The organism is Kitasatospora sp. NPDC034035, from assembly GCF_055575755.1.
In genome coordinates, this window is record NZ_JBVISA010000016.1 from 172,464 (window position 1) to 218,840 (window position 46,377).

Annotated in this window: 16 protein-coding genes (1 of these 16 cut by a window edge); 10 read left to right on the plus strand and 6 right to left on the minus strand. The window is 74.9% G+C overall.

Features of this window, described 5'->3' with window-relative positions:
* The 4 genes from ACZ52J_RS23420 to ACZ52J_RS23435 all read left to right on the plus strand — a co-directional run.
* Positions 1-9,052 carry the 3' portion of a non-ribosomal peptide synthetase gene (locus tag ACZ52J_RS23420; protein WP_465621391.1) on the plus strand. Its footprint begins 4,295 nt before the window's first position, so only the last 9,052 of its 13,347 coding nucleotides appear in the window; the start codon falls outside the window, past its left edge; the stop codon is at positions 9,050-9,052.
* 6 nt (positions 9,053-9,058) lie between these two features.
* Complete coding sequence (locus ACZ52J_RS23425) at positions 9,059-10,354, plus strand: MFS transporter (RefSeq protein ID WP_465621392.1); 1,296 nt, start codon at positions 9,059-9,061, stop codon at positions 10,352-10,354.
* Between the two features lie 57 nt (positions 10,355-10,411).
* Positions 10,412-11,224 carry a dimethylargininase gene (gene ddaH, locus ACZ52J_RS23430; RefSeq protein ID WP_360499011.1) on the plus strand — a complete coding sequence of 271 codons (813 nt, stop codon included), beginning with the start codon at positions 10,412-10,414 and terminating at the stop codon, positions 11,222-11,224.
* 123 nt (positions 11,225-11,347) lie between these two features.
* On the plus strand, positions 11,348-11,587 hold the full coding sequence (locus ACZ52J_RS23435) for a hypothetical protein (RefSeq protein ID WP_360499013.1): 240 nt from the start codon (positions 11,348-11,350) through the stop codon (positions 11,585-11,587).
* 98 nt (positions 11,588-11,685) lie between these two features.
* Here ACZ52J_RS23435 and ACZ52J_RS23440 read toward each other — a convergent pair whose 3' ends face one another.
* Complete coding sequence (locus tag ACZ52J_RS23440) at positions 11,686-14,853, minus strand: AfsR/SARP family transcriptional regulator (protein ID WP_465621394.1); 3,168 nt, start codon at positions 14,851-14,853, stop codon at positions 11,686-11,688.
* Positions 14,854-15,113: 260 nt separating this feature from the next.
* Here ACZ52J_RS23440 and ACZ52J_RS23445 point away from each other — a divergent pair, with 260 nt between their 5' ends.
* The 3 genes from ACZ52J_RS23445 (at position 15,114) to ACZ52J_RS23455 (ending at position 18,211) form a co-directional block, all read left to right on the plus strand.
* A complete protein-coding gene (locus tag ACZ52J_RS23445) occupies positions 15,114-16,193 on the plus strand; it encodes a hypothetical protein (protein ID WP_465621396.1) in 1,080 nt (359 codons plus the stop codon).
* A gap of 179 nt (positions 16,194-16,372) precedes the next feature.
* Positions 16,373-16,900, plus strand: coding sequence for a hypothetical protein (locus ACZ52J_RS23450; RefSeq protein WP_465621397.1), 528 nt, complete (start codon positions 16,373-16,375; stop codon positions 16,898-16,900).
* A 276-nt stretch (positions 16,901-17,176) separates the two neighbouring features.
* On the plus strand, positions 17,177-18,211 hold the full coding sequence (locus ACZ52J_RS23455) for a chitinase (protein ID WP_465621398.1): 1,035 nt from the start codon (positions 17,177-17,179) through the stop codon (positions 18,209-18,211).
* Positions 18,212-18,226: 15 nt separating this feature from the next.
* Here ACZ52J_RS23455 and ACZ52J_RS23460 read toward each other — a convergent pair whose 3' ends face one another.
* The 5 genes from ACZ52J_RS23460 to ACZ52J_RS23480 all read right to left on the minus strand — a co-directional run bounded on the left by ACZ52J_RS23460 (position 18,227) and on the right by ACZ52J_RS23480 (position 24,259).
* Positions 18,227-19,807 (minus strand): MFS transporter, encoded by a 1,581-nt coding sequence (locus ACZ52J_RS23460; RefSeq protein ID WP_360499023.1) that lies wholly within the window; start codon positions 19,805-19,807, stop codon positions 18,227-18,229.
* 314 nt (positions 19,808-20,121) lie between these two features.
* Positions 20,122-21,303 (minus strand): cytochrome P450 family protein, encoded by a 1,182-nt coding sequence (locus tag ACZ52J_RS23465; RefSeq protein ID WP_465621418.1) that lies wholly within the window; start codon positions 21,301-21,303, stop codon positions 20,122-20,124.
* Between the two features lie 259 nt (positions 21,304-21,562).
* A complete protein-coding gene (locus ACZ52J_RS23470; protein ID WP_465621399.1) occupies positions 21,563-22,126 on the minus strand; it encodes a hypothetical protein in 564 nt (187 codons plus the stop codon).
* A complete protein-coding gene (locus tag ACZ52J_RS23475; protein ID WP_465621401.1) occupies positions 22,123-23,874 on the minus strand; it encodes an alpha/beta hydrolase in 1,752 nt (583 codons plus the stop codon). Before ACZ52J_RS23475 ends, ACZ52J_RS23470 begins: the two co-directional genes overlap by 4 nt.
* A gap of 4 nt (positions 23,875-23,878) precedes the next feature.
* On the minus strand, positions 23,879-24,259 hold the full coding sequence (locus ACZ52J_RS23480; RefSeq protein ID WP_465621402.1) for a WXG100 family type VII secretion target: 381 nt from the start codon (positions 24,257-24,259) through the stop codon (positions 23,879-23,881).
* Positions 24,260-25,202: 943 nt separating this feature from the next.
* Here ACZ52J_RS23480 and ACZ52J_RS23485 point away from each other — a divergent pair.
* From ACZ52J_RS23485 to ACZ52J_RS23495, 3 genes are all read left to right on the plus strand, one after another.
* A complete protein-coding gene (locus ACZ52J_RS23485; RefSeq protein ID WP_465621420.1) occupies positions 25,203-40,820 on the plus strand; it encodes a type I polyketide synthase in 15,618 nt (5,205 codons plus the stop codon).
* A 259-nt stretch (positions 40,821-41,079) separates the two neighbouring features.
* On the plus strand, positions 41,080-42,198 hold the full coding sequence (locus ACZ52J_RS23490; protein ID WP_465621403.1) for an agmatinase family protein: 1,119 nt from the start codon (positions 41,080-41,082) through the stop codon (positions 42,196-42,198).
* 350 nt (positions 42,199-42,548) lie between these two features.
* The coding region (locus ACZ52J_RS23495; protein ID WP_465621405.1) for a type I polyketide synthase at positions 42,549-46,377 on the plus strand (3,829 nt) is incomplete at its 3' end.

A 46,377-nucleotide genomic window follows, 5' to 3' on the forward strand; every position in this document is an offset into this window, starting at 1 on the left:
GGTCGAGCGGCAGGGCGCCGACGGCGCCGCCGCGGGGCTGGCCGGCGTCCTGGAGTACGCCATCGAGCTCTTCGACCGCGAGACCGCCGAACAGCTGGCAGCAGCACTGGAGTTGATTCTCCGTCAGGTCGCGGCGGATCCGGCGCGGTCGGTCGCCGAGCTGGACGTCCTGCCGGCGGGTGAGCAGGCCGATGCCGCGGCGGGCCACCCGCCACTGCCCGAGCGGGTGCCCCTGGTGCCGACCGCCTTCGAGGCGCAGACCGCGGACACCCCGGCGGCGGTGGCCCTGGTCTGCGGTGAACTCACCCTGACCTACGCACAGTTGAACGCCCGGGCGAACGGCCTCGCACACCGGCTGATCGCGGCGGGCATCGGCCCCGAGTGCGTCGTCGCCCTCGCGCTGCCGCGCTCGGCGGAGACGGTGGTCGCCATCCTCGCCGTCCTCAAGGCCGGCGGCGCCTACCTGCCGCTGGACCCCGAGTACCCGGCCGAGCGCACCGCCGACACGCTGGCGGACGCCCGCCCGGCGCTGGTGCTGACCGACGAGCGCTGGCCGCTGCCCGAGGTGCTCGACGGACACCGGGTGCTCGTCCTCGCCGAGGCCGCGGCCGGGGCCACGACCGGGGCCGAGGACGCGCCGGACGCCGAGGAGAACCCGGCCCCGCGGGCCTCGGCGGCCGACGCCGCGTACGTGATCCACACCTCCGGCTCCACCGGCCGCCCCAAGGGCGTCGTGGTGCCGCACGGCAGCATCGCCGCCCTGCTCGCGGCCCACCGTACGGGCGTGATGGCGGGCGTCGCCCGGCAGCGGGTCGCGCTCACCGCCTCGCTCTGCTTCGACGCCTCCTGGGACGGCCTGCTGTGGCTGGTCGCCGGCCACGAACTGCACCTGATCGGCGGCGACGTGCGCCGCGACGCCCGGGCCCTGGTCCGCCACGTGCGCGAGCAGGGGATCGGCGTGCTGGAGGTGACACCCAGCTACGCCGAGCAGCTGATCGAGGAGGGGCTGCTGGCGGAGCCCGCGCCCGCCCTGGTGCTGCTGGGCGGCGAGGCCGTCGGCCAAGCGCTCTGGACGCGACTGCGCGAGGCGCCGAACACCGCCGCGCACAACCTGTACGGCCCGACGGAGTGCACGGTCGACGCCCTGACCCACCCGCTGGACGCCACCGAGCGGCCCGTGCTCGGCCGCACCGTCGCGGGCACCCGCGGCCACGTCCTGGACGAGTACCTCAACCCCGTCCCGGCCGGGGTGCCGGGAGAGCTGTACCTGGCCGGCGCGGGTCTGGCCCGCGGCTACCTGGCGCGGCCGGGCCTGACGGCGGAGCGCTTCGTCGCCTGCCCCTTCGAGCCCGGCGCCCGGATGTACCGCACCGGGGACCTGGTCCGCCGCACCCGCGACGGAGAACTCGAATACCTGGGCCGCACCGACCACCAGGTGAAGATCCGCGGCTTCCGGATCGAACTCGGCGAGATCGAACGCGCCCTGACCGCGCACCCGCAGGTGCTCCAGGCCGCCGTCCTGCCCGACGAGGACGGGCTGCGCCTGGTCGCCTACGTGGTCACCGACGGCCCGCTCGACCCGGCCGACCTGCGGACCACCGCCGCCCGGACCCTGCCCGGCTACATGCTGCCGGCCGCGATCGTGCCGCTGGACGCGCTGCCCCTGAACGCCAACGGCAAGCTCGACCGCCGCGCCCTCCCGGCGCCGGACTTCGGCGCGCTCTCGGCCGGTCGGGCGGCGCGCACGCCGCAGGAGGAGATCCTCTGCGGTGTGTTCGCGGAGGTGCTCGGCCTGGAGGCCGTCGGCATCGACGACGACTTCTTCGACCTGGGCGGCCACTCGCTGCTGGCCACCAAGTTGCTCAGCCGGGTCCGCGCGGCGCTGGGGGCGGAGTTGGGCATCCGGGACGTCTTCGAGGCGCCGAGCGTGGCCGGGCTGGCCGTCCGCCTGGACGCCGGCTCGGAGCGCCTGGCACTGAGCGCGGGCCGTGAACGGCCGGAGCGGGTGCCGCTCTCCTTCGCCCAGCAGCGGCTCTGGCTGATCGACCGGATGGAGGGCCCCAGCGCCCTCTACAACGCGCCCCTGGCGCTGCGCCTGGCAGGGGAGTTGGACACCGCCGCGCTGCGGCTCGCCCTCGGCGACCTGGTCGCCCGGCACGAGAGCCTGCGCACCCTGATCGCGGAATCCGACGGCACCCCGTACCAGCGGGTCCTCCCGGCCGAAGAGGCCGAGGTCCCGCTCGAAGCCCGGGACTGCCCGGCCGCCGAGGTGCCCGCCACCGTGGCCGCACTGTGCCGCCGCGCCTTCGACCTCCGCACCGAACTTCCCGTCCGCGCCGCCCTGCTGCGTGTCTCGGCCGAGGAGCACGTGCTGGTCCTGGCACTGCACCACATCGCCAGCGACGGCTGGTCCCTCGGCCCGCTGGTCCGCGACCTCACCTCCGCGTACACGGCCCGCGCCGGCGGCACCGCCCCCGGCTGGGCGCCGCTGCCCGTCCAGTACGCCGACTACGCGCTCTGGCAGCGCGAGCTGCTCGGCGAGGAGACCGACCCCGACAGCCTGGCCGCCCGCCAACTCGCCTACTGGAGCGAGACCCTGGCGGACCTCCCGGACGAGGCGACGCTGCCGCTGGACCGCCCCCGCCCGCCCGTCGCCTCCCACCGCGGCGACCGGGTCGCGCTCACCCTCGGCGCGGACTGCCACCGCGACCTGGTCGCGCTGTCCCGGGCCCACCGGGTCACCCTGTTCATGACCGTCCAGGCCGCGCTCGCCGCCCTGCTGACCCGCCTCGGTGCGGGCACGGACGTCCCGATCGGCTCGGTGGTCGCCGGGCGCTCCGACGAGGCCCTGGACGAGCTGGTCGGCTTCTTCGTCAACACCCTGGTGCTGCGCACCGACACCTCCGGCAACCCGAGCTTCACCGAACTGCTCGGCCGGGCCCGGGAGACCGCCCTCGGCGCCTACGCCCACCAGGACATGCCCTTCGAGCGCCTCGTCGAGGAACTCAAGCCGACCCGCTCGCTGGCCCGCCACCCGCTGTTCCAGATCATGCTGGTGCTCCAGAGCAACGAGCAGGCCGAACCGGCCACGGCGGGCCTGCACGTCGAACCCCTCGCGGCCGCCACCGGCTCCGCCAAGTTCGACCTCAGCCTGATCGCCGAGGAGTCCTTCGGCCCCGACGGCGAGCCCGCCGGAATCGACTGCGCCCTCGACTACGCCACCGACCTGTTCGACCGGGAGACGGTCGAGGCGATCGCCGTCCGGTTCGGGCGGCTGCTGGCGGCGGTGGCCGCCCGGCCCGAGCTGCCCATCGGCCGGATGGAGCTGCTCTCGACCGAGGAGCACACCGCGCTACCGACCGCCGGGGCCGCGCTGCCGGCCGAGGTCCCGCTGCTGCCGGCCGCCTTCGCGGCCCAGGCGGCCCGCACCCCGGAGGCCGTGGCGCTGGTCTGCGGCGACACCGCCCTGACCTTCGCCGAGCTGAACGCCCGGGCCAACCGGCTCGCCCGCCGCCTGCTGGCCGCGGGCGCCGGCCGGGAGTCGGTGGTCGCCCTCGCGCTGCCGCGCTCGGCGGAGACGGTGGTCGCCATGCTGGCCGTCCACAAGGCCGGCGGCGCCTACCTGCCGCTGGACGCCGAGTACCCGGCCGAGCGCACCGCCCACATGCTCGCGGACGCCCGCCCCGCCCTCGCCCTCACCGACGACCGCTGGCCGCTGCCGGAGGTCCTGGCCGGGCTGCGCACCCTGGACGTCGCCGCGTCCTCCGAGGGCAGCGCCGCCGACCCGTCCGACGAGAGCGCCGCCGACCCCGAGTGCGGCATCGACCCGGGCGACGCCGCCTACGTCATCTACACCTCCGGCTCCACCGGGCGCCCCAAGGGCGTCGTCGTGCCGCACGGCGCCGTCGCGGCCCTGCTCGCCGCCCACCGGGCCGCGCTGATCCGGGGCACCGAGCAGGCCCACGGCCGGCAGCGGATCGCACTCACCGCCTCGCTCTGCTTCGACGCCTCCCTGGAGCCCGTGCTCTGGATGTACGCCGGACACGAGCTGCACCTGATCGGCGACGAGCTGCGCCGCGACCCGGCCGCACTCGTCCGCCACACCGCCGCGGCGGGCATCGACGCCCTGCACATCACCCCGTCCTACACCGAGCAGCTGATCGAGGAGGGGCTGCTGGACGCACCCGCGCCGCGACTCCTGCTGCTCGGCGGCGAGGCCATCGGCCAGGCGCTGTGGCAGCGGCTGCGGGACGCCGAGGGCACCGCGGGCCACAACTTCTACGGCCCGACCGAGGCCACCGTGTACGCGCTCACCCAGCCGCTCGACGCCGTGGAGCGGCCCGGCCTGGGCGGCCCGATCGCCGGCGTGAGGACGTACCTCCTGGACGAGTACCTCAACCCCGTCCCGGCCGGGGTGCCGGGGGAGTTGTACCTGGCCGGCGCGGGTCTGGCCCGCGGCTACCTGGCGCGGCCGGGCCTGACGGCCGAGCGCTTCGTCGCCGACCCGTTCGGAGAGCCGGGCGCCCGGATGTACCGCACCGGCGACCTGGCCCGCCGCACCCGCGACGGCGGCGTGGAGTACCTGGGCCGCACCGACCACCAGGTCAAGATCCGCGGCTTCCGGATCGAACTCGGCGAGATCGAGCAGGTGTTGGCGCGCCACCCCGCCGTCCGTCAAACCGTGGTCACGGTACGGGAGAGCGACACCGGTGACCGCCGGCTGGTCGGCTACTGCACGGTGGACCAGGTGGGCCAGGATGCGCCCGAACTGGCCGTCGAGCTGCGGCGGTTCGCCGCCGAGTCGCTGCCCGGCTACATGGTGCCGGCCGCCGTCGTCCTGCTCGACGCCCTGCCCCTGACCGGCAGCGGCAAGGTGGACCACCGTGCCCTCCCGGCGCCGGACTTCGGTGCGCTGTCGGCCGGTCGGGCGGCGCGCACGCCGCAGGAGGAGATCCTGTGCGGGCTGTTCGCGGAGGTGCTCGGCCTGGAGAGCGTCGGCATCGACGACGACTTCTTCGACCTGGGCGGCCACTCGCTGCTGGCCACCAAGCTGCTCAGCCGGGTCCGCGCGGCGCTGGGGGCGGAGTTGGGCATCCGGGATGTCTTCGAGGCGCCGAGCGTGGCCGGGCTGGCCGTCCGCCTGGGCACCGGTTCGGAGCGCCTGGCGCTGAGCGCGGGCCGTGAACGGCCGGAGCGGGTGCCGCTCTCCTTCGCCCAGCAGCGGCTCTGGCTGATCGACCGGATGGAGGGCCCCAGCGCCCTCTACAACCTGCCCCTCGTCCTGCGCGTGGCAGGGGAGTTGGACACCGCCGCGCTGGAACTCGCCCTCGGCGACGTGGCCGCCCGGCACGAGAGCCTGCGCACGCTGGTCGCCGAGGAGGACGGCACCCCGTACCAGCGGATCGTGCCCGCCGGGCAGGCCCGCGTCGAGGTCGAGCTGCTGCCGCCCGGCACCCTGCCGGAGCTGTGCACGGCGCGCCCCTTCGACCTGGCCACCGACCTCCCCGTCCGCGCCCACGTCATCCCGGCCCCGGCCGGCGAGCACCTGCTCGTCCTCGTCCTGCACCACATCGCGGGCGACGGCTGGTCGATGGGCCCGCTGCTGCGCGACCTCGCCACGGCCTACGCGGCCCGCACCGCGGGCGCGGTGCCGACATGGTCGCCGCTGCCCGTCCAGTACGCCGACTACGCGCTCTGGCAGCGCGAGCTGCTCGGCGAGGAGACGGACCCCGAGAGCCTGCTCGCCCGCCAACTCGACTACTGGCGCGAGGCCCTGGCCGGCCTGCCCGAGGAGCTGTCACTGCCCGTCGACCGGCCGCGCCGGGCGGCCGCCAGCCACCGGGGCGAACGCGTCGTCGTGCCCTTCGGCGCCGAACTCCACCGCGCTCTAGGTGAGTTGGCGCGCGAGCACCGAGTGACGATGTTCATGACCGCCCAGGCCGCGCTCGCCGCCCTGCTGACCCGCCTCGGTGCGGGCACGGACGTCCCGATCGGTTCCGTGGTGGCCGGGCGCTCCGACGAGGCCCTGGACGAGCTGGTCGGCTTCTTCGTCAACACCCTGGTGCTGCGCACCGACACGTCCGGCAACCCGAGCTTCACCGAGCTGCTGGCCCGGGTCCGTGAGACCCAACTCGACGCCCACGCCCACCAGGACGTGCCCTTCGAGCGGCTGGTGGAGGAGCTGAACCCGGCCCGGTCGCTGGCCCGCCACCCGCTCTTCCAGGTGATCCTGCTGCTCGAGGGCGCCGGGGACTCGGCGCCGCTCGCCGGGGCGGGGCTGGACGCCTCCGTGGTGTCCTCCGGCGGTTCGGTCGCCAAGTTCGACCTGTGCGTGGGCCTCGCGGAGTCCTTCGACGCGGACGGCGCCCCCGCCGGCCTGGAGTGCGCGATCGACTTCGCCACCGACCTGTTCGACCGGGAGACGGTCGAGGCGATCGCCGTCCGGTTCGGGCGGCTGCTGGCGGCGGTGGCCGCCCGGCCCGAGCTGCCCGTCGGCCGGATCGAGCTGCTCTCGGCCGAGGAGCACACCGCGCTCCCGATCGCCGGGGCCGCGCTGCCGGCCGAGCTCCCGCTGCTGCCGGCCGCCTTCGCGGCCCAGGCGGCCGAGACCCCGGAGGCCGTGGCGCTGGTCCGCGGCGACACCGCGCTGACCTACGCCGAGCTGAACGCCCGGGCCAACCGGCTCGCCCACCGCCTGATCGGGGCGGGTGTCGGCCCGGAGCGCGTCGTCGCGCTGGCTCTGCCGAGGTCGGTGGAGAGCGTGGTGGCGATCCTGGCCGTGCTCAAGTCCGGCGGCGCCTACCTGCCGCTGGACGCCGACCACCCGGCCGACCGCATCGCCGACACCCTCGCCGACGCGGCCCCCGCCCTGGTCCTCACCGACGGCCGGTGGCCCAAGCCCGAGGCGCTGGCCGGACTGCGCACCCTGGACGTCGCCGAGCCCTCCGAGGACCGCACCGCCGACCCGGCGCCGCGCGCCGAGGCCGGCCACGCCGCCTACCTGATCTACACCTCCGGCTCCACCGGCCGCCCCAAGGGCGTCGTGGTGCCGCACGGCAGCATCGCCGCGCTGCTCGCCGCCCACCGTACGGGCGTGATGGCCGACGTCGCCCGGCAGCGCGTCGCGCTCACCGCCTCGCTCACCTTCGACGGATCACTGGAGCCCCTGCTCTGGCTGTTCGCCGGGCACGAGCTGCACCTGATCGACGACGAGTTGCGCCGCGACCCGGCGGCCCTGGTCCGGCACGTCCGCGCCACCGGCATCGGCGCGATGGACCTCACCCCCTCCTACGCCGAACAACTCCTGGCGGAGGGCCTGTTGGAGGAGGCCGCGCCGTCGGTGCTGGTGCTCGGCGGTGAAGCCGTCGGACAGCACCTCTGGACCGCCCTGCGGGCGGCACCGGACACCGCCGCCCACAACCTCTACGGCCCGACCGAGGCCACCGTCTTCGCCCTCGCCCAGCCCGTCGACGCCGTGGAGCGGCCCGGCCTGGGCGGCCCGATCCCGGGCACCCGAGGCTACGTCCTGGACGAGCACCTCAACCCCGTCCCGCCGGGCGTGCCCGGGGAGTTGTACCTGGCCGGTGCGGGTCTGGCCCGTGGCTACCTGGCGCGGCCGGCCCTGACGGCCGAGCGCTTCGTCGCCGACCCGTACGGAGAGCCGGGCGCCCGGATGTACCGCACCGGCGACCTGGCCCGCCGCACCCGCGACGGTGGCGTGGAGTACCTGGGCCGCACCGACCACCAGGTCAAGATCCGCGGCTTCCGCATCGAACTCGGCGAGATCGAGCACGTGCTGACGCTCCACCCGGGGGTGAGCGCCGCCGCCGTCCTGCCCGACGAGGACGGGCTGCGCCTGGTCGCCTACGTGGTCCCCGCCAGCCCGCTGGACTCCACGGGCCCGCTGGACTCCGCGGGCCCGCTGGATCCCGCGGACCTGCGCGCCTTCGCCGCCGACCACCTGCCCGGCTACATGCTGCCCGCCGCCGTCGTCCCGCTGGCCGCCCTGCCGCTCACCACCAGCGGCAAGCTGGACCGCACGGCGCTGCCCGCACCGGACTTCGGGCTGCTCACCGGCGGCCGCGCCGCCCGGACCCCGCAGGAGGAACTCCTCTGCGCGCTGTTCGCCGAGACCCTCGGCCTGGAGGGCGTCGGCATCGACGACGACTTCTTCGACCTCGGCGGCCACTCCCTGCTCGCCATGAAGCTGCTCGCCCGCGTCCGCGCCGCCCTCGGTGTGGACCCCGGCATGCGGGCGCTGTTCGAGGCGCCCACCGTGGCCGGACTCGCCCGCCGGCTCGACGACGGCCCGGCGGCCGACGCCCTGGACGTCCTGCTGCCGCTGCGCACCGGCGGCGACCGGGCCCCGCTGTTCTGCGTCCACCCGGCCGCCGGCATCAGCTGGGTCTACTCCGGCCTGCTGCGCCACCTCGGCCCCGAGCAGCCGGTGTACGGCCTCCAGGCCCGCGGCCTGCGCGGGGGTGCGCCGGCGAGCGTCGCCGAGATCGCCGAGGACTACGTGCGGCAGATCCGCGCCGTGCGGCCGGCCGGCCCGTACCACCTGCTGGGCTGGTCCTTCGGCGCCGTGGTCGCCCAGGAGATGGCGGTGCGGCTGCAGGCCGAGGGCGCCGAGGTCGGCCTGCTGGCCCTGCTGGACGGCGCCCCGGCGGCGCGCACCGCCGACGCCCCGGTCGTCGAACCCGTGGACACCCTGGACGAGTTGCTGCGCTCGCTCGGCCACGACCCGGCGGACGGCCGCGGCCTGGAGAGCCTGAAGGCCGTGCTCGGCGAAGCCGTCGCGGTGCTGCCCGAGGTCTTCGACCGGCACCGCAAGCTGATGGCCGAACACGTGCCGGACCGCTACCGGGGGGACGCCGTCTTCTTCGGGGCGACCACCGGCAAGCCCGTGGACTGGCCGTACGAGCAGACCTGGCGGCCGTACCTGGACGGTCGGATCGAGCCCCACCGGCTCGCCTGCGCGCACGGCGAGCTGACCCAGCCGGAACCCCTCGCACGGATCGCCGCCGTACTGGCCGAGAAGCTTGGAGCGTGACCCGCGATGACCACCACCGTCCCGATCAAGTCACCGGTGCGGCCGGACCGGCCGCGCGGCCGGTGGGGCCTGTGGGCCCAGGGGGACTTCCGCCGGCTCTGGATCGGTGAGACCACCAGCAACCTCGGCACGGCCGTCGGGAGCGTGGCGCTGTCCCTGGTGGCCGTGGTCACCCTGGACGCCGGCCCGTTCGCGGTGGGCGTGATCAACGCCGCCTCCTGGCTGCCCTGGCTGTTCCTCGGACTGCCGGCCGGCGCCTGGGTGGACCGCTGGCCCCGGCTGCGGGTGATGCTGATCTGCGACCTGCTGCTGCTCGCACTCTTCGGCAGCGTCCCGGTGGCCGGCTGGCTCGGGCTGCTCTCCCTCGCCCAACTGGCGGTGGTGGCCCTGCTGACCGGGGCGGTGAAGGTGTTCTTCTCCACCGCGTACGGGGCGGTGCTGCCCACCCTGGTGGCGAAGGCCGACCTGCTGGAGGCCAACGTCAAGCTGCGCTCCGCCGCCTCGGCGGCGGAGATCGCCGGCCCGGGCGTGGCCGGTCTGCTCTCCCAGGCCTTCGGCGCCGCCAGCGGGATGCTCGCCGACTCGCTCACCTACCTGGTGTCGGCGGTCTGCCTGCGGCGGATCCGGACCGAGGAGCACCCCCCGCCGGTGTCCGAACGGCGCGGCATGCCGCAGGAGATCGGCGAGGGCGTCCGGTTCCTGCTGCGCGACCCGTACCTGCGCACGCTGGCCTGCTTCGCCGCGGTCGGCAACCTCGGGCTGAACGGCATCCAGGCGGTGCAGACGGTCTTCCTGGTGCGCAGCGTGGGGATCGAACCCGGTGCGGTGGGCGCGGTGTTCGCGCTGGTGAGCGTCGGCGGGCTGGCCGGGGCGATGCTGGCCGGGCGGATCGCCCGCCGGCTCGGCACCGCGCGCGGGCTGATGGTCTGCGAGCTGGTGGTCGCGCCCTTCATCCTGCTGCTGCCGCTGGCGGGCGAGCGGCTCCCGCTCGTGGTGAGCGCGCTCGCCTGGGCGGTCGCGGTCTGCGGCGTGGTGGCGGGCAACGTCCTGGCCGGCAGCTTCTCCCAGGCCTACTGCCCGCCCGAGCTGATCGGGCGGATCCGGGCCAGCTCGGCGACCGTCAACTACAGCGCGATCCCGGTCGGCGCCCTGCTCGGGGGCTGGCTCGGCGAGGTGATCGGCGCCCGCAGCACCATCTGGCTGATGGCGGGCGTGCTGCTCTCGGCCGGGCTGGTGCTGCTGGCCGGCCCGCTGCGCGGCCTGCGCGACTTCCCGACCCGGCCGGCGGAGCCCGCCGCCTGACCTTCCCCGCCTGACCGTCTCCCCCTACCGTCCCGCACCCCCACACCGGAGGACCCGATGACCCGCACCGCCCGTCCGCGCCGCTACCTGATGTGCCGTCCGGAGCACTTCGACGTCACCTACGCGATCAACCCCTGGATGGACCCGGCCAAGCCGGTGGACACCGACCTCGCCGTCGCCCAGTGGGAGCGGCTGTACGCCCTGTACGCCGAGCTCGGCCACCACGTCGACCTGATCGACCCGCTGCCCGGCCTGCCCGACATGGTCTACGCGGCCAACGGCGCCACCGTGGTGGACGGCCGGGTGCTCGGGGCGCGCTTCCGCAACGCCGAGCGGGCCGCCGAGGGCCCCGCCTACCTGGAGTGGTTCCGCGACCGGGGCTTCGCGACGCACGACCCGGAGCACGTCAACGAGGGCGAGGGCGACCTCCTGCTGACCGCGAGCTTCGTGCTGGCCGGGCGGGGCTTCCGCAGCGTGGCGGAGGGGCACGCGGAGGCGCAGGAGTTCTTCGGCCGGCCGGTGGTCGGCCTGGAGCTGGTCGACCCGCGCTTCTACCACCTGGACACCGCGCTCTCGGTGCTCGACGGCGACGAGATCATGTACTACCCGGAGGCGTTCTCGCCCGGCAGCCGGACCGTGCTGCGCCGGCTCTTCCCGGACGCCCTGCTGGTGAGCGAGACGGACGCCGAGGTGTTCGGGCTCAACGCGGTGAGCGACGGCCTGCACGTGGTGCTGCCCGAGGCGGCGGTGGGTCTGGCGGCGCGGCTGCGCGAGCGCGGGTTCCGGCCGATCGGGATGGACCTGAGCGAGCTGCTCAAGGGCGGGGGCAGCGTGAAGTGCTGCACCCTGGAGATCCGCGAGGCGGCCTGAACCGGGCCCCGGTGACCAACGGTGCTCCGCCGTAGATCGACCGTTGACCGGCCCTCGCAAGACTGGTGCCACACCACGACGGAGACCTTCCCGACCGGGGAAGACACCAAAGGAGCACCAGAGATGACGCAGCGTCCGGCCACCGCCCCCGCCCGCCTCCGGCTGTTCACCGTCGGCCTGGGGGTGGTCGTCGCCCTGGGGGCCGGCCTGGCCGGCACGGCCGCGGTGGCGGAGACGGCCGGCACCGGGACGGCGACGGTGGTGGTCGGCGACGCGACGCCGACGCCCACCCCCGCCACCCCCAGCCCGACCGCCACCACCGGGCACGGCAGCACCCCCGACTGGAACAGCACCGGCTCCTGAGCGAGCCGCCGGTCCCATTGCAGGATCGATTCTTCTCAGCCAATCAGCCGTGAATCAGCCCTGGGCCAGCCGTGAATCGGCAGGGCAACAGCACTGACTCAGCAGCGACCGGTCAGCGGGACGGTCGCCGCCTCCCGCTCGTCCTCCCGCTGCCCGTCCTCCCGCCGCCCGTCCCGAGCCGACGGGACGCCGTCCCCGCCCGGAGCGAGCAGCCCCGCCACCTCGTGGGCGTCCGGCAGCCCCAGGCGGACGAAGATCGCGTGCGCCTCCCGCCACCGCCCCCGCGCCTCGGCCCCGCGTCCCAGGTCCGCCAGCGTCCGGCCCAGCACCACCAGCGCCTGCGCGTGGTCCCGCTCGGCCCCCAGCTCCTCGCACAGCGCCAGCGCCTGCCCGGCGTGCTCCAGTGCCTCCTCCGTCCGGCCCAGCGACCGCAGACTGTCCGCCAACCGGTAGCGGGCGTGCGCGGCCCGGGCCTGCAGACCGGCCGCCGAGGCCACCGCCAGGCACTCGCCGAACCAGGTGACCGCCTCCTCGTGCCGCTCCAGCCCGTGCAGCGCCAGCCCCAGCACGTACAGCGTGTACGCCCGCCCGGGATCGTCGTTGCGGGTGCGCAGTTCGGCCAGTGCCTCGTGGCAGATCGCCACCGCCTCGGCGGCCCGACCGCTGCGCACCCGGGCCAGCGCGGCGTTGACCGTCGTCACCAGCTCCCCGGAGCGGTGGCCGAGTTCGCGGGCCAGCAGCAGGGCCTCGTCGTAGTGCTCGACGGCCTCGTCGTAGCGGCTGAGGAACTGGCAGACCAGGCCGAGGTCGTTCAGCGCCTGGCGCAGGATCACCGTGTCGCCGGCCGAGCGGGAGGCGGCCACGGCCAGGCGGGCGGCCGCCTCGGCCTCCTCCAGCCGGGTGGCGGCCAGCGCGACGTTGCCGCGCAGGAAGTGCGCGCGACCGGCTGCCCGGTGGTCGGCGCGGTGGGTGGCGGCGTCGGCGAGGGCCTCGGCGGTGGTGGCGAGTTGGCGGCCGGGCGGGGCGAGGGCGAAGGGGGTGAGCGCGATCAGCAGGTCGATCGCGGCGCGCAGCGGGTCCGGCAGGGCGTCCCGGGCGCCGGGACCGGAGTCGGCGTCGGAGGGGACGGCGTCGGCGGGAGCGGGGACGGGGCCGGGGGAGGGGGCCTCGGCCACCGTCCAGGCGGCCACCTGGGCGGCCAGCGCGATCGCCCCGGAGCCCTCCGCCTCGGCCCAGGCCCGGGCACCGTCCGGGCCGCCCAGCTCCACCCCGGCACTGCGGGCGGGCCCGAGCGCACCGGCCGCCGGATCCCCGGGGACGGCGTGCTGGAAGGCCGCGCACGCGGTGGCCAGCAGGTGGTCCAGCAGCCGGTCGCGGGCCTCGACGGCCGCGCCCGGGGCGTCGGGCCGGCGCCGGGCGAAGGCGCGCAGCAGGTCGTGGTAGCGGTAGCGGCCGGGGAAGGGCGACTCCATCATCGCCACGTCCACCAGGGCTTCCAGCAGGTCCTCGGCGTCGTACTCGTCGAGGTCCAGCAGGGCGGCCGCGGCGGCCAGGCCGATGTCCGGGCCGTCCACCGAGGCGACCAGCCGGAAGACGCGGGCCTGGGCGGGCGTCAACTGGCGGTAGCTCAGTTCGAAGGCGGCCTCGACCGCCAGGTCGCCGATGCGCAGCTCGTCGATCCGGCGCCGTTCCACCGCCAGCCTGCGGCCCAGCGTCTGCACCGTCCAGCTCGGCCGGGCGGCCAGCCGGGCCGCCACGATCCGCACCGCGAGCGGCAGGTGGCCGCAGACGTGCAGCAGGTCCCGGGCGGCCTCCGGCTCGGCGGCCAGCCGTTCGGCGCCGATGGTGCGGCCCAGGAGTTCGAGCGCCTCCTCGGGCTCGAAGACGTCGAGGTCCGTCTGGACGGTCGCGGGTATGCCGGAGAGGCGGGTGCGGCTGGTGGTGAGTACGGCGCAGCCGACCGCGCCCGGCAGCAGGGGCCGGATCTGCACGGTGTCGTGGACGTTGTCGAGCACCAGCAGCAGCCGTCGGCCGTCCACCGCGGAGCGGAACAGCGCCGAGCGGGCGTCCAGTCCTTCCGGCACCGCGTCGGCCGACACTCCGAGGGCCAGCAGGAAGGCACTGAGCACCGCCTCCGGGTCGGCCGGGGTGGGGTCGGCGCCCCGCAGGTCGACGTAGAGCTGACCGTCGGGGTAGGTCTCGCGGACGCGGTGGGCGACGTGCAGGGCCAGCGCGGTCTTGCCGACTCCGCCCATGCCGACCACGGTGGCGATCACCAGCGCCTGCTGCCCCGGGGTGCCGAGGGCCTCGCCCAGCCGTTCGACGAGGACGGTGCGGCCGGTGAAGTCTGCCGCATCGGGCGGCAGTTGGGCCGGTCTTGGCGGTGCCGCCACCGGATCGACGGGCGGCTCCGGCGGGGCGGGCTCGGCAGCGGCCGGCTCCGCCGGGCCGGCCGGGGGCGCGGCGGGCGCCACGGCGGCCGCCGGAGCGGCGGGCTTCGGGGCGGCGAGCGCCGGGTCGCCCTCCAGGATCCGCCGGTGCAGCAGGTCCAGCTCGACCCCGGGCTCCACCCCCAGCTCGGCCAAGAACAACTGACGCACACTCCGGTAGACCGCCAGGGCGTCCGCCTGCCGCCCGGCCTGGTACAGCGCGCGCATCAGCAGCCCGTACGCCCGCTCGTGCAACGGGTGTTCGGTGGTCAGCGAGGTCAGCTCCGGAATGCACCGGGAGTACCGGCCCAGCGTCAGGTCCAGCGCGATCCGCTCCTCCAGCAGGGTCAGCCGCAGCTCCTCCAGCCGCTGGCGCTGGCGCTGCGCGAACGGCCCGGGGATGCCGGCCAGCGGCTCGCCCTGCCACAGGTCCAGCGCCTGGTTCAGCAGGTCGCGCGCCTGCTGCGGCTGTCCGGCGGCCGCCGTGCGCTCGGCCTGTGCCGCCAGCTCCTCGGCCTGCGCCGCGTCCACGGCGTGCTTGGGCAGCACCAGCCGGTAGCCGTCCCCGAACGAGGTCAGCACGTTCGGCGCGTCCGACTCCTCGCCGTGGAGGACCTTGCGCCACCGCCAGGCGTACGTCCGCACCGTCGTCATCGCGGTGCCCGGAGGCTCCTCACCCCACAGGGCGTCGATCAGGTCCGTGGCACTCGCGCCGTGTCCCGGCCGGAGCAGCAGCACCGCCAACATCGCCTGCTGCTGCGGACTTCCGACCTTCAGTACGGTAGTGCCACGCTGGGCCCGCATCAGTCCCAGCACCGAGAACCGGAAATCACCCATTCCTGCACCTGCCCGCCTCATGTGCTCGCCCCCGCCCGCGCACGTGCTTCCCCCCGATGATGAGCCCCTATCAACCCACGGCACCCCGGGGGCTGTCGAGAGATCGTCGACCCGGTGGTGATCCCGTGTTGATCGACCGTCACCACAATCAGTGGTGTGGCTCCCCTGCCGTCGGCCCGGCACGACCCGCCGGGCCCGCCACACCCCCGGCCGCCGGACCGCTGCCCGGCGACCACCCCAGCTCTCGGAGGCGGACGCCCGTGAACACCGACCTGCTCTACCGGCTGCTCGACGTCGACCCGGACGTCGGACCGGTCGAACTGCTCCAACGCGCCCGCGCCGTCCGCGACCTCCCGTACCTGGTGCTCGCCGCGCTCGCCCGGGAGGACGTCCGGATGGGCGACCACGCCCGGGCCGAACTGCGGCGCGCCCGGGACCGCTCCGACTGCTACGCCCGGCTCGCCCGCGACCTCGCCGGCGCCACCGGAGTCCGCCCGATCCGGGACCTCCCGCTGGCCGGCTACTACCCGTCCGACCTGCCCCGGCCGCTGGGCGAGCTCACCCTCGTCAGCCCCACCGAGGCCGCCCTCTGGCAGGCCGTCAACCGGCTGGTCACCGACCACCCGGTGGAGTCCGTGGAGGTCACCCTGCTCGGCGAGCGCCCCCGGCACACCGCCGTCACCGTGCGCTGGCCGGCCGAGGACCCGCTGCTCGACCCCTGGTACCAGGTACGGCTCGCCACCGCCGCCCTCGCCGGCGACCTCGCGACCGTCCCGGTCCGCCCCTACCTGGCCGCCGACGACCACGTCGAGGGCCTGATCGCCCTCGCCGAGGAAGGCCTCGGCCGCACCTTCCACGCGGGCGACGTGCTCGACGTGGCACACCTGACCGGGCAGCCCTTCGAACCCGTCGAGACCGCCGCCGTCGTCGCCGCCTACCGGCTCGCCCCGGAGACCGTCGCCCTGCTCGACCTCGCCGCCGAACACCTGCCGCTGGGCTCCCTCGCGGGCGTGCGCACCGTCCTGGAGGCCGAGGTCGCCCCCGAACTCCAGCGCCGCCGGACCACCACCCGCCCGCTCCGACCGCGCCACGGCACCCTGCTGCGCCGCACCGTCACCCGGCACCAGTGGGACGAGGCCGTCCTCCTCCCGGCGGGCGCCGCCACCCTGCTGCTCACCCCGGTCGCCGACTACCTGCTCACCCCGGAGGGCACCCGGCCGACCGTGCCCGAACGCACCGCCGCCCTCGCCGCCCTGCACGTCTGGGACACGACGGCCCCCGGCACCCCGGGCACCCCCGGCACGGCCCCCTGCGGCCTGTCGCGGCCGCGCCACCGCTGAGCTCCGCTCCGCGGGCGTGGCGGCGCTCCGCGCAGGTCGGGAGCCCCCGTGGAACGGATGCCGTGCGCCGCGCGGTTCAGGCCGGATCCGGGCCGATCGAACCCCGGACGATGCGCCGTCCGTGGTACCGGCTGAGGCCGGTCGGCAGCCGGCACGAGGACGGACACGGGAGAACAGCGATGGCCAGGTACCAGGGCGCGAGCCGGATCACGGTGACGGCGGTGGAGGGACGGTATCCGCAGCGGGCGGTGGTGACCGTCCGGGGCGCCGCGCCGGTGGAGATCCCCGGCGAGGTCGGCGCCGTCCACACCGTCGAGGCGAAGAGCTGGCAGCTCGACCTGGAGCACCGCGACCAGGGCGAGTGGTGCCCCAACATCCGTGCCGTCCAGGGCCGTTGGCAGGAGATCCGGGGCGTGGAAACGCAGGTCGTGCACAGCCGCAACCGCGACCGGACCGGCGACCGGCAGGACCGCAACCTGGTGCTGCGGATCGAGCGGGTCACGCCGCGTGGTGACGAGCCCGCCGCCGTGACCGCCCCCGCCGCGCGCCGCACCACCACCGGGCACCACGCCCCGGCGGCCTCCACGGGCCCGGCCGCGCCGCGCACCTCCGCCGGCCCGGCGAGCGGCCCGGCGATCGGCACCACGGGCGGCAGCACGGCCCCGAGCGTACGGACGACCACCTCGGGCTCCTCCTGGAGCGGCTGACCGGGGTCGGTCGCGGCGGTCCGGATCGGGCACGGCGGTCCGGGCGCGGGCACCCGGCGGTTCCGGGGCGGGTACCCGGCGGTCCGGATCGGGCGCGGCGGGCCGGCGGCAATCGTTGGGAAACTTTCCTAACGAAAGCCATTGACCCCGGGGCCTCGTGCCCCGATCCTGTGAGACACCCGTCGGCGGACCGCCGCCGCCGTCCGCACGGGTGGACCGCTCCCGCCTCCCTGACCCACCGTCACCGTATTCCTGGCTCGACGAAAGTGAGTTGGCATGCGCAAGACCATCGGAGTCCGTCTCACCGCCCCGCTGCTCGCCACCGCCCTCGCCCCGGCCGCGCTCCTGCTGGCCCCCGCGACCTCCGTGGCGGCGGCCCCCACGTCGGCATCCCCTGCGGCGGCGGCCCCCGCCGCGACGGCCGTGCCCGGGATGGCCGCCGCACCGTACGAGTACCTCGGCTGGGGCAACCCACAGAAGCCGGCCGACGTGATGAAGGCGGCCGGGGTCAAGTGGTTCACCCTGGCGTTCATCCTCTCCGACGGCGGGTGCACCCCGAAGTGGGACGGCAGCCGGGCGCTCGCCGGGGGCTCCGACGAGGCCGCCATCAAGTCGATCCGGGCAGCCGGCGGTGACATCGTGGTCTCGGTCGGCGGGTGGAGCGGGAACAAGCTCGGCGAGAAGTGCACCAGCGCGGGCGCGCTGGCCGGTTCCTACCAGAAGGTGATCGACGCCTACCAGCTGAAGGCGCTCGACATCGACATCGAGAACACCGAGTTCGGCAACGCGACGGTCCGTCAGCGCGTGGTCGACGCGCTCAAGATCGTCAAGACCAAGAACCCGGGCATCGTCACCTACGTCACCATGGGCACCACCCCGAGCGGCCCGGACGCCAACGGCAAGGACCTCATCAAGCGGGGCGCCGCCGCCGGCCTGGCGAACGACGGCTGGGTGGTGATGCCTTTCGACTTCGGTGGCCACAGCGGCAGCATGGGGCAGGCGACGGTCGGCGCGCTCGACGGACTGAAAGCCGCGGTCAAGAGCGCGTACGGCTACAGCGACGACGCCGCGTACCGGCACATCGGCGTCTCCTCGATGAACGGCAGGACCGACGAAGCGGGGGAGACCGTCACCACCGGCGACTTCCGTACCATCCTCGGGTACGCGAAGCAGCACCACCTCGCCCGCTTCGCCTTCTGGGCCGTCAACCGGGACCGCGCCTGCGGCTCCGGCACGGACGCCGACGCCTGCAGCGGCGTCACCCAGTCCCCGTACGAGTTCACCAAGATCGTCGTCCAGTACCAGGGCTGAGGCGCCCCGGCGGCCCTACGCCTCCGGACGGCCGGTCCCCCGAGGGCTGGTCCCCTGACCGTCGGCCGTCTCCGGAAGACCGGTCTCCTGGCGGTCGATCTCGCTCTCCCGGACCAGCCAGAGCGCGAGGCCCGCGCCCGCCAGGCTGACCAGTCCGCCGAGCAGCAGCACGAGGTTCAGGCCGTCCAGGAAACCGGCCCGGGCGGCGGCCGACGCGGCCGCCCGGGCCGGCTCGGGAAGCCCGGCGAGCACCTGCGGCAGACTGCCGGAAGAAGCGGCCTCGATCAGCTCGCGAGGACGGGACCCCTCCGCGATCGGCGTGCCCGCCGCCAGTTCGCGGACCTTGTGGGAGCCCCGGCCGACGAAGATCGCCCCCCAGACGGCGATGCCGACCGCGATCCCGACCTGCCGGAAGGTGTCGTTGATGCCCGCCGCCATGCCGCTCCGCTCCTTGGGCACCACGCTCACCGCGACATCGGCGATCACCGGGTTGATCAGACCGACACCCGCGCCGCCCACCAGGAAGCCGGCCAGCAGCCCGGTCCAGGTGTCTTCGGGCTGGATGTCGCCCATCAGCAGCATGCCCGCACCGACCGCGACGAGCCCGACGCAGAGCATCAGCCGGGCCGGCACCCGGGAGAGCAGGACCCCGGCCACCGGTGCCACGAGAAAACTGAGCACCGTGATCGGCAGGTAACGAACCCCCGCCGCGAACGGCGAAAGCCCGAGATAGTCCTGCAGGTACAGCGTCAGATAGAGGAACAGCGCGAACAGCGAGCTGGAGACGGCGAACGCGGCCAACTGCACACCGGTGAACGCGTGCCGACGGAACAGCCCGAGCGGCAGCATCGGCTCGGGCACACGGCGTTCGATCCACACGAAGACGGCGAGCAGGACGGCCGCGCCGACGAACAGCGCCACGATCAGCGCGCTGCCCCACCCCTCGGCGTTGCCCCGCACCAGCGCCAGGACGAGCAGGAACAGCCCGCTGCTGAACGCCGCGACCCCGGGCCAGTCGATCCGGGTGGCGTTCGGGTCGCGGCTCTCGGCCAGCTTGAGGTAGGTGACGACCAGGGCGGCCGCCCCGATCGGCACATTGAGGTAGAAGATCGACTCCCAGCCGAGCGAGTCCGTGAGCGCCCCGCCGACCAGCGGCCCCACCGCGACGGCAATCCCGATGGTGGCCCCGTAGATGCCCATCGCCGTGCCGCGCTCACGCCCGGGCGGGAACTCCTGCGCGACCAGGGCCAGCGACACCGCGAACATCACCGCGCCGCCGACGCCCTGCACCGCACGCGAGACATTGAGGAAGACCGGATTCGGCGCCAGCGCGCACAGCAGCGAGGCCCCGGAGAAGACCACCAGCCCCGCCGCGAAAGCCCGACGCCGCCCGAGCCGGTCAGCCAGCGAACCGGCCGTCAGCACGAGAGCGGCCAGCGAGAGCGCGTAGGCGTCGAACACCCACTGCAAGTCGGTGAAGCTCGCGCCCAGGTCCTTGCGGATGGACGGCAGAGCGACGTTGACCACGGTGATGTCGAGCAACAACATGAACGTCGCGACCGTGACCGCGATCAGCGTCCACCACTTGCGTTGCACCGCTGTCGGCCTCCTTCGGGGGAACTGCGCACGGTCCGCCGACCGTACGTAACCCCCTCACCCCAACCCGGGCCGACACGGCCGGACCCACCCACGGAGCCCCCGTCCGGTCCAGCCCGCCGACCAAACCCCGCCGACCACCTGACGGAGGCGATCAGACGATCGGCTCGCAGCCGATTGCGCCCCACGACGGCCGCTACCGAGGGGCGGCGCCCGTCGACGGCCGCTCACGTCGGATTCCCGGACCAGGGTGGCCTGCCGGACGGGCGGATGCGGCCGCCACCGGTCAGCCTCCGAGAGTCGCGCGGATGTGCCTACAGCACGACGGGAAGTGACGCGAGCCCTCGGACGAGGCGGGAGTGGCGCCACTGCAGTTCCTCGGCGGGTACGGCCAGCCGCATGCCAGGGAAGCGCTCCAGCAGGACCCGCAGCGTGGTCTCGACCTCGGCGTGGGCGAGCGGTGCGCCGAGGCAGCGGTGGATGCCGTGGCCGAAGGCGAGGTGCTGGGCGGCGTCGGGGCGTTGGAGGACGAGCCGGTCCGGGTCGGTGAACCTGCGGGGATCGCGGTTGGCGGCGCCGGGGCACACGAACACGGGGGTGCCGGCCGCCACTTCGGTGTCGCCCAGTCGTACCGCCTCGGGGGCGTGGCGCCACGTGGCCACGCTCACGGGCGAGTCGTAGCGCAGCAACTCGTCCACAGCGGTGGGGATCCGGTGCGGGCCGGCTCGGAGGTGTTCCAGGTCGTCCGGGTGCCGGAGCAGAGCGAGGACGGCGTTGCCGATCGCAGCCGTCGTCGTCTCGTGGCCGGCGACCAGGAGCAGGAGGCCCAGGGAGACCAGCTCCTCCTCGCTGAGGTGGTCGCCGTCGGCGTCGCGCACGGCGATCAGCTGGGAGAGGAGAGCGGTGTCCGGGGAGCCGCGCTTGGCGGTGATCAGCCGGGTCATGTAGTCGGCGAGGGCATGGGAGGCCTCGTCGATCCTCGCGTGGTCACCGGTGGCGAACAGGTCGGTGGACCAGCTGCGGATCCGGTCCCGGTCGACGGGCGGGACCCCGAGGAGCTGGCAGATCACGGTGACCGGGAGCGGGCCGGCGAGATCCGCGATCAGATCGACCTCGGCGCCGGGCTCCCACTGTCCTACCAACTGCTCGGTGAGCGCTCGGATGTAGGGCCGGAGGCCGTCCACGGTCCCGGGCGTGAACGCCCGGACGACCAGACGGCGCAGCCGGGTGTGTGCGGGCGGATCGGTGTGAAGCATCGTGCGGGCGACCGCGGGGTGGAGCGAGCGTCCGGACGGGCGGTCGGCGAAGTACGCCGAAGCGTCCTTGGACAGGCCTGCGGTGAGGGCTTCTCGCGCCTGTTCGTAGCCGGTGATGACGACCGCCGTCCCCATGCTGCCGTCCATGGGGACGGGCAGGACGGGGGAGCGCTCGCGCAGCGCGGCGTAGGTCGGGTAGCGGTCCCGGTAGAACGTCGGGTCGGAGAAGGGGGAGGCCATGTTGTCTTCCTGGGCCGCTTCGAGCGCCGGGAACCGGGTCTCGGAGGCGCGCTGGACGAAGTCGTTGCTCGCGTACGGTTGGGAGACCAAGCGTAGCCAGAGTGCCCCGGCACGCAGGTCTCCCTCGCGCGCCGAGGCTCCGACAACCTGGGGGCGGGATCGTCCCGCCCCAGCACGGGCGCACCACGTACCGCCTCAGCCCGCCCGGCCCGAGGAAGCCGGGCCGGGCGGGCTCCCGGCGTCAGTGCGACCAGTAGCGTCAGTGCGACCAGTAGGGGTCGTCGACCGTCGCGCAGGTGGCGGCGTAGGCCTGCCCTCCCGGGCCGAACCTGTCGATCCACTCGCGATCGCCGATGTCGGTGACATCGAACACGGAAGCCCACACCTCGGCACAGCCCTCCACTCCCGCGACGAACCGGAGGCTGAACCCTGAGCCCTTCACCTCCACTGAGCCCTTGTTGCGCTCGACCGAGTAGCCCTTCCCGGTCCAGAGTGCCTGGACGACGTCGAGCGGCTCCTGATTCCGCGTAGGGGTGATCCGGACTCGGGCCGCCTGGCGGGCGGACATCTCCGCCCGGCCCGTCCTCTTGCACCCGGACGTCCCGCAGAGTCCGGTCAGTTCGGGATCGCTGCTGTACTTCGGCGCGGCCCACTGGAGCCCCGGGTGGAAGGCCCCGGCGATATCGGCGAGCTCGGCCTCGATCCGGTGCTGTGCCTGGTCGACCGGCACGGTGGGTTTCTCCGGCTCCGGCCAGGCGTACCAGCCGACCAGGAGCGCCAGCAGCACCCCCGGCACGGCCGTGCGTCGTACCGCGGCCTTCACCTCGGGTCCTCCCTGGTGATCGTGTTCCCGTGACCGCTCACGATCTTCCCGATGTTGGGGAGCGAGTCGCCGCCCTTGTGGTCCTTCCCGAAGTAGTTGTCGTGGGAGTCGGTCACGGTCCCGTCCGCCACCGAGAAGCGCTGCCCGCCGAAGCTCTCGCTGGCCGGGTCCGTGCCGTGCCACGATCCGTCGGGATTCGTGAACGCCTCGACCGCGGCCCAACCGGGGATGAGCATCCCAGGGGACGGCGCGTCCGCGACGGGGTCGTACTTGGCCGTGCCGACGTACACGTGATCCGCACCGATCCCGAGCTGCGTTGCCTTGTCCACCCCGACGCCCGGGCTGCCGACCAGGACGATGTCGTCGACGGGCAGGCCGCCGGGGTGCTGGGTCGCTTTCCCGACCACCAGGGAGCCGTAGCTGTGCCCCTGCGCGGTCATGTGCGCCGGGGCGCCCTCGTGGGTGGCCCGGAGTCCGGTGAGGAACTTGTTGTACGCGGCCCCGCCCTCCTCCGCCCGGTCCTGCATGAGCACCGAGGGGCCGTCCAACTGCGGCGCGTCGTACCCCAGCCAGAACACGGACGCGATGCTCGGCGTCTCGCTGTTGGCCCGCGCGCTGCTCTCCGCAGACTCGTAGATGCGCTTCGCCGTCATGGCGTCGCCGTTTCCGGCGCCGGCCAGGTTGCTGTTCAGCCCGGGCACCATCGAGGAGACGTTCCGGGCCTTGTCCGGGTCGCCCCAGGACAGGATCGCGCGGCCCTGCCCCTGATCGCCGATCCCCAGCAGCAGCAGTGGCGGCTCGGAGCCCGGCCCGCCACCACCTTCGAACTTGCCGTCGAGCCGCTTCTGAATGGACTGGAAGCCGGTGAGCTTCTCCTGCAGGGCGTCGTGCTTGCGCTTCCACACCGTGTAGTCGGGGTTCTCCACCGGCGCGCCGTTCATGTCGGCGACGCTCAGGTACCTCGTCGGCTCGGGGCCGAGGTTGGCGAGTTGGGTCTCGCGGTCCTTGATCAGGTTCCTCAGGTTGACCCGGTTGGCCTGGTCGCGGACGGCCGCGGGGACGCCGTCGAGGTTGCCGATCTGGTCGGGGTGCTCGTGGAGGAACTTCTGCTGCTCGGTGTCGGTGAGGCCGTCCCACCACTTCTTGACGCCGGCCGGCTCGGTGCCTGCGGGCGGTATCTGCTCCCTCCCGCTCTGGGCGGCCAGGTCCTGGGCCACGGTGGCGGCGTCCAGGCCGGTGCCGTTGCCGGCGTTGGTCGCGAAGTGGTTCAGCCGCGCGCTGATCTCCTGGTCCGCGTGGGCGGCCTCGTTGAGCGCGGCGGTGATGCGGTTGCTGATCGCGATGGCCGTCGTCTCGGCGCCGGCGCCCGCGTAGTTCGCGGACGTGGGCTCCTTGTCCCAGGTGATGGTGCCCTCGGGAGTGACGTTGAGCTTGGCGGCCTTGGCGTCGTCGAGGGCGTAGACCAGGTGGGACTGGGCCAGCGCGAACTGCTCGGCCGCCGCGGCGAGGGCCTTGCCGACGAGATCCAGCTCACTGTGCGCGGACTGGAGTTCGGTGCCCAGGAAGCGGATCCGGGCCTGGGCGTGGTCGGACGCGGTGCCGGTCCAGTGCGAGTTGGTGAGCCGGTCGGCGACCTCGTGCTGCCAGGACTCGATGTGCCGGCCGAACGCCGAGTAGAGCGTGTCGAAGGCGTTCTTCGCGATGGTGATGTTGATGATGTCGGCGTCGTACAGCGTCTTGATGTCCATCGGGCTACTCGGCTGCCTTCGCACTGGAGGGCTTCACGGGGCCCGGGACGACCGTCGTGCCGAACGGGTCCGGCTCGTCCGGGACCGGGGCGGCCGGGTTGCGCATGCTGTTGTGGGCGTTCTGCTCGGCCTGACGGTAGTAGGTGGCCGTCGTGGCGAGCTTGGTGCCGACGTCGCCCATGTCACCGGCGAGCTTGTCCAGCAGCGTCTTCCAGTTCGTCCCGCAGTTCTGGATGGCGGTGGCCGTCTGCCAGCCCTTCAGACCACCGGCGGCCTGGTTGCACGGCTCCGCGAGCTTCGACGTCTCGCCCGGTATCAGGCCCCCGATGTGCTGCGCGCTCTGTCCGCAGCCGTCCAGTTCGGCAGGATTGACTTTGAATTGCAAGCCCGCGTCAGTGTCTGCCATGCATGCCCCCCGTGCGGGCGACCGACGACCGGCCAGCCCGTGTGTTCGAAAACCAACGACGCATGCTAACGGATCCGGTACCGAGGAAGATCGACTGAGGTGGGGGAGCAGTGAGCATCCCACCGGCCTCGCCGCGCCCCCAGTAGGGTGCCGCTGCCTCCGGGTCGGCGAAGCCGCCGCGGACGGCGCCGGTGGTGACGGTGCTGCTGTCGACCAGGGTGCCGTCGATAGCGAAGACGGCAGATCCAGCTGAGCGCCGCACAGTTCGCCGACATCGTCACCCAGGCCGAGACCGGCTCATTCGACCACATCGCCACGCAGTCGGCGGATCGTCCGCTGCCGGCCGCGTGACCCGGCCGGCAGGCGGCCGATCGGGCCGGCTCGGGTCAGGTGAAGGACAGGCGGTCACGGACTGAAGTCCGGCCGCCCGCGTCCGTCGACGGCTCTCGCGTCGATTCCGCCCTTCCAGCGGGCTCTGGCACCCCGGCGAGGAATGGGCCTCCGGCTCCCTCTCGGTGCTGCCGAACTCCCGCCCACCTCCCGAAACGGGGGCGCAGCGCCGCGGTTCGTAGGGGAGCGGTAGGGGTTGTTCGGCCCCGGGGCGGCTCCTAGCGTGGCGCCGGAAATGGTTCCCGATGAGCTGGGGAGCGTCGCGGGCGGCAGGCGGATCGGGCCTGCCGGCGAACGCGGGCTCCGGACACCGTGAGGCCTCCGGCGGGGCGCCCGCTCCTGCGCGGAGCGGCGACCACCCGGGGCCTTCCGGCTGCCCGGACCGCCTTCGCCGCGGCGCTGCCCCGCCACGTCCCGCCGCCCGGTCGGAACAGCCCTGCACGGGGTGAACATCCGCTCGCAGCCGCAAGGCCGTAAAGAGGTCACAGTAACGATGGCGAATGAAGAGACACTCCGCGGCTACCTCAAGCGGGTGACGGCCGATCTGGCCCAGACGCGGCTGCGCCTGCGGGAGGCCGAGGCCAGGGACCAGGAACCGATCGCCATCGTCGGGATGAGCTGCCGCTACCCCGGCGGCGTCCGCTCGCCCGAGGACCTGTGGCAGCTGGTGGCGTCGGGCGGCGACGCGATGTCCGGCTTCCCGGCCGACCGCGGCTGGGACCTGGAGAACCTCTACCACCCGGACCCGGACCACCCGGGCACCTGCTACACCCGCGAGGGCGGGTTCATCCACGACCTCGCCCGGTTCGACCCCGCCGTGTTCGGCATCTCGCCGCGCGAAGCGCTGGCGATGGACCCGCAGCAGCGGCTGCTGCTGGAGACCTCCTGGGAGGCCTTCGAACGGGCCGGCATCGACCCGCTGTCGCTGCACGGCACCCGGACGGGTGTCTTCGCCGGGACCAGCGGGCAGGACTACCTGACCGTCCTGCTCGGCTCCACCGACGACGTCGAGGGCTACCTCGGCACCGGGATCGCGGCCTCCGTGGTCTCCGGACGGATCGCGTACAGCCTGGGCCTGGAGGGCCCGGCGGTCACCGTCGACACCGCGTGCTCCTCGTCCCTGGTCGCGCTGCACCTGGCCGTGCAGGCGCTGCGCAACGGCGAGTGCGGGCTCGCCCTGGCCGGCGGGGTGACCGTGATGAACTCCCCCGGCACCTTCGTGGACTTCAGCCGCCAGCGGGGCCTGGCCGCCGACGGCCGGTGCAAGTCCTTCGCGGAAGCGGCCGACGGCACCGGCTGGGCCGAGGGCGCCGGCATGGTGCTGGTGGAGCGCCTGTCGGACGCCCGCCGCAACGGCCACCCGGTGCTGGCGATCGTCCGCGGCTCCGCCGTCAACCAGGACGGCGCGTCCAACGGCCTCACCGCACCCAACGGCCCCTCCCAGCAGCGCGTCATCCTCCAGGCGCTGGCCAGCGCGCGGCTGACGCCCGACCAGGTGGACGCGGTCGAGGCGCACGGCACCGGCACGACCCTCGGCGACCCGATCGAGGCGCAGGCCATCATCGACGCGTACGGCCGGGACCGGCCCGAGGGCCGCCCGCTCTACCTCGGCTCGCTGAAGTCCAACATCGGTCACAGCCAGGCCGCGGCCGGCATCGGCGGCGTCATCAAGTCGGTCATGGCGATCCGGCACGGGCTGCTGCCGCAGACCCTGCACGTGGACCGGCCGACCGGCAACGTCGACTGGTCGGCCGGGACGGTGGAACTGCTCACCGAGGCCCGCGACTGGCCGGAGACCGGCGCGCCGCGCCGCGTCGGCATCTCCTCGTTCGGGTTCAGCGGCACCAACGCCCACACCATCATCGAGCAGGCGCCGCCGGAGACCGAGCAGGCGCCGGACGGGCCCGACACGGCGCCCGGCGTGCTGCCCTGGCTGCTCTCCGGCAAGGGTGAGGCGGCGCTGCAGGCCCAGGCCGCGCGGCTGCGGGAGCGGCTGACGGCCGCGCCCGACCTGCGTCCGCTGGACGTGGCGTACACCCTGGCGACCGGCCGCGCCGCGCTGGAGCAGCGCGCGGTGCTGGTCGCGGACGGCCGCGAGGAGCTCCTGGCCGCGCTGGACGTCCTTGCGGCGGAAGGGAGTTCGGGCGACCTGGTGTTCGGCTCGCCGGTCGAGGGCCGGACGGCGTTCCTGTTCGCGGGGCAGGGGAGTCAGCGGGTCGGGATGGGCGAGGAGCTGTATGCCTCCTACCCGGTGTTCGCGGCTGCGTTCGACGCGGTGTGCGCTGAGCTGGACCCGCTGTTGGACCGTCCGCTGCGCGGGGCGATCGCGGATGCGGGGTTGATCGACGAAACGGGGTACACCCAGCCGGCGTTGTTCGCGCTGGAGGTGGCGCTGTTCCGTCTCGTCGAGTCGTGGGGTGTGCGGCCGGACTTCCTGGCGGGGCATTCGATCGGTGAGCTGGCCGCGGCGCACGTGGCGGGCGTGTTCTCGCTGGCGGACGCGTGCCGGCTGGTGGCGGCCCGTGGCCGGTTGATGCAGGCGCTGCCGCGCGGCGGCGCGATGGTGGCGGTGCGGGCCTCCGAGGCCGAGGTGCTGCCGCTGCTCACCGACGGCGTCGGCCTCGCCGCGGTCAACGGGCCCACGTCCGTGGTGCTGTCGGGCGCCGAGGATGCCGTCCGGGCCGTCACGGAGCAGCTGACGGGTCGCAAGTCCACCCGCCTGACGGTCAGTCACGCCTTCCATTCGCCGCTGATGGACGGCATGCTGGCGGACTTCCGAACGGTCGCCGACCAGGTCGCCTACGAGGCCCCGCAGATTCCGCTCGTCTCCACCCTCACCGGGGCGCTCGCCGCCGAGGAGTTGACCGACCCCGCGTACTGGGTGCGCCACGTCCGGGAGGCCGTCCGCTTCGCCGACGCGATCAGCGCCCTGGAGGCCGAAGGCGTCCGGACGTTCCTGGAGATCGGCCCCGGCGGCACACTGACCGCCCTCGGCGATGAGAACGCCCGGCACCGCGACTCCGCCTTCGCCGCGGCTCTGCGCGCCGACCGGCCCGAGGCACGCGCACTGACCACCGCGCTCGCCCGGCTCCAGGTGCGCGGGGCCCGGCCCGACTGGCAGGCGTACTTCGCCGACACTGGCGCACGCCGGGTCGACCTGCCGACCTACGCCTTCCAGCAGCGCCGGTTCTGGCCCACCGCAGGGGCGTGGGACGAGGGCGCCGCCGCCGGGGCGACGGCCGGCTCACCGGCCGACGAACAGTTCTGGGCGGCCGTCGAGCGCGGCGACCTGGAAGCGCTCACCACGACCCTGGCCGTCGCCGGGGACCAGCCGCTCCATGCCGTCCTGCCCGCACTGACCGCCTGGCGCCGCAGCAGCCGGCTGCGCTCGACCGTCGACGACTGGCGCTACCGGATCGCCTGGCGGCCTGTCCCGGACACGCCGACCGGGCGGCTCACCGGCACCTGGCTGCTCGTCACCCCGGCCGAGGCTGCTGCGGACACCGACGCGTGGAGCTCCGCGGCCGCCGAGGCCCTCACCCGGCGCGGCGTGCGCGTGCGGCACCTCGCCGTCGACCCCGCGGCCACCGACCGGGCCGCCGTCGCCGACCTTCTGCGCGCCGAACTCGCCTCTGAGGGACAAGAGTTCACCGGCGCGCTCTCGCTCCTCCCGCTGGCCTCGGGAACGCACCCGGAGCACCCGTCCGCGCCGCTCGCACTGACCGGGACGCTCGCCCTGGTCCAGGCGCTCGGCGACGCCGGCATCGAGGCCCCGCTCTGGTGCGCCACCCGGGGCGCGGTCACCACCGGTGGCGCGGACCGGCTGGAGAACGCCGTCCAGGCCCAGGTCTGGGGCCTCGGCCGGGTCGTCGTCCAGGAGTACCCGGACCGCTGGGGCGGCCTGATCGACCTGCCGCCCACCCCGGACGAGCGGGCCCAGGACCGGCTCGCCGCCGTGCTCGCCGGCCTCGGCGCCGAGGACCACCTGGCGATCCGCCCCGCCGGGATCCTGGCCCGCCGCCTGGTCCGCGCCCCGCGCACCGACGCCCCGGCCGAAGGCTGGTCGCCGCGCGGAACCGCCCTGGTCACCGGCGGCACCGGCGCGCTCGGCGCCCACGTCGCCCGCTGGCTGGCCGGCCGCGGCGCCGAGCACCTGGTGCTGACGAGCCGCCGCGGCCGCGACGCCGCCGGCGTGACCGAGCTGGAGGCCGAACTCACCGCCCTGGGCGCTCGGGTGACCGTCGCCGCCTGCGACGTCACCGACCGCGCCGCGCTCGCCGGCCTGCTGGCCGACATCCCCGACCAGTACCCGCTGACCACCGTCGTCCACGCGGCCGGCGTGCTGGACGACGGCGTGCTGGACGCCCTCACCCCGCAGCGACTCGCCGGGGTGCTCGGCCCCAAGGTCGACGCCGCCGTCAACCTGCACGAACTCACCCGGGAGCTCGACCTCTCGGCGTTCGTCATGTTCTCCTCCTTCGCCGGCACCTTCGGTGGGCCCGGCCAGGGCAACTACGCGGCCGCCAACGCCTTCCTGGACGCCCTCGCCGAGCAGCGCCGCGCCGCCGGCCTGCCCGCCACCGCGATGGCCTGGGGCGCCTGGGCGGAGGGCGGCATGGCGGTCGACGACACCGTCAAGGACCGGCTGCGCCGCGGCGGCGTCCCGGCGCTCGACCCGGCCACCGCTATCGCCGCCATGCAGCACGCCCTCGACCTCGACGAGACCTTCTCCCTCGTGGTCGACGTGCTCTGGGACCGCTTCGCACCCCAGTTCACCGGCATCCGCGCCAGCACGCTCTTCGACGAGCTGCCCGAGGCAATGCAGGCCATGGCCGCCGCCGACAGCGAGTACGGCGAGCAGTCCGGCGGCGCCACCTTCCAGCAGCGGCTGGCCGCGGCGGCGGAGAGCGAACGGCCGCGCATGGCGCTGGACTTCGTCCGCACCCAGGTCGCCGCCGTGCTCGGCCACGCCGGACCGCAGGACGTCGAACCCGCCAGGGCCTTCCGAGAGTTGGGATTCGACTCGCTGACCGCCGTCGAGCTGCGCAACGTGCTGGTCGCGCTCACCGGCCTGAGGCTGCCCGCCACCCTCGTCTTCGACCACCCCAACGCGACGGCCCTCGCCGACCTGCTCCGCGCCGAACTGCTCGGCGCTGCGGCCCCCGCGGCCGGGCAACCCGAGCGCACCGGGAGCGCCGCCGCGGACGACGAGCCGATCGCGATCGTCGGCATGAGCTGCCGGTTCGGCGGCGGCGTGGACTCGCCCGAGGCGCTGTGGCGGCTGCTCGCCGACGGCTCCGACGCGCTGGTGCCCTTCCCCGGCGACCGCGGCTGGGACCTCGACGCCGTCTATCACCCCGACCCGGACCACCCGGACACCAGCTACGTTCGCGAGGGCGGCTTCCTCGCCGACGCCGGCGCGTTCGACCCCGGCTTCTTCGGCATCTCGCCGCGCGAAGCGCTGGCGATGGACCCGCAGCAGCGGCTGCTGCTGGAGACCGCCTGGGAGGCGATCGAACGGGCCGGCATCGACCCGACCACCCTGCGCGGCAGCCGCACCGGAGTCTTCGCGGGCACCAACGGCCAGGACTACCTGCCGCTCGTGGTCAGCGCCCCGGACGGCTCCGAGGGATTCCTCGGCACCGGCAACGCGGCCAGTGTGCTCTCCGGCCGGATCGCGTACACCCTCGGCCTGGAGGGTCCGGCGGTCACCGTCGACACCGCCTGCTCCTCCTCGCTGGTCGCCCTGCACTGGGCCGTCCAGGCGCTGCGCTCGGGCGAGTGCGAACTGGCGCTCGCCGGCGGCGTCACTGTGATGTCCACGCCCGGCAACTTCATCGACTTCAGCCGCCAGCGCGGCCTGGCCGCGGACGGGCGCTGCAAGGCCTTCGCCGCGGGCGCGGACGGCACCGGCTGGGGCGAGGGCGTCGGCCTGCTGCTGGTCGAGCGGCTCTCCGACGCGCAGCGCAACGGGCACCAGGTGCTGGCCCTGGTCCGCGGCTCCGCCGTCAACCAGGACGGCGCGTCCAACGGTCTGACCGCCCCGAACGGGCCCTCCCAGCAGCGGGTGATCCGCCAGGCACTCGCCGCGGCGGGCCTGTCGGGCCATGAGGTCGACGCGGTCGAGGCGCACGGCACCGGCACCGCGCTCGGCGACCCGATCGAGGCCCAGGCACTGCTCGCCACGTACGGCCAGGACCGGCCGGCCGAACAGCCGCTCTGGCTCGGCTCGGTGAAGTCCAACCTCGGCCACACCCAGGCCGCCGCCGGCGTGGCCGGCATCATCAAGATGGTCATGGCGATGCGGCACGGCGTCCTGCCTCGGACCCTGCACGTGGACGAGCCGTCGCCGAACGTCGACTGGGCGTCCGGCGCCGTCGAACTGCTCACCGAGGCCCGTCCCTGGCCCGAGAGCGGACGGCCCCGCCGGGCCGGCGTCTCCTCCTTCGGCGTCAGCGGCACCAATGCGCACACCGTCCTGGAACAGGCCCCGGCGCCCGAGCCCGAACCCGAGCCCGAACCCGCGGCTGGGGACGCTGCGCCGACGGCCGTGCTCTGGCCGCTCTCGGCCCGCAGCGCCGAGGCGCTGCGCGGCCAGGCGGCCCGGCTGTCGGCGCTGCTCGCCGAGCGGCCCGCCCTGGACCCGGCCGACCTCGGCCACTCCCTGGCCACCACCCGCGCCGCCTTCGAACACCGGGCCCTGATCACCGGAGCGGACCCGTCCGCCCGGCAGGCCGCGCTCACCGCCCTCACCGAGGGCGCCAAGGCGCCCGGCCTGGTCCGCGGCACCGCGGCGCTCGGCCGGACCGCCTTCCTGTTCACCGGCCAGGGCAGTCAGCGGGCCGGAATGGGTGCGGAACTCCACGCGTCCCACCCGGTGTTCGCGCACGCCTTCGACGAGGTCTGCGCGGAGCTCGATCCGCTGCTGGACCGCCCGCTGCGCGAGGCGATCGCAGACCCCGAGTCGATCAACGAGACGGCGTGCGCCCAGCCGGCGCTGTTCGCCGTCGAGGTGGCCCTGTTCCGCCTGCTGGAGGCCTGGGGACTGCACCCGGACGTGCTCGTCGGCCACTCGGTCGGCGAGATCGCCGCCGCACACGTGGCCGGCGTGTTCTCGCTGTCGGACGCGGCGCAACTGGTGGCGGCCCGTGGCCGGCTGATGCAGGCGCTGCCGCGCGGCGGCGCGATGGTGGCCGTCGAGGCGTCCGAGGCGGAGGTGCTGCCGCTGCTGACCGGGGGCGTCGGCATCGCCGCGGTCAACGGGCCCGCGTCCGTGGTGCTTTCCGGCACCGAGGACGCCGTCCGAGCCGTCATGGAGCAGCTGACGGGCCGCAAGTCCAAGCGGCTGACGGTCAGTCACGCCTTCCACTCGCCGCTGATGGACGGCATGCTGGCGGAATTCCGCACGGTCGCCGCCCAGCTGCGGTACGGGACGCCCCGCATCCCGATCGTCTCCACGCTCACCGGAGCCCCCGCGTCCGCCGAACTCACCGACCCCGAGTACTGGGTGCGCCACGTCCGGGAAGCCGTCCGCTTCGCCGACGCCGTCCGGGCGCTCGACACCCAGGGCGTCGGCACCTACCTGGAGCTCGGCCCCGATGCCGTCCTCAGCGCCCTCGCGCAGGAGAGCGCCACCGGACCGGCCGCCTTCCTGCCCACGCTGCGCCACGGCCGACCGGAACAGCAGACGCTCACCGCCGCGCTCGCCGAGGCGTACGTGCGCGGAGCGAACCCGAACTGGCCCGCGGTCCTCGCCGGGCAGCGAGCCCGCCGGGTCGACCTGCCCACCTACGCCTTCCAGCGCGAGCGCTACTGGCCGAACGTCCCGCCGGCGGACGCGGGCGACGTCACCCTGGCGGGTCTCGGCGCCACCGGCCATCCGCTCCTCGGCGCCGCCGCCGAACTCCCGGACTCCGGCGGGCTGGTGTTCACCGGGCGGCTCGCCCTGAGCACCCACCCCTGGCTGGCCGACCACACCGTGATGGGTTCGGTGCTGCTGCCCGGGACCGCCTTCGTCGAACTCGCCCTGCGGGCCGGCGACCAGGTCGGCTGCGACCTGCTGGAGGAACTCACCCTCGCCGCACCGCTGGTGCTGCCCCCGCAGGGCGGTGTCCAGCTGCGGCTCACCCTCGGCGCACCCGCCCCCGACGGCCGCCGCGATTTCAGCCTGCACTCCCGCCGCGAGGACCTCCCCGCCGAGGAGCCGTGGACCCGACACGCTACCGGGGTGCTCGCCACGGCCGGCACCCCCGCGCCCGCCCCCGCGCCCGGCCCCTGGCCGCCCGAGGGCGCCGTCGCGGCCGACCTGGCGGGCCGCTACGAGGCCATGGTCGCGGTGGGCTTCGACTACGGCCCGGCCTTCCAGGGCCTGCACCGTGCCTGGCGGCACGAGGGCGAGGTGTACGCCGAACTGCGCCTGCCGCAGCAGGCCGAGGCCGACGCCGCCCGCTTCGGACTGCACCCCGCGCTGCTGGACTCCGCGCTGCACACCCTCGGCCTGACCGTAGCCGACGGCGCCGACTGGCAGGCCGGCCTGCCGTTCTCCTGGACGGGCGTGCGGCTGCACGCCGCCGGGGCCGCCGCCCTCCGCGCCCGGGTCACCCCGCACGGCACGGACGGCGTCACCCTGCGCCTGGACGACGAGGACGGCCGGCCCGTCGCCACGGTCGACGCGCTGGTCCTGCGGCCGGTGACCGCCGAGCAGGTGAACGCCGCGCAGACCCTCCACCACGAGTCGCTGTTCCGCCCGGAGTGGGTCGCGCTGCCCCTCCGCGAGCCCGCGGCCGCCGGGGGCGAGCGCTGGGCCGTGCTCGGCGGCGACGCCCCGGCCGGCCTCGGCCTCCCCGTGGAGCACCACCCCGATCTGGCCGCGCTCGCCGCGGCGGGCCCCGTCCCCGACGTGGTGCTCGCCCCCTGCCTGCCGCCCGCCGACCCGGCCCCGGCGGCGACCGCCGGCGCGCTCCACCGGGTGCTCGCCCTCGTCCAGGGCTGGCTCGCCGACGAGCGGACCGCCGACGGCCACCTGGTGGTGCTCACCCGCGGCGCCGTCGCCACCGCCGAGGACCCGGACGTCTTCGACCCGGCGCACGCCGCCGCCTGGGGACTCGTCCGCTCCGCGCAGACCGAGAACCCCGGACGGATCAGCCTGGTCGACCTCGACGGCGACCCGGCCTCCGCCCGCGTCCTCCCCGCCGCCCTCGACGCCGGGGAACCGCAGCTCGCCGTGCGCAGCGGCACCCCGCACGCCCTGCGACTGACCCGGGTCGCCGTTCCCGCGGCCGAGTCCGGGCCGCCCGCCCTCGACCCCGACGGCACCGTCCTGGTCACCGGTGGCACCGGCGCGCTCGGTGCACTGGTGGCCCGCCACCTGGTCACCCGGCACGGGGTCAGGCACCTGCTGCTCACCAGTCGGCGCGGCGCCGACGCCCCCGGCGCGGCCGAGCTGACCGCCGACCTGGCCGCGCTCGGCGCCGAGGCGACCGTCGCTGCCTGCGACACCGGTGACCGGGCGGCGCTCGCCGACCTGCTCACCGCCGTCCCCGCCGCCCACCCGCTGACCGCCGTCATCCACACCGCCGGCGTCACCGACGACGGCGTGATCAGCTCACTCACCCCCGACCGGCTGGACGCCGTCCTGCGCCCGAAGGCCGACGGCGCCCGGCACCTGCACGAGCTGACCGCCCGGCTCGACCTCGCCGCCTTCGTGCTCTTCTCCTCCGCAGCCGGCCTCTTCGGCGGCCCCGGCCAGGGCAACTACGCCGCTGCCAATGCCGCCCTGGACGCCCTCGCCGAGCACCGCCGCGCCCACGGCCTGCCCGCCACCTCGCTGGCCTGGGGCCTGTGGGCGCAGGCCAGCGGCGTCAGCGGCCACCTCACCGAGAACGACCTCGCACGGATGGAACGCTCCGGCCTCGGTCCGCTCTCCGACGACGAGGGCCTGGCCCTGTTCGACGCGGCCCTCGCCGCCCAGCGGGCGCAGGACGGCGGCGCCGTCCTCGTCCCGATGCGGATCAGCACCGCCGTCCTGCGGAGCAGGGCCGCCGACGGGCAGGTCCCGCCGCTGCTGCGCAGCCTGGTCCGCGCCCCGCTGCGCCGAGCCGTCCGCACCGCCGACGGGCCGGCCGCGGCCGGCGCCGCCGGGCAGCTCGCCGACCGGCTCGCCGTACTGAGCCCCGCCGACCAGGAACGCGAGCTGCTCGACCTCGTCCGCGGCCGCGTCGCCGCGGTCCTCGGCTACCCGAACGCCGCCGCCGTCGACGCCGAACGGGCGTTCAAGGAGCTCGGCTTCGACTCGCTGACCGCCGTCGAACTGCGCAACCAGGTCGGCGCGGCGAGCGGCCTGCGGCTCCCCGCCACGCTCGTCTTCGACTACCCCAGCCCCGCCGCGCTCGCCGTCCACCTGCGCGCCGAACTCCTCGGCGACCGCCCCGATCCGGTCGGCCACGCACCCGCCGTGGCCGCCACCGGGCTCGACGACGACCCGATCGTGATCGTCGGGATGGCCTGCCGCTACCCCGGCGACATCGACTCGCCCGAGGCGCTCTGGCAGCTCGTCGCGGGCGGCCGGGACGGCATCTCCGGCTTCCCCACCGACCGCGGTTGGGACCTCGACGCGCTGTACCACCCCGACCCCGACCACCCCGGTACCTCGTACACCCGCGAGGGCGGCTTCCTGCACGACGCCGCCGACTTCGACCCGGCGTTCTTCGGTATCTCGCCGCGCGAGGCGCTCGCCATGGACCCGCAGCAGCGGCTGCTGCTGGAGACCGCCTGGGAGGTCTTCGAGCGTGCGGGCATCGACCCGGCCACCGTGCGCGGCAGCCGGACCGGCGTCTTCGCCGGCGTGATGTACCACGACTACGGCACCCGGCTGCGCGCCGCCCCCGACGAGGTCGAGGGCTACCTCGGCACCGGCAGTTCCAGCAGCGTCGTCTCCGGCCGCGTCGCCTACACCTTCGGTCTGGAGGGCCCGGCGGTCACCGTCGACACGGCGTGCTCCTCCTCGCTGGTCGCCCTGCACCTGGCCGTCCAGGCGCTGCGCAGCGGCGAGTGCACGATGGCACTGGCCGGCGGTGTCACGGTGATGTTCACCCCCGGCACGTTCGTGGAGTTCAGCCGCCAGCGCGGCCTCGCCGAGGACGGCCGCTGCAAGTCCTTCGCCGCGGCGGCGGACGGCACCGGCTGGGGCGAGGGCGCGGGCATGCTGCTCGTCGAGCGCCTCTCGGACGCCCGCCGCAACGGCCATCCGGTGCTGGCGGTCGTCCGCGGCTCGGCGATCAACCAGGACGGCGCCTCGAACGGCCTCACCGCCCCCAACGGCCCCTCCCAGCAGCGGGTCATCCGGCAGGCCCTCGCCGACGCCCGGCTCACCCCCGACGAGGTGGACGCGGTGGAGGCGCACGGCACCGGCACCACCCTCGGCGACCCGATCGAGGCGCAGGCCCTGCTCGCCACCTACGGACAGGACCACACCGACGACCGGCCGCTGTGGCTCGGCTCGGTGAAGTCCAACCTCGGCCACACCCAGGCCGCCTCCGGCGTGGCCGGTGTGATCAAGATGGTGATGGCGATGCGCCACGGCGTGCTGCCGCGGACGCTGCACGTGGACGCGCCCTCGCCGCACGTGGACTGGGCGGCGGGCGCGGTCGCGCTGCTCACCGACTCCGTGCCGTGGCCGGAGACCGGCCGCCCGCGCCGCGCCGCCGTCTCCTCCTTCGGCATCAGCGGCACCAACGCCCACACCGTCCTGGAGCAGGCCCCGGAGACCTCGTCTGCCGCGGCCGCCGATGGGCAGCCGCCCGTCCCGGCGCAGCCACCCGTCCTCGCCTGGCCGCTCTCCGCCAAGGGGGAGACCGCCCTGCGTGGCCAGGCTGCCCGCCTGCTGGCGCACCTGACCGGCCACCCCGAGCCGTCCCCGGAGGAGGTCGGCCACGCACTGGCGACCACCCGCGCCGCCCTGGAGCAGCGGGCCGTCCTGGTCGCCGCCGGGCACGACGACCTCCTGGCGGCCCTGGCCGCCCTGGCCGAGGGCGCCGAGGCACCCGGCCTGGTCCGCGGCGCGGCCGCGCCCGGCCGCACCGCCTTCCTGTTCACCGGCCAGGGCAGCCAGCGGGCCGGCATGGGCGAGGAACTGTTCGCGGCCTTCCCGGTGTTCGCCGAGGCCTTCGACGCCGTCTGCAGGGAGCTGGACCGCCACCTGGAGCGTCCGCTGCGCGAGGCGATCGCGGACGCCGAGCTGATCGACGAGACGGCGTACACCCAACCCGCCCTGTTCGCCCTGGAGGTGGCGCTCTACCGGTTGGCGGAGGCTTTCGGCATCCGGCCCGACCTGCTCGCCGGTCACTCGATCGGCGAGCTGGCGGCCGCGCACGTCGCCGGTGTGTTCTCGCTCGCCGACGCGGCGCGGCTGGTCGCGGCGCGTGGCCGCTTGATGCAGGCGCTGCCGCGCGGCGGCGCGATGGTCGCCGTGGAGGCCGCCGAGGGCGAGGTGCTGCCGCTGCTGACCGACGGTGTCGGCATCGCCGCGGTCAACGGCCCGACGTCCGTGGTGATCTCGGGTGCCGAGACCGCCGTGGTCGAGATCGCCGAGAAGCTCGTCGCCGACGGCCGCCGCACCAAGCGGCTGACCGTCAGCCACGCCTTCCACTCTCCGCTGATGGACGGCATGCTCGACGACTTCCGGGCCGTTGCGGAGCAGGTGGCGTACGAGGCGCCGCGGATCCCGATCGCCTCCGCCCTGACCGGCTCGCTCGTTTCGACCGAGCTGACCGACCCCGAGTACTGGGTGCGGCACGTCCGCGAGGCCGTCCGCTTCCACGACGCCGTCCGGACCCTGGAGACCGAAGGCGCCACCCGCTACCTGGAGCTCGGCCCCGACGGCGTCCTCAGCGCCCTCGGCCAGGACTGCGTCACCGGCACCGGCCCCGCCTTCCTGCCTGCCCTGCGCCGGGGCCGGCCCGAGCCCCGAGCCCTGGCCACCGCCCTCGCCGGACTCCACGTCCGGGGCGCCGACGTCGACTGGTCGGCGCTCCTCGTCGGCCCCGGGAGTGCCCGCCGGATCGACCTGCCCACCTACGCCTTCCAGCGGGAGCGCTACTGGCTCGACGCCGGCCTGTCCGCCGGGGACATGGCCTCCGCCGGACTCGACCTGGCTGGTCACCCGCTGCTCGGCGCGGCCGTCCAACTCCCCGACACCGGAGCGCTGGTGTTCACCGGCCGGGTCGCGCGCTCGACCCAGCCCTGGCTGGCCGACCACACCGTGCACGGCTCGACCGTGCTGCCCGGCACCGCCCTCGTCGAACTCGCGCTCCGCGCCGGCCGCCAGGTCGGCTGCGAGCTCCTCGACGAACTGACCCTCGCCGCACCGCTGGTGCTCCCCGAACGCGGCGGAGTCCAGGTGCGCCTGACCGTTGCCGCCGCCGAGCCGGACGGCCGCCGCGCCCTGGCGCTGTACTCCCGGGTGGAGGACGTCCCCGCCGACGAGCCGTGGACCCGCCACGCCACCGGCCTGCTGGCCGACGGTGCCCCGGCCGACGGCCTCGACCTCACCGCCTGGCCCCCGGCCGGTGCCGAACCGGTCGACACCGACGGCCTGTACGCGGCGACCGCCGCGGCCGGTCTGGACTACGGGCCGGCCTTCCGCGGCCTGCGCCGCGCCTGGCGGCTTGACGGCGAACTCTTCGCCGAAATCGCCCCCGAACCGACCGGCCGCGCACTGGAGACCGCCGCATTCGGGCTGCACCCCGCGCTGATGGACGCCGCCCTGCACGGCATCGGCCTCGGCGGCCTGGTGCCGGCCGCCGACCTCGACCCGGGCCGCCCCCGGCTGCCGTTCTCCTGGACGGGCGTACGGCTGCACGCCCCGGGCGCGGCCGCGCTGCGGGTGCGGCTCGCCCCGGCCGGCCAGGACGCGGTCGCCCTGGACCTGGCCGACGAGCACGGCCACCCGGTCGCCACCGTCGACACCCTGGTGCTGCGCGCGGCCTCCGCCGAGCAACTGCACGCCGCCCGGGACGCCTTCCACGACTCGCTCTTCCGCATCGAGTGGACCGCGCTGCCCGGCGCACCCGCAGCCGTCGCCGACACGGCGCCGGACGGGCAGCCGTGGGCGGTGCTCGGCACCGCCGACGGCCTGGTCGGGCCGGACGGGCAGGACCTGCCCGGATACCCCGGACTCGCCGTCCTGACCGCGGCCGTGGCCGCCGGAGCGCCCGCACCGGCGACCGTGCTCGTCCCCGCCTTCCCGGCCCGCCCCGACGGCACACGGACCACTGACACGCAGGCCACCGACGCCCCCGCCTCCGACACCCCGGAGGCGGCCCGCGCGGCCGCCCTCCGTGCGCTCCGCCTCGCCCAGCAGTGGGCGACCGACCAGGGCCCGGCCGACGCGCGGTTGGTGCTCCTCACCCGGGGTGCGGTCGCCGTCGGCGACGAGGAGGGCCTTGCCGACCCGGCACACGCACCGGCATGGGGACTGCTGCGCTCCGCCCAGAGCGAGAACCCCGGCCGGATCGTCCTGGTCGACCTGGACGAGGACGCCGACTCGGTCCGCGCTCTCCCGGCCGCCCTGGCGTCCGGCGAGCCGCAGCTCGCCGTCCGGCGCGGCACGGTACAGGTGCCCCGACTGGCCCGCGTCCCCGTCGCCGCCGAGCCGGTCAGCGCCGAGCCGGTCACCACGAAGCCGGTCACCACGAAGCCGGTCACCACGGAGTCGGTCGCGGCCGACCACGGACAGGACCACCGCGGCACAGCGGCCTTCGCCCCGGACGGCACCGTTCTGGTCACCGGTGGCACGGGAGCGCTGGGTGCGCTGGTCGCCCGCCACCTGGTCACCCGGCACGGGGTCAGGCACCTGCTGCTCACCAGCCGGCGCGGCGCCGACGCCCCCGGGGCTGCGGACCTGGTCGCCGACCTGGCCGCGCTCGGTGCCGAGGCGACCGTCACGGCCTGCGACACCGGCGACCGGGCGGCGCTCGCCGACCTGCTCGCGGCAGTCCCCGCCGCCCACCCGCTGACCGGCGTCGTGCACACCGCCGGCGTCCTGGACGACGGCGTGGTGACCGCCCTGACGCCGGAGCGGCTGGAGTCGGTGCTGCGCCCCAAGATCGACGCGGCGTGGCACCTGCACGAGCTGACCGCCGGGCTCGATCTCGCGGCCTTCGTCCTCTTCTCCTCCTCCGCCGGTGTGCTGGGCGGCCCCGGGCAGGCCAACTACGCCGCAGGCAATGCGTTCCTGGACGCCCTCGCCCGGCACCGCAGGAACCGGGGGCTGCCGGCCGTCTCGCTCGCCTGGGGCCTGTGGGCCCCGGACGGGGACTCCGCCGGCCCGTCCGGCGGCATGTCCGGCAGCCTGGACGAGGCAGACGTGGCCCGGATGACCCGGGCCGGCTTCGCCCCGCTGCCCACAGCCGAGGCGCTGGACCTGCTCGACCGGGCGCTCGCGCTGCCGGACGCCCACCTCGTCCCGATGCGGTTCGACCCCGCCGCCGTCCGCGCCCAGGGCGACCCCGGGGCGGTGCCGCACCTGCTGCGCGGCCTGGTCCGACCGCCGGCCCACCGCCCGGCCGGCGGTCCACGGACGGCCGCCGACGGCCGGGCCGGACAGCCGGTGCCCAGCACCCTGGCCGACCAGGTCCGCGGACTGCCGGACGGCGACCGCGACCGCATCCTGCTGGACGCGGTACGCGCCCAGGTCGCCGGGGTACTCGGCTACGGCAGTGCGAGCGCCATCGAACCGGCCCGCGGGTTCGTGGAGCTGGGCTTCGACTCGCTGACCGCCGTGGACCTGCGCAACCGGCTCGGGGCGGCCGCCGGCCTGCGCCTGCCGGTCACGCTGATCTTCGATCACCCCACGCCGGCCGCCCTCGCCGCCTACCTCCGCGAGGAGACCCGCGAGCAGGAGGCCGCGGTGGGCCCGGCGCTGCCGATCGGTGCGGAACTCGACCGCCTGGAGTCGATCCTCGCTTCGCTCACCCCGGGCGACGAGGAGCACCGCAGCGTGGCCACCCGGCTGCGCACCCTGCTGGCGATGTGGACCGAGACCCGGACCGCGGCCACCGGTGAGCCGACCCGCGCCGAGGACACCGCACTCGACGGGGCCACCGCCGACGAGCTGTTCAGCCTGCTCGACGAGGAGCTCGGCCTGAACTGACGCCGTGTCCGCCGGGAGCCCGCGCGGGCTCCCGGCGGACACCGCCCAGCCGCCACCTCCGGCCGGCGCACCGAAGGTAGGGGTCGGCCCCGGCGACCTAGGGGTCGGGTAGTGGCGCGCACGGGTACTGACGGAATTTCGGCCGACCTAGGCTCGGTCCGCAGCGACCCGCGTGCAGGCCTGCGCCCCGTCGAGCGGCGCGACACTCCGCGCCCCGCACCGTCGCGACGCCCGCCCTGCCATGCCACCGAGGAGACGCGTGAACGACAAGTCCGAGATCCCGGAGTTCCGCCTGGAGGTCGACCGGTCCGCGGCTCCCGCCCGCGAGCCCGGGCCGATCGACCTGCGCCGCTACTACGCTCACCCCGCCTACTCGGGGCTCGCCACCTTCATGGGCGTCCCGTACTGCCTGAACCAGGAGGACCTGCGGGCCGGCGACGTCGACGTCGCCGTGCTGGGCATTCCGCTGGACTCCTCGGTCGGCCACCGCGGCGCCGCGTACGGGCCGCGCATGATCCGCGCCGACGAGCGCTACATCTTCAACACGCCCGAAGCGATGATCAACGCGAGCACCCGGATCAACCCGTTCGACGTGCTCAAGGTCGTGGACTACGGCGACGCGGCCGTGGACGCGTTCAGCACCCCGAACTCCATCGGCCCGATCCGCTCCCTGGTGCGCGAGATCGCCGAGGTCGGCGCCGTCCCGGTCCTGCTGGGGGGCGACCACTCGCTGCTCTGGCCGAGCGTCGGAGCCCTCGCGGACGTGTACGGCCCGGAGAAGATCGGCGTCATCCACTTCGACGCCCACCCGGACTGCCACGACAGCCAGCTCGGCCACCGCGCCACCCACAGCACCCCGATCCGCCGCATCATCGAGGACGAGGGGGTGCCGGCCGGCAACGTCGTCCAGGTCGGCGTGCGCACCGTCACCGGCCCCGACAACCAGCTCTTCAACTGGATGCGGCGGCAGGGCATGAAGACCCACTTCATGGCCGAGATCGAGCGGATCGGCTTCCACGCCGTGCTCGACAAGGCCATCGCCGAGGTCCAGGAGAACGCGGAGTTCGTCTACCTCTCCCTCGACATCGACGTCCTCGACCCCGTCTACGCACCCGGTACCGGCACCCCCGAGCCCGGCGGCCTGACGAACCGCGAGATCTTCCCGGCCTTCCGCCGGATCTGTCACGAGACCAAGGTCATCGGCATGGACGTGGTCGAGGTCGCCCCGCACCTGGACCCCGGCTACTCCACCACCATGAACGCCCGCCGGGCCATCTTCGAGGGCCTCACCGGCCTCGCCATGAACCGCCTGAAGATCGCCGGACCGAACTACCTCAACCCGATCGTCTCCGGTCAGGTGAAATTCCCGATGGGCTGATTCGCGGCCGGTCCGGCGGAATTGCCGCGGATATCCCCGCACCCGGCTAGGGGGAGGTTAGGGGATGCCTCCCGCGGAACGCCGCTGCTAGCGTGGCGGCGAACAGGAAATGACCGTGGCCCTGCCGGAGAATTCCACCGGCCGGGCGACTCGAAATCCGGCGGACCGGTGCGCGGAAACCGGAACCGGAAACGCCGGGGCAGATTCCCTCCCGGGTCGGTGCGGAGTTTCGGGCGCACGTTTTCATCGCGAATCATCGGCGGCCGTGCCCAGGGCCCTCCGGACGTGCTCGGACGTTCCGGAAGCGGCCGGCACGGCCCCCACGACCGGGTTCAAGGGTGTGACAGCACGTGGAGAACGAAGAGAAGCTCCTCGACTACCTCAAGCGGGCGACCGCCGACCTGCGCGAGACGCGCCGGCGGCTCCGCGAGCTGGAGGACCAGGAGCCGGAGCCGATCGCCATCGTCGGCATGGCCTGCCGCTACCCGGGCGGAGTGACCTCGCCCGAGGAGCTGTGGCGGCTGGTCTCCGACGGCGCCGACGGCGTCTCGGAGTTCCCCGACGACCGCGGCTGGGACGTCTCCGCCCTGTACGACGAGGACCCCGACAGCCCCGGCACCTCGTACACCCGCGAGGGCGGCTTCCTGCATGACGCCGCCGATTTCGACCCGGCGTTCTTCGGTATCTCGCCGCGCGAGGCGCTCGCCATGGACCCGCAGCAGCGCCTGCTGCTGGAGACCTCCTGGGAGGCGTTCGAGCGGGCCGGCATCGACCCGGAGTCCGTCCGCGGCAGCGCCACCGGCGTCTTCGCCGGCGTGATGTACCACGACTACGCCTCCCGCCTGGTCACCGTGCCCGAGGAGGTCGCCGGCTACCTCGGCAACGGGAACTCCGGCAGCGTCGCCTCCGGCCGCGTTGCGTACGCGCTCGGCCTGGAGGGCCCGGCGGTCACCGTCGACACCGCGTGCTCGTCCTCGCTGGTCGCCCTGCACTGGGCGGTGCAGGCGCTGCGCGCAGGGGAGTGCTCGCTGGCGCTGGCCGGCGGCGTCGCCGTGATGTCCACCCCCAACGCCTTCATCGACTTCAGCCGCCAGCGGGGCCTGGCCGCCGACGGTCGCTGCAAGTCCTTCGCGGCCGCCGCCGACGGCACCGGCTGGGGCGAGGGCGTCGGCATGCTGCTCGTCGAACGGCTCTCGGACGCCGTCGCCAACGGCCACCCCGTGCTGGCCGTCGTGCGCGGCACCGCCGTCAACCAGGACGGCGCCAGCAGCGGACTCACCGCCCCCAACGGCCCCTCGCAGCAGCGGGTCATCCGGCAGGCCCTCTCCGCCGCCCGGCTGACCGCCCATCAGATCGATGCCGTGGAGGCGCACGGCACCGGCACCCGCCTCGGCGACCCCATCGAGGCGCAGGCCCTGATCGCCACCTACGGCCAGGACCGGCCCGCGGACCGCCCGCTCTGGCTGGGCTCGCTCAAGTCCAACCTCGGCCACACCCAGGCCGCGGCCGGCGTCGGCGGCATCATCAAGATGGTCATGGCGATGCGCCACGGCGTGCTCTCGCGCACCCTGCACGTGGACGAACCCACCCCGCACGTCGACTGGTCGGCCGGCACGGTCCGCCTCCTCACCGAGGAGCGCCCCTGGCCGGAGACCGGCCGACCCCGGCGGGCCGCCGTCTCGTCCTTCGGTGTCAGCGGCACCAACGCCCACGCCATCCTCGAACAGGCCCCCGTTGCCACCGCGGCGGCGGCGCGCCCGGACGGCCGGCCCCGCCCGGTGCCGCTCGTGCTCTCCGGCCACGACGACGCGGCCCTCCGCGCCCAGGCCGAGCGCCTGCGGGCCCACCTGGCCGCCGACCCGACGCTCGATTTGGCCGACGTCGGCCTCTCCCTCGCCGTCGGACGCGCGGCGCTCAAGCAGCGGGCGGCGCTGGTCGGTGATGACCGGGCGCAGTTGCTGGCCGGTCTGGAGGCGCTGGCCGCCGGCGGCTCGGCAGGGGTTCGTGGGGTTGCGGGGACGGGTGGTCGCACGGCGTTCCTGTTCGCGGGGCAGGGCAGTCAGCGGGTCGGGATGGGCGGGGAGTTGTATGCCTCCTACCCGGTGTTCGCGGCTGCGTTCGATGCGGTGTGCGTGGAGTTGGATCCGCTGTTGGGGCGTTCGCTGCGCGGGGCGGTCGGGGATGCGGAGCTGATCGACGAGACGGGGTTCACGCAGCCGGCGTTGTTCGCGCTGGAGGTGGCGCTGTTCCGGTTGGTCGAGTCGTGGGGTGTGCGGCCGGACTTCCTGGCGGGGCATTCGATCGGTGAGTTGGCTGCGGCGCATGTGGCGGGTGTGTTCTCGCTGGCGGACGCGTGCCGGCTGGTGGCGGCGCGTGGCCGGTTGATGCAGGCGTTGCCGCGTGGTGGCGCGATGGTGGCCGTCCAGGCGGCGGAGGCCGACGTGCTGCCGCTGCTGACGGCCGAGGTGGGCATCGCTGCCGTCAACGGGCCGGCGTCCGTGGTGATCTCTGGCACCGAACAGGCCGTTCTGGATGTCGCGGAGAAGCTGGCGGCCGACGGCTGCCGGACCAGGCGGCTCACCGTCAGTCATGCGTTCCACTCGCCGCTGATGGACGGCATGCTGGCGGAGTTCCGCGCCGTGGCCGCCGAGATGGCGTTCGCGGAGCCGCGGATCCCGATCGTGTCGACGCTGACCGGCTCGCTCGTGTCGGCCGAGTTGACCGACCCCGAGTACTGGGTGCGGCATGTTCGCGAGGCCGTCCGCTTCGCCGATGCGGTGCACGTGCTGGAGGGCGAAGGCGTCCGGACGTTCCTGGAGCTGGGCCCGGACGGCACGCTCAGCGCCATGGCAGGGCAGTGCCTCGCCGAGGACACCGACGCCGTCCTCACCCCCGCCCTGCGCCGCGACCGCCCCGAGCCGGAGAGCATCACCACCGCGCTCGGCCAACTCCACGTGCTCGGTGCGAAGGTCGACTGGCAGGCCGTCTTCGCCGGCACCGGTGCCCGCCGGGTCGACCTGCCGACCTACGCCTTCCAGCGTGAGCGCTACTGGCTGGACAGCGGAGCCGATCACGCCGGGGACGTCACCGCGGCCGGCCTCGGTGCGGTCACACACCCGCTGTTCGGCGCGGCCGTGTCGGTGCCCGAACTGGACGGGCGGCTCTTCATCGGCCGGCTGTCCGTACGGACGCACCCCTGGCTCGGCGACCACGCCGTCGCGGGCCGGGTGGTGCTCCCGGGCACGGCTCTGGTCGACCTCGCCATCGCGGCCGGCGACCAGGTGGGATGCAGCCGACTGGAGGAGCTCACCGCGGAAGCGCCCCTGGTGCTCCCCGTGACAGGTGCCCTCCAACTGTGTCTGACGGTGGGGGCCCCCGATGAGCAGGGCCGCAGGCCGCTGAGCCTGCACGCGCGGCCGCAGGACGACGGTGTCGACGACACCTGGCCCGACCTGCCGTGGACCCGCCACGCCACCGGCATCCTGGCGCCCGCTGCGCCCCCGGCCTCCTTCGACCTCGCGCAGTGGCCGCCGGCCGGCGCGGAGCACGTCCCGGTCGACGGCCTGTACGAGGGGCTGGCGGCCGCCGGTCTCGAGTACGGCCCGGTGTTCCAAGGCCTGCGGTCGGCCTGGCGGCGGGACGGCGAGGTCTTCGCCGAGATCGCCCTGCCGGCGGAGGCGCAGGCGGACGCCGGGTCCTTCGGCGTGCACCCCGCTCTCCTGGACGCCGCCCTGCACGCCATCGGACTTGGTGGACTGCTGCCCGACACCGGACAGGGCCGCCTCCCGTTCGCGTGGTCGGACGTGTCGCTGTACGCGTCCGGCGCGGCCGAGCTTCGCGTTCGCGTGGCCGCGGTCGGCCCCGACGCGGTGTCGCTGGCGATCGCCGATGCCACCGGCCGGCCGGTCGGCCTGGTCGAGTCGCTGGTCCTCCGTCCCTTCGCCGCGGAGAAGCTCGCGGCCCCGGGCGGCCATGAGTCGCTCTTCCGCCGGGACTGGATACCGGCGGCGCTGCCGGCCGACGTGCCGGCTGAGGCGATCGGAGTGCTCGGCGACGACGGCCTGGGCCTTCCGGGCGCGGTGTGCTTCGCGGACCTGGCCTCGGTGGCCGGGAGCGGCGCGGTCCCGGACACACTGGTGTATCCCGTTCGCGCCATCCGTGGCGACGACCCGGTCGCCG

What these genes read in the sequence shown, in the direction of transcription:
- ACZ52J_RS23455 (WP_465621398.1), top strand. Translation starts at nt 17,177, where the DNA reads ATGCGCAAGACCATCGGAGTCCGTCTCACCGCCCCGCTGCTCGCCACC.
- ACZ52J_RS23465 (WP_465621418.1), bottom strand. Translation starts at nt 21,303, where the DNA reads ATGGCCTCCCCCTTCTCCGACCCGACGTTCTACCGGGACCGCTACCCG.
- ACZ52J_RS23425 (WP_465621392.1), top strand. Translation starts at nt 9,059, where the DNA reads ATGACCACCACCGTCCCGATCAAGTCACCGGTGCGGCCGGACCGGCCG.
- ACZ52J_RS23440 (WP_465621394.1), bottom strand. Translation starts at nt 14,853, where the DNA reads ATGGGTGATTTCCGGTTCTCGGTGCTGGGACTGATGCGGGCCCAGCGT.
- ACZ52J_RS23475 (WP_465621401.1), bottom strand. Translation starts at nt 23,874, where the DNA reads ATGGACATCAAGACGCTGTACGACGCCGACATCATCAACATCACCATC.
- ddaH (WP_360499011.1), top strand. Translation starts at nt 10,412, where the DNA reads ATGACCCGCACCGCCCGTCCGCGCCGCTACCTGATGTGCCGTCCGGAG.
- ACZ52J_RS23435 (WP_360499013.1), top strand. Translation starts at nt 11,348, where the DNA reads ATGACGCAGCGTCCGGCCACCGCCCCCGCCCGCCTCCGGCTGTTCACC.
- ACZ52J_RS23450 (WP_465621397.1), top strand. Translation starts at nt 16,373, where the DNA reads ATGGCCAGGTACCAGGGCGCGAGCCGGATCACGGTGACGGCGGTGGAG.